This window comes from Gracilibacillus sp. HCP3S3_G5_2 (assembly GCF_052063305.1).
GTDB lineage: Bacteria > Bacillota > Bacilli > Bacillales > Amphibacillaceae > Gracilibacillus.
Genome location: NZ_JBQHXU010000012.1, coordinates 57,672 through 98,820, shown reverse-complemented (window position 1 = coordinate 98,820; position 41,149 = coordinate 57,672). Strand labels below are relative to the sequence as shown.

Below are 41,149 nucleotides of genomic sequence, written 5' to 3'. Positions count from 1 at the left end.
AGATCTGTTAGCTTCCCGCGCTCGACTTGCATGTATTAGGCACGCCGCCAGCGTTCGTCCTGAGCCAAGATCAAACTCTCAATAAAAGACTTGCACATGGATGTGCTGATGCCGATGTTGCGACAGGACGTCGCGTTCTTAATCGGTAACATCTGACCTTGCTCGCTTCTATAAGCTAGCTTGTTTCATGTTTAAAATCATACTGGTTGTTTTGTTCAGTTTTCAAAGATCAAAAATATAAATGGTGGGCCTGAGTGGACTCGAACCACCGACCTCACGCTTATCAGGCGTGCGCTCTAACCAGCTGAGCTACAGGCCCATTTACGATGGAGCGGGTGAAGGGAATCGAACCCTCGACATCAGCTTGGAAGGCTGAGGTTTTACCACTAAACTACACCCGCATACAATAAAATATTATATGAAGAAACATCTATTAATGTGATCGACTGGTCGGGAAGACAGGATTTGAACCTGCGACCCCTTGGTCCCAAACCAAGTGCTCTACCAAGCTGAGCTACTTCCCGGTTATGGCGCGCCCGAGAGGAGTCGAACCCCTAACCTCTTGATCCGTAGTCAAACGCTCTATCCAATTGAGCTACGGGCGCTTATTTATTAAAGCGACATCTATTAATATAACACAGCGCGTCTGACTAAGTCAATAGTTTTTTTAAGTTGTTTTTTAATGCGGTCGAGAGGACTTGAACCTCCACGGGATTACCTCCCACTAGGCCCTCAACCTAGCGCGTCTGCCATTCCGCCACGACCGCTCGCTACCCATATACATTAATATAAATGGTGAGCCATGGAGGATTCGAACCTCCGACCCTCTGATTAAAAGTCAGATGCTCTACCAACTGAGCTAATGGCTCTTGTTGCAATGTCATCACGACGGTAGCTCGCTTGCTGCTTTCAGAAACTACTTACAGCAGAATCAGAATAACAGTAGAAGCATCCTTCACTACATTTCTTTATTTTGATCCCTGATCTGCACTTACTTTGTGAAGAATCGATCAAACGGATCGAATACTATATTCGTCATTAAGACGAATAATCTAACCTATTTTTAGTCAAAAAAATGGCTGGGCTAGCTGGATTCGAACCAGCGCATGACGGTACCAAAAACCGTTGCCTTACCGCTTGGCTATAGCCCAACATGGCGGTCCGGACGGGACTCGAACCCGCGACCTCCTGCGTGACAGGCAGGCATTCTAACCAACTGAACTACCGGACCTATTTATTTTTACATTATACATAATAAGGATGACCCGTACGGGATTCGAACCCGTGTTACCGCCGTGAAAGGGCGGTGTCTTAACCACTTGACCAACGGGCCATTAATGAAAGTATTAATGGCGGAGAAGGAGGGATTTGAACCCTCGCGCCGCTTACGCGACCTACACCCTTAGCAGGGGCGCCTCTTCAGCCACTTGAGTACTTCTCCATGGCTCCACAGGTAGGATTCGAACCTACGACCGATCGGTTAACAGCCGATTGCTCTACCACTGAGCTACTGTGGAATAATGAATCAACTCACATTGACGACGTTAAATATAATATAACAATCACATCGAAATGTCAACTGTTTTTATATTATTTTTTCGTTGCTGTCACTCATCTATAAAGACCCTTTTCAAAGTGACGCCAATATAATTTATCATATTGTTTAGACCTTAGTCAATAGCATTCCAGAAAAATTTTATTTATTTTTTAGCAATATTAATTTTCCTCTACACTTACCGCAACGATACTTATCTAGCTGGATTCTTTTTCTTCTTTTATATACATGATAGCAAGAAGAACATTGGTACTCATATTTAAACTTACTTTGGATCGATGGTAATGGATTGCAGTGTCTCGGTGAGTTAGTTGCTTTTAAAAGCTGTTTGAATTCTGGATCACGATGCTGATATCCTTTTCCTTCTATATGAAGATGGTAATGACAGAGTTCGTGCTTAATAATACCAACAAATTCGTCATATCCTAGTTCTTTATAATACTTTGGATTTAATTCAATTACCCTTTTAGCAGGTATGTAACGACCACCTGTTGTTCGTAATCGATTATTAAATCGAACTTCATCCATAAATGGCTTCTTGAACACTTCATTGGAAATATCTTTTGTAAGTTTCTCTAGTTCAGCCTGTGTCATCACTTTCATACTTTCACACCTATCCATCATATTACATAATATAAAGCAACATCATTAATTAAAGGATGATTAACATGCCTAATTGGCTTAAAAGACAATTAGCGGGAGCATTTCTTCATAAAAATAAATATCAAATTCGTTTGTTAAATCAATGCTGGTTTTTCTACTGTGATAGTGAAGAAAAAAATAAAGCTGAGTAAAAGGGCACCGATATCTATAGAGTCGGCTTGACTTTTATATTCCACTGATGGTTGTGAAACGATCAGTAGGAGCGTCCGTTACCCTCAGTTAGCTTCTATATTTTACTTAAACATGGAAGTGTGGATTTACGGACGATTGATGCCGTAATAAAGTACCCTTTTACTCTTTTTATGATGGAATCATCGTTAAAGCAATTCGTTGTTTCTCGAGATCTACTTGATCTACCCAAACTGTAATTACATCACCTACAGAGGCAATGTCCATCGGATGCTTTACAAATTCAGTAGACATTTTCGAAATATGGACTAACCCATCCTGTTTTACCCCAATATCTACGAACACACCAAAGTCGACTACATTTCGAACAGTCCCTTGTAGTTCCATTCCATTTTGCAGATCCTCCATTGATAGGACATTTTTCTTTAACAACGGTTTTGGTAAATCATCACGGGGATCTCGGTTTGGACTTGCTAAAGCTTTAAGAATATCTTCTAACGTTGGCAAGCCAATTTCCAACCTATTTGCTAATGCTTTTTTATCCAACTGCTTAACTCGTTCCTTTAGTTGCTCTGTTCCTAAATCAGCAACAGTAAAATTCATGTCAGTTAAAATCTGATTTGTCGCCGCATAAGATTCAGGATGAATCGGGGTACGATCCAATGGCTCATCACCATCAACTACTCTTAAGAAGCCAATACTTTGCTCATACGTTTTATTCCCAAGCCTTGGTATATCCTTTAACTGTTTACGATTGGTGAATTTTCCATGTTCATCACGGTATTTTACGATATTATTTGCTACCGTTTTGTTTAAACCTGACACATATTGTAAAAGGGAAGACGAAGCCGTATTGACGTTCACGCCAACCTGGTTTACCGCTGTTTCCACTACAAAAGTTAACGATTCAGCTAATCTCTTTTGACTAACATCGTGTTGGTATTGGCCAACACCAATTGCTTTTGGTTCTATTTTGACTAACTCAGCAAGAGGGTCCTGAATACGTCTAGCAATGGAAACTGCACTTCGTTCTTCGACTTGTAAATCCGGAAATTCTTCTCGAGCTAATTTGGACGCAGAGTATACACTTGCTCCTGCCTCATTAACAATAATATAAGCAATGTCTAGCTGATGCTTATCAATTACACTCGCGATAAACTGTTCTGTTTCTCTTGAAGCAGTACCATTGCCAATCGCAATTAACTCTACTGGATATTCTTTTAAAAATTGGATGACCTTTTTCTCTGCACCTTCCGTATCATTTTTAGGTGCAGTTGGATATATAACATCAATTGCTTTCATCTTACCTGTATCATCAACCACCGCTAGTTTACATCCTGTCCGAAACGCCGGGTCAACACCTAGAACATATTTCCCTTTTAAAGGTGGTTGTAACAACAAGCTTTTCAGGTTCTTAGAAAAAATATCGATTGCTTGCTCTTCCGCTACCTCTGATAAAGCAGAGCGTATTTCTCTTTCCACAGATGGTTGTGTCAATCGCTTATAGCTATCTTCAATAACTTGCACTAAAAATTCCTTTATTTGTGTTGTAGCAGCTTTTTCTATAACTTGTTTGTGTAGATACTCCAGGATACTATCTATCGGTGGTTCTATCGTAACCTTCAGCACATCTTCTTTCTCACCACGATTAAGAGCTAAAATTCGGTGCGATACAATTTTGCTTACTGCTTCACTGTATTCATAATACATCTCATAGATTTTCTTTTCGTCTAACTCTGGTTTCTTCGCTTTGGATGTAATCAAACCTTTTTGATGTGTTTGCTTTCGAATGTGCTCACGGTATTTAGGTTCATCTGCTATCCACTCTGCTATAATATCTTGCACACCAGCAAGCACTTCATCAATCGTATGTAATTCTTGTTCTTCTGATAAATAGTCAGCAGCTAACGCAAGATCGATATTCTGCTGTTTATATATTGTTTCGGCTAACGGTTCCAGACCTTTTTCTTTGGCGATGGTTGCCCTAGTCCGACGTTTTTGTTTATATGGTCGATATAAATCTTCTACCTTTTGAAGTTGTGTTGCTTGTTCAATTTCTTGTCGTAGTTCTTCTGTCAATTTTCCTTGTTCATCTATTAACCTAATCACTTCTTTTTTACGATCGGTTAATGCATTTACGTAATTCCATGCGTCTTGAATATCTTTAATTTGTACTTCATCGAGTGAGCCTGTCATCTCTTTTCGATAACGTGCGATAAATGGGACAGTATTTCCTTCCTCTAATAATTGAATAACACTTTTTACTGCTTTTTGATTAACTTTTGTTCTGTGGGTTACAGCATTAATTAATTCAATGTATTCTTCACTATTTGCCAATGTGTTTCCTCCTTCATACAACTCCTCCTTTATTTTAACAAAAAGAAAAGGTTAGTTCACATAAAACCTAATTACTGTAGGGAACCTTTCAACTTACCGCTACTTTCGCTATCCGATCTCGCTCCTTGCCAATCCTCACCCAGTCCATTAATTACGTAAGTATCTATAAGCTAAAAAAGAACCCCGTCACCGGGATTCCTCTTTGTATTTCATGGCAATTAAGGTAGTGTCGTCATTTAATTTTTGTTGATTTACGTAGGCAAAAGTATCCGTAATATGCTCTACTTCCTGATGAAGAAAATAAGAATCAGAAACTGCCTTCGGTGTTACACCATCTGAGAACATGACAAAAATCATACCTTCTTCTAGCTTGTCTGTCATCACTTTAAACGGCCGATCGTATCCACTTAAATAGCCAGCCTGTGGAATATTTCGCTTTTTAATAGCGTTTGTAGTGATCGTAATTAAACCAATATTCCCTATCGACGAATAGGCATAACGCTTTGATTCTAAGTCAAGCTGTAAAATCCCTAGGACTACACCACGTTTTCCTATCAATTTTTCATTACTTTTTCTCATCATGGATGCAACAGAATCATCTTTATTATCTTGAATCACTTCCATCACAACTTGTGATGATTCTTTTGCGAATTCACCACTGCCGAGTCCATCAGCTAATGCACAAATAAACTTTCCATCAGATTCATGGTAAAAATAACTATCTCCACAATAGTAATTACCTTTTTTCGCTTTTTGAAAAACGGAAACTTCTACTTGATGTCGCTTTTGCATTAACGAATGGCCTCCATATTTTCAGCATGTAGAGCTTCACGAAGTTTCTTTAGTGCATGTCGTTGTATTCTTGATACGTGCATTTGTGATATTCCAAGTAATTCTCCAGTTTCTTTCTGGCTCTTATTCTCAAAGTAAGTATATTGAAGAATTTGTTGCTCTCGGTGATTTAATATCGGCATGATTTTTTCAAGTAACATTTGGCGATCCACATCTTCATAACCAGACTCTTGATTGCCAATTAGATCTAGCAACGATACTTCACTACCATCCGAATCTGCCTCAATTTTACGATCAACCGATAACGCATTATAGCTCTGACTCATTTCCATTGTTTCAAGAACTTCTTCTTCCGATACTTCTATATAATTAGCAATCTCTTTTATCGTAGGTGATTTTTGATTTTCTGTCGTTAAAATCTCTGTCGCTTTTTTAATTTTTGGACCTAATTCTTTAATCCGTCTAGGAACATGAACACTCCATGTTTTATCACGAATAAACCGTTTGATTTCTCCAATTATGGTAGGAATAGCAAAGGATTCGAAAGATTTGCCTACTTCAGGGTCATATCTTCTTATAGCTGCTAGCAGTCCTAACATGCCAACTTGTTCAAGATCCTCGTAAATCATCTCATTTTTTGCATATTTTCGTGCAAGTGATTGAACAAGGTTTTGATAAGTTAAGACGATTTTCTCTTGTAATGCCTGATCATCAGGATTCTCTTGAAAGGATCGAATCCACTGATAAACCTCATCCTCACGATTATTGTGTGGTCGAGATTTGGTCGTCATTGATATCCACCTCGTTTTCATGGAGGTATTTGGTCATTAATACAATCACACCATAATCATTTTTGATCTCTACCTTGTCCATTAGAGCTTCAATTAAGAACAGGCCAAAGCCTCCTTCACGCAAATCTTCTATTGATTGACTGTTCTCATAGGGTCCTATATCTTTTTTTACTTTTTGCAGATCAAAACTGCCGCCACGGTCAGCGACCATGACTTCTAAACGATCCTGATAAACACCAAATCCAACTGTTACCTCTCCACCATCTTCATTTTCATAGGCATGTTCAGTTGCATTTGATATTGCTTCCGAAATGGCTACTTTTAAATCTTCTATTTCTTCGTAGCTAAATCCCATTCGGTTAGCAATCCCAGAAGTGCTTAACCTGATTACCCCTACATATTCTGCTTTTGCGGGTACTTTCATTTCGATGAAGTCAAAGGATTCCATTTTATTTCCCACCTCGTACCGTTGAGTCAATATTAATAATACTATCTAATCCAGTAATATCAAACAAGCGTCTAACGCGCTCTTGTAGGGCGACTAATTTCAAATCGCTATCATTTTCTTTCGCAGATTTCAGAGCACTTATAAAAACTCCTAACCCTGTACTATCCATATAGTTAACAAGTTCTAAATCCACAACGACTGTCGTACCCTCACGCTTCGTTAATGGCAAAAGAGCATCTTTCAGCTTAGGTGCAGTATAAGCATCAATCTCCCCAGCTAATTTTAACTCTTTTGTTTTACCATCTACATTCTGCTCAATATTTAAATTCAAAACGGTTACCTCCTCGTCATCCTGCTATGCATGTTAAATAGTTGTCCTATATTGCAGTGAAGATCTATCCATGCAGGCACCATACTTACCCTTCACCATTCCCTGTTTCTATTTTGCTTAAACTATTTTTTTAAAAAGATAAGTGTAAAGTCATCTCTTAACTGGAAATCCTGCAATCGTTCAAAATGACGATATACTAACCGTACTGCTTCCTGTGCAGGTAAATGCATATACCTTCGAATAACTTCGAGCACTTCTTCCGTTTCAATAAAACGATCTCCGATGCGGCACTCTGTTACACCATCAGTTAACAATACAACCATATCACCAGACTCCATGGTAATCTCTAACTGTTCATATGTTGCCTGCCCAGAAACACCTAAGACTAAACCTTTGGTCTTGATTTCAAAAAATTGATCTTTGGCTGCACAATAATAAAATCCGGGCTCATGACCAGCAGAAGAAAACTGTAAAGAGCCCGTCTGATGATTAAATAGACCATAAAACATTGTGATAAACATGCTAGTGTCAACATTTCGCTCTACTACTCGATTTAGATTTTCCAAAATGACACTCGGGTTCCTCATTGTTTCGGGAAAGCTGTCCAAGGAATATTTGATCATAGACATTGCTAACGCTGCTGGGATACCTTTCCCAATAACATCAGCAATTGCAATGCCTAAATTGTTAGATTTATCTGTTACAAAATGATAGTAATCACCATTCATTTGGTGAGCAGGTACACTAATTGCACCGATATCCAGCCCTTCGATATCAGGCTTTATAGTAGACAATAGAGTCTGCTGCATATTCGCTGCTACAGAGATTTCAGATTCCAGTTCTCCCTGCTTCTCCCTCAATGATTGAAATTCCTGATATGCCAATCCATATGAAATCATAGTTTCCAAAAGAAAATTCATGGAAGAATCGATTTCTGCGGGTAAATCTGGATATAAATCTTTCAGTGCCTGTATATGAACATTAATAATTTCTTCAGGAGATATATTGTGCTGCATCGATAGCTTACTAAATTGTTCTGCTTGATATAATGATGTTTCATCTTGTGAAGCAATATATTTTTTTAATAAACTTCTATAGTTGTTGACATCGAACTTATAGGGCTCCATCTCATTACCTCCTAAACTACGATTGCTACAAATTTAAAAATCAACAATATTCATGATGGTAGAAGGGTAAAATGAACTCTATAATATCAGCACATCTATTTTAACGAACCCATTTGATCGTCGTTATGGTCGTACCCTTACCTGGTTCAGACACTATATCAAAGATATCCATTAATCTTTTTACACCTGGTAATCCAGCACCAAGCCCACCTGAGGTAGAAAAACCATCCTCCATGGCTTTACTTAAATCATTAATACCAGGTCCCTTATCCGATGCGATGATTTTTAATCCTGTTTTATTCATATCTTCCACTGTTTCATAGGCTACTTGCCCTTCCTCTGCATATAAATAAATGTTTCTAGCTAATTCCGATATTGCAGTCGCAATTCTAGCTTGATCTACTGTACCAAACCCCAGCTCTTTCGCTAATTTCCTGCCCATCTGTCTTGCACCAACAATATCCCATTCTTTTTTTATTTGCACACTTGATTTTGTTATCATCTCTACTCCTCCAGTTCCTGGCGAAGTTTAATCAGCCCCTGTTCTAAATCAAGTGCTGTAGGTACATTTTGCAAATGAATACCTAAATCGATTAAGGTCATCGCAACAGCTGGTTGAATACCTGTTAGTACAACTTTTGCTCCCATTAAATCTGACATTGATACAACGTCACCTAAAACTTTTGCTATAAAGGAATCAATAATATCGACAGAGGTTAAATCGATAACCACTCCAGTTGCGCCACTTTTATGTATTTTACTAAGTAAGTCCTCTTGAAAATCAATTGCAGTTTGGTCATCAAGATCGATTTGAATGGATACCAATAAATAGTTGTGCAGTTTTAATATTGGTATTCTCATAGAAGCACCTCCTTATTTAAGTGAGTCAATAATTTTAGTTATATCATCTTCCTTAGAGTTATCTAGATCAACTATTTCGCGGTTCGTCAATTTTAACGCAGTATTAAAACCTTTTCTTAAGGAGCTTTTTGTCGGGAATTTACTTAAATCAATACCTAAATTGACAATTGTTTGAGCAATTTCTGGGCGAATACCTACTAATATACAAGTTGCTCCAATTAATCGTACTGCTTCGGCAGCCTGAATGATATGGTGTGCTACCATCGTATCAACTACTGGCACACCTGTAATATCAATTAACACAACTTCCGAATTGTGTTTCATAACGCCTTCTAAAAGATTTTCCATGATTAATTTAGCACGTTCTGTGTCAATGGTTCCGATTAAAGGCATGACAGTAATGTTTTCCATGACTGGGATAAGTGGAGCAGATAATTCCTGCAATGCCATCCTCTGAAGAGAAACGGTATTTTCCCAGCTTCCTGAATATTGGTTCACAAGTTGGTTGATTATTGGTTCTACCCAATCCTCTACTATATTTAAAATACGTGAAAATTCCTCTGTATCTACCTGATCAGATTGACTTAAAATAAAATCAATCGTTACTCTTCTAAAAGTTTGTAAACCGTCTGTTATATAGCTCAACGGCCAACCAAGATTTATCAAGCGTTCTGCAAAATTATCCATCTCCCCAGTATCTCCTCGCCGATTAATACTGGAGAAAATCACATTGATGAATTCTTGGTTTGTTGTATGGTATAAACTATCAGAAATATTAGAAGTATAGTCAGACTTACGCTTTTCTGTTATTTCATCTAACCAATTTTTAGAAATCACATCACTGTTCTCTATTACAATTCTACGTAATGCTTCAGGCATTTTTCCAACCTCCGCTATTTTGTTTTCTATCTAATAGTTTACAATAAAATCATCGTTTTTTCGATTAATATTCCATTACATTTTTACAAGATCTGTCATATTTTTCTCAGATAAGCCAAAAACACCCTTGCCTCATTTTATAAAAGCAAGGGTGTTTTGAAGATAGAGGATTAGAAATCAGTCAACCCTAAACTAATTTCTAATCCTCTATCGATACGTTCCATCATGTTACTGTCCAATTGTGTTATTTTATCGGTTAATCGTTGTTTATCGATCGTTCTGATTTGTTCCAATAAAATAACAGAGTTCCGTTCAAAGCCATACTTTTCAGCATCAATTTCGACATGTGTTGGCAATTTTGCCTTTTGAATCTGGGCAGTGATGGCAGCGACAATAACAGTAGGACTGAAACGGTTTCCAATATCGTTTTGCAAAACTAATACAGGACGTACACCGCCCTGTTCAGATCCCACAACAGGGGAGAGATCGGCGAAGTATACGTCGCCTCGTTTAACAATCAAGACCTACACCCCGCTCACTAAGCGTTCTAGGGTGTTTTCTGCCTCCTCTTCCGCTTGGAAAGCTTCTGAAGCAATATTCAGGTTGATTTTTGCCATTTCCATATAACCTCGTTGCATCGACTCCTGAATATGACGTTTTTTTGTTTCTCGCAAATACGTCTTTGTTGCTTGGCAAATAAAATCACTTAAATTGCTATCTTCGCTTTTCATCAAGCCATCCACCTCATTCAGCAGGTTTTTAGGTAATCTCACAGCAACTTCTTGTAAGTCTTCAGACAAAACCATACACCTCCACCAACGTTAACAAGCCTAAATGATAATCCACTCTAATCATACCATTGAGTAATAGGCATTGCAAAGGGGTTTTTGATAATTTTTCGTATTTTTTCTACAATATATCTTCAGTATTACCAGAAGATTGAAGAATTATCTTGTCTTACCGACTATTTTTTTATTTTTTGTGCATATATTCTAGGAACTCGATAACTAATCATACAAGCAATTTCATAATTAATCGTATCTAAATGGGCTGCCCACTCATCCATCTCAATGCTTTCAGCATCTTGTGAGCCAATTAAAATAACTTCATCTCCTACTTTCGCAGGCTTTGGTAGTCGAACCATCAACTGGTCCATACAAATACGACCAACAATGGTACAACGCTCACCATTTACTAAAACTTCTGCACCTTGTAAGGCACGACGAATACCGTCCGCATAACCTAGAGGCACCGTACCTATCCATTCCTCCTTATCCGTTACATATGTCGCTCCATAACTGATAGGTGTACCTTTTGCTACTTTTTTTACATGAATTAATCGACTGTGGAGAGATAGTGCTGGCTTCAATTCAATTGGCTTTTCCTCCTTGACGACAGGAGATGGATAGAGTCCATACATACTAATGCCAAAACGAACGAAATCAACCATCTTTTCAGGGAAACGCATGCTTGCTGCACTATTTCCTGTATGAACCATTACTTTGTGTTTGGACCAGTTATTTTGAAAAACGGTCCACAGCTTTTCAAAGCGGCCTATTTGCGCAGTGAAATGTTCCATATTCTCTTCGTCAGCGGTAGCAAAGTGAGTGAAGATTCCCTCTAAAAATATATTATTACCTTCTAGTAGTGGGATTAATTCCAGCAATTCCTGTTCTGTACGAATACCTATTCGTCCCATACCTGTATCCCATTTAAGATGAACCTTGAGTTGTTTGGGAAGAGATAGGTTGTGGACTTCTTCTAACCATTCTTTTTGATAACATGTAACGGTAATATCATGTTGCGCAGCAATTTCTGCATCTTCTGGACGCACCCATCCCATCACCAAAATTGGTGACTGAATACCTTCCTGACGCAAGTGCAATGCTTCATCTAAAATAGCAACCGCTAGTCGTGTCGCGCCTCCTTGTAGCGCAGCCTTAGCCACTTCAATATCCCCATGTCCATATGCGTTTGCCTTTACCACTGCATAGATCTGTGTTTTATCTGGTAACTTCTTCTTTAATTGTTGTATATTATATATAATATGATCCAAATTTACTTCTACCCAAGAATCACGGTAAAATTTTTCAGCCATGTTGATTCTCCTTCATTCCGGTTGAGTATAACGCAATCCATTATAAACCATTTAGCAGAAAAAAGGTATGAATAAAACAGCCTAGATTACACACAGCATATTCCTTAAATGATAAAGCAACACTTCCAACAGTAGTTAACATATTGTTGCTATAGATAACGAACTAGTGAAATTTCTTTTTAGTGTAGTTTTCCCATTCTGAATTTTGAGTAGTGCATGGAAACGTTGCGGGAAAATACTTCGCTTAGCATATGTTCTGATTGATGATAGGAAGCATAGATCCTTAAGAATTAATATCGATAGCCTTTTACTTTCAAGGAATTAGCGTAAGCAAAATGCGGAGACTCCTGTAGGCTCACGAGAGCTGAACCGAGCCCGAAGGCATAAAAAATACTGAGAAAGCGACTCTTGCTTCAGTAGATGTGGCACTTGTGCCCTTGGGTGAAAGCACACTATTCTTCCTAAATGGTATACTGGCTCTCTTTATCGTAAAATGGAAAAGAGCAAACCAAGAAGAGTACTTCGCAGTTTATATTTACAAATTGATGCTTCAAAAAAAGCAGACTTCTTGAAAGTCTGCTTTCCGTTTATTTCATTGCCTCTTCAGTTGACAACGATCTCGCTACTTCTTTCATTTCTTCTTTCGTCAATTGTTCACTTGCTACATAGTAGTTAACACCTTGGTAATGCCATTCTAATGAATGATCACTGAGCGCTCCAACAGTAAAGCCTAGATCGACTGGTTCACCGCTTACCACCTCTGGTGCTGCCGTACTTGTCGGATAAACGTCCATGGTCTCTTGGATAATAGTGAAGTTTTTATCCCCTTGGTACGATAACATCACACGCTTCCCATTTTCAGTATCCATTTGGCTTTCTTCCACTAATTCCGAACCTAAATTTTCAGAAGGATAAAGTACTGTTAATTGTGTTGGCAAATCTTCTTGTGCCATTACAGGTACACCAAAAATACTGCTAGTCATATTTGTTTCCATGTCAAACGTATTTTCCGGTAACTCTGGGTCTAATTCAAAGTTCGTAAACTCCACTTGAACAAGCGGATTTTTATCATGATCTAATACCTTCACCAAAACTGGTTCATAGGATTTTTTATCAAAGTAAATGGTTTGATACGGAAGATTACTGTTGCTTTCATAACTTGTTTTCGTTTCAAAGACAAAATAACTATCTGTTACGGTAAATGTCGCATCACTATCATCTACTAAATCTCGTATGAGAGACTGGAATAGATAAGGCTGGCTATTGTTTTCCGGCCATTCACTTTGAAATTTAAAGCTTTTGTTTAAAGCTGGTGTTAATACAAATACCCCTTCATCATTACGCAAAATAATTTGACTACTTTCCTCGTCATTCTCATTTTTTAATAATACTCGGTAAAAATCTTCTTTCTTATGTGCAACTTCCACTCGATATACCTGCTCTTCTTTTCCTGTATTTAATGACATCAGTGCCTGCGATTGATATCCACTCATATTCTCCACTGTTTCTTCAAGTTTTTCGACGACATCTTCCTTAGACTTTTCTCCACAAGCAGCTAAAACAACTAGCAATATAATACCAATGACAATACTAGTATATTTTTTCATCGCGACATCTCTCCTTTGTCTCATCTCAAGTGGACAAAGGGAACACGATCACACGTCAAGACAATGTACGAAATACTTGCGATAACCCTTCGATCACATCGGTAGCTAGTAAATCTATTTCTGTATGGTCATTTTCTACCAGATAATCAGCAGATTTGCCGTGAAGATAACAGCCATTTGCGAGAGCAGGTAACAACTCTTCGTGCTGCATCATCATCGTTAATAAAATTCCTGACAACACGTCGCCAGTTCCACCTTTTGCTAGTCCAGCATTTCCTTGATCGCTGACGATTTGTTCTCCATCTGGTGCCGTAATGATCGTATGCTTACCTTTTAACACCACATATACTTGATGCTCCTCAGCGACCTGTCTTGATAACGAAAAAGGTGACTGCTTTACTTCTGGTACTGTCTTGTTCGTCAACATAGCCATCTCGCCATAATGTGGTGTAATAACAACAGGTGCTCTTCGTGGCAACTGTGTTTTTAATAATGGCTTTAGGTGATATAAACCATCCGCATCAATCAGAATTGGCTTGTCTGTTTTGTCAATCAAATCGGACAGAATCTGAGAAGCCTGACGCCCCATCCCCATGCCAATTGCAATAGCATCTATTTTATCAAAAGCTGCAAGATCATGATTAGTTAACGGATCTGTAAGATTTGGTAAAAGGTGATACATTGCTTCCACGCAACCACTTGAAACGATTGGGATGTTCTCCGTGACTGTTCCAACAGTTATCAGGCCTGCTCCTGCACGAAGAGCTGCCCTTGCAGCTAATAAAATGGATCCTGGCATTGTAGGCTTACCACCAATAATTAATCCTCTGCCATTAGACCCTTTGTGTGCATATTTATCGCGTTTTGGAAAAGTGGTCAAAACATGCTTTCTTTCCCATCTTATTCTGGAGGCATGCTCTGTGTAAGCCGCTTCTGGTATGCTAATTTTGACCGTTTCCCATTCACCATAATAGCTGCTAGTATGTTCACAAAAAGCCGTTTCTTTAGGGGCTTCGATGATATACGTTTTATCTGCTTGAATGGCACGATCAACCTTGATACCATTATTTGCTGGCAGGCCACTTGGAATATCAACCGAAATCGTTTGTACTGATAAATCGTTCACTACTTCAATCATACTCCGAACTGGCTCGCGAATTACCCCGGAAACCCCTATCCCAAGAATCGCATCAATCACCACATCCACATCTACTAATTTTCTACTAAGTTGGTAAGCATCCGTTACATGGGTCAGCTTGTCAGATTTCTTTAACCAAAGTTGCTTATGAAAAGCAGCATCCCCTTTGATTTTATGATCTGCCACTAATTGAACGACAGAAACGTCATAACCATATTCCGCTAAATAACGTGCAATAACAAATCCATCACCGCCATTATTTCCACTACCAACAACTATCGCCATCCTTTGATTGGTATCAAAGGTGCTCATTATCCTCTGCGCTACTTGTGATCCGGCATGTTCCATTAGAATCTTACCTTCGATTCCCCCTTTTTCTATCGCATAACGATCTATTTCGTACATTTCTTCCGCGGTTACGATGTACATCTTGTTCCCTCCTACCCGCACTAAAATAGTATGAGACAACCTCTCTTAATATGCAGATTCACTTTCAATTATTACTTGGGCAATTGCATAATTTTCACTGTGAGAGATTGATACAAAGCATGTCTCAGCAGTTAAAACTTTTGACTTTAATATAGGAGCTCCATTATTATGATTCGTAATTTCAATATCTAAGAAACTTAATTTTCCAATACCAGTCCCTTTTGCTTTCGAAAAAGCTTCCTTAGCAGCAAATCTCCCCGCAATAAATTCTATTTTTCTTTTTTCAGATTGGAGATTTTCCAGTATTTCTTTTTCCTTGTTAGTTAAAATCCGATCTAGCATTTTTGGTTGTCGTTTTATGATTTCCTTTATGCGATGTAACTCTATTATATCTATTCCAATTCCTTTTATCATTTAGATCAACTCCATTATATGGTAAGTATAGCCTAATTCCGTAAAGATTTAAAACGGATTATTCTGCTGTAAATATCGTTTATGATTATGCTAAAATAAATGAAGACTTATCAAAGGTGTTAGCGTCCGTTATCCTCCACTTCGTTTCATGGCCTTCAAGGCGCCAATTTTACGGTCGATTAGCATCTTATTATAAGCTACTAACTATTAAAGGGAGAATGTTATGTTTTTACGAACGGAAAGCTTTCGGGATTTTCTTCAATTTTATCCGGTTGTTTCAGCCATCGTTGCATTTCAAATCATCATTTGGCTGGTCGTAGGCTTAGTTCCCGGTTTAGGTGATTGGATTTATACAATGGGTGTCGGCTGGAATGGTATGATTAGCGAAGGGGAATATTGGCGGTTAATCACTCCCATTTTTCTTCACGCTGGTTTCGGCCATATCCTTTTTAACTCTTTTTCATTAATTTTATTTGCACCAGCATTAGAACAAATGCTAGGAAAGCATAAGTTTTTAGCTGTTTATTTTACTGCTGGAATTGCCGCAAACATTCTTACTTATATCGTAGAACCGAACCCTTATTACATGCACGTCGGAGCATCCGGTGCAATTTTTGGCTTATTTGGATTGTATTTATTTATGGTCTTTTTTGAGAAAAGATTAATCGATCCTCAAAATGCCCAAATCGTCTTGATCATATCAATCATTGGATTAGTCATGACCTTCTTTAGAGCAAATATTAATATTGCTGGTCATTTATTCGGTTTTATCGCTGGATTTGCATTAGGACCTGTTATGTTGAAAAATGCGGAGCCTTTCTCACCATGGAAGAATAGACGAAAAGTAAAAGATGATGAGATTGGATTTGATCCTAATCGTTGGAACAAAAAGCGCTATCGTTATAAGCCATATGTAAAGCCCGTGATATTTGGTATATTGATCGCGCTAGTTATACTTGGATTTATTGCCATTCTATTCTAATGGAGAGGGGAGTATACTTTGATAGCAGTTTGGTTATTAACGATCTCAGCAGTAATTGCCGGATTAGGTATCTTACTAGCCTTTAAACGGTTAATGAGAGGTCTATCATACCGGATTAAACGAAATGAATTTGAATTTAAAGGTTTGCAGAAAGATCAAATACGCTTTTTTATTCAAGTCGGTTTAATAGAGGCGATTCCGATATTTCTAATTATTTTAGCGTTTATGTATATGGGAGAAGGAAGTACATCTATTGCTAGTTTGATTGTACCACTAATAATTATACTAGCTGTAATTGTAATTAGCTTCATTCAAATCCAACAAACGAAAGCTAATGTGATGGAAACTGCCTCCACCTTAAATGCAGAGGAACGTAGCTATGTCAAATCGTTATCTATTATCGGCTACGTCACCGTATTAGGAATACCTATTTTAGCACTTGTAGTAATATTTATCGTGTAAAGGTAGTGTCTATAAGAAAAGTCCGTTGCTATTTGCAACGGACTTTATTAGTATGGTTGAAAGATTTTATCTTTTCCCGCTACCACGTTTATTTTGGAATTTACGATTACGGCCACCTTGTTTTCCTTTACGTCCGTAGCCACGTTTGTCGTTTCTAAACTTTTTGTTCTTGTCCTTATTCGATGCCTTTTTAACACTTACCGGTTGAACTGAGCTTAAGGTAACTGGTGTTTGTCTTCTTTCTCTTGTTAGCATTTTTAATGCTGCAGCTACTACCGTAACCGAATCGTATTCGTCTAAAATTTCCGTTGCTGTTTCACGGTAATCCTGTAGTTCTTTTTTCTCAATCGTTTTGATTAGCTTTTGTACAGTTAATTGTTGCTGACCTCTCTTTGCTTCATCATAGCTAGGGGCTGTCATACGCTTCATTTTACTTTTTGTCACTTTTTCGATTAAGTGCAAGTGTGGTATTTCTCTTGGTGTAATGAAGGAAATAGCCTCTCCCATCTTTCCAGCACGACCTGTACGGCCAATACGGTGTACATAACTTTCTGGGTCTTGTGGAATATCAAAGTTATATACATGGGTTACACCTGAAATATCTAATCCACGTGCAGCTACGTCAGTTGCTACCAGAATTTCAATACGACCGAACTTGAATTTTTTCAAAACGGAAGAACGTTTACCTTGTGTTAAGTCACCATGAATTCCTTCAGCACGGAAACCTCGTGCTTGAAGTCCTTCTGTTAACTCATCTACACGCTTTTTGGTACGACCAAAGATGATCGCCAGTTCAGGCACATGGATATCTAACAAGTTAGTTAATGTATCGAATTTTTGTTTTTCATGGACTTCAACGAAAAACTGATCGATATTGGATACGGTCATTTCCTTTGCCTTTACTTTTACTTCTTCTGGATTTTTCATCAAGGTTGCTGCGATGTCTCGAATTTCTTTTGGCATCGTTGCAGAGAATAGCAATGTTTGTCTCTCTTCTGGAATCGCCTTTAATATATCACGAATATCGTCAATAAAGCCCATGTTCAACATTTCATCTGCTTCATCCAGTACAGCCGTATGCACATTATCCACACGAATTGTCCGACGGCGTAGGTGATCTAACAATCGTCCTGGCGTTGCAACTACAATGTGCGGACGATCCTTTAACGCTTTGATTTGACGTTCCATATGCTGTCCGCCATACACAGGCAGCGTACGAACACCTTTGAACTTCGCTAATTTATGCAATTCTTCAGAAACTTGAATCGCTAATTCTCTAGTTGGTGCAACAACTAGTCCTTGAATTTTTCGCTCATTCGGATCAATCTTTTCGATCATTGGAATACCGAAAGCTGCCGTTTTACCAGTACCTGTTTGTGCCTGGCCAATAACATCTTTCCCTTCCATGCCTAATGGAATTGTCTGAGCTTGAATCGGTGTTGCTTCTTCAAATCCCATGTTCTCTAATGCTTTCATAATTGACGCTGAAATACCTAATTGATTAAAATTTGTCACTATTAATTTCTACTCCTTTTTTTCACTATATAAATCTCATCTTTATTATCATTTTTTTCTTCGTTATTATCAGTGTATCCAAGTTGTACTATCTACATTAAAAATATCTTCAAAAGGCATGATAAGCTACCTTCTCTAATTTTCGTTATCGTAAGAAACCTTGATTCTAACAAAGATACATACGAATAACAATGAAAAAAGCCTTCCTCCACTCTGGAAGAGGCTTAAAATGACGACTCAATGGATTATTACATCATATCACACTCTTCGCTTTTATTCTATATAATATTTTGAATCGTTTCAAACAATTAAGGTTCAAAATGGTGGATAGATATCATTAGGATTTCCTAAAATAATTGATATACTTAAGAAATAGATCTATTTTTTACTATTGTAGGTGATAATGTGAGTAAACATTTGATTCCATATATAGCAATTATTATTGGTGTAATTTCTGTTTCTACAGCTGCAGTCCTCGTCAAATTAGCAGCAGAAGTACCTTCAGCTGTTACTGCCAATTATCGTTTATTATTTGCAGCGATTTTACTGTTACCCTATATTCTGTTGAAACGAAGAGACGAATTAAAAAAATTAGCAAAAAGAGAATGGATTTTCACGATATTAGCTGGTATCAGTCTAGCGATACATTATATTGTCTGGTTCGAGTCTTTTCAGTATACATCTGTAGCGAGTTCTACCGTAATTGTTACATTGCAACCTATTTTCGCCTTTATTGGAACATATCTCTTCTTTCATGAGCGCTTTTCTGCCGGGGCAGTCATCAGTATGCTTATTGCAATCTTCGGCAGTGTTGTTATTGCATGGGGAGATTTCCAAATTGCTGGTGAAGCACTTTACGGAGATTTCCTGGCATTAGTAGGAGCAATATTTATTACTATTTACTTTTTGCTTGGACAAGGTGTGCGAACGAAGATTTCTGTCATGAGCTATACGTTCATTGCATACAGTATAGGTTCAATTACCATTATTATTTATAATTTTTCTGTTGCTAATCCTTTAACAGGCTATGAGCTTGATGAGTGGTTGATTTTCCTCAGTCTTGCTATTATTCCAACCATCATTGGACTTAATTTGCTTAACTGGGCATTAAAATGGCTAAGTGCTTCTGTCATTTCAATGGGGATTCTTTTTGAACCTATAGGCGCGTCTTTACTTGCCTACTTTATTCTAGACGAACTCATCACTTGGTCACAGTGGCTAGGAGGAACTATTGTCATATTCGGTCTACTGCTATTCATCGCCAGTACTCGAAGGAAGCGCAAAATGAAAATTACTATCGACCACGAATAGACCGCAAAATAACGGAGAGCACCTGCTCATGGAAAGAATGGTTGATCGGAAAAACATAACAAAACGACAACGAGCCACAAACTATTCTCCTTACTTAATTGCTAACATAAAAAACGCGATTTACTTCTCAATAGTAGATCGCGTTCTTTCTTCTTTTATTAAAAATTGGTACACAGCATCTATTACAACATCTTTATCTTCACCCAAGCAGATTAAATGCTTCGAATCATGAAAATAAATAATTTCTGCGTCCACCGGGATTTCTTTGTCTAAATAATGCACGGCTTTATAAGGAACCATCCCATCTTGCATTCCTTGGGCGATAAAAACAGGACAATGAATCTCCTTTAAATATGGTTTAGTGAACTTCATACATTTTAGAAATTCACGAATAGCCTTTATAGGAACAGATCCGTATTTATTACGATAATGATTAAACAATGCATCTTCTTTCAGCTTTTGTCTAACTGCCTTTTGGGCAAAATTTAATGCATCTACACTCATTCGGGGAATACTTATATACTTTCTTGATGTAGACAAGAGAACTAACTTCACACAACTGTATTTAGCAGCCAAATAAGCGGCAATCATCCCGCCCATAGAAAAACCAATTAAATAAATATTTTCATGCTGTTCTTTCAATTCTAAATAGGCTTGTTCTGCCTCAGCAATCCAATCTTTATAAGATACATGCAAAAGGTCTAAATCTCTGCCTTCACCTAGTCCATGCCCAGGTAAACTGGGAGTCACTACATGCCAATCGGTATGTTCTTCTATATATAAAGCAAGTGGCTCCACTTCATATGGGCCACCAGTAAACCCATGAATAACAAGACATGCAGTCATCAGTTGCCTACCTCCTACAAATATTAAAAAATAACAGAAATCCTTGTCACATTCGACAAGGACCATACTAACATTATTTCTGAAAAGATTTTAAAATATTACCGACATTTTTAAATAATGGTGATACCTGTTGATATGTGTTCGCTAATTGATTAACCGTATGAAATACTTTATCCAAATCCATTTCACCATTTTTATTCTGAAAATAGTGAAGCATCGAGTTGCTCTGTTTTCCGAAAAAGGAAGGTGCAGGTGCTTCGAACCCATCATATGGATTTGGTAACATCGGCTTTTGATAATACTGAAATGGTGTTATTGGCATTGGCGATGTATACGTCGGCGGCTGGTATGGATGCATCCCTTGCTGATAGGGATGTTGATAATTGGAAAAGCCATTATATCTGTAATCCATTTTCTCCCCTCCATCTGCTATTCTTCTATTAGCCTATGCAGATAAGTGGGAATTGGTTCAATCGTCTGCCTAAGAATAGCTTTTTCTTCCTTTCCTAAAACACTACATATAAATGGTATGTTCTCATTTTGTACAAATATTTCTATCCTATACTTCTATTTGTTGTCTCATCTGGTGATCCTTCTCTAACGAATTTATTACTAGTTATATTTACCCGTTAAAGATCATATCTAAACAAACATTTATGATTGATGTTCAGATAAAACAGCAGCATATCTTCCTAGTTTCTTCAATAAAATGATAGCTTCTTCCTTCTCTTTATCATTTAATCCGGCAGTTATTGCTTCAATTTGTTTCCAATGTTCCGGGAAAATGTCATTTAGCAAATCCTCCCCACTCGCTGTAATAGACGCATAGGTAATTCTTCTATCATTTGGACAAGGAGTTCGTTTCACTAAACCTTTTTTCTCTAATTTGTCTACAACATATGTAATACTTCCACTAGCTAACAATATTTTATCTCCAATTTTTTGTAATGGCTGTTCACCTTGATGATAGAGTAACTCCAATACACCAAAATCTGTTGTATTTAAACCATGACTTCTTATATCTTTCGCTACTTGATCTGCAACTGATCGATATGCTTTTGAAAGTACCACAAATAATTTTAGGGAAGGGTCTTGCTTCCTCTTTAAATATTCATGTTTCTTTTGATCCATCCCTTTCATCCTCTCTTTATATCTATATATGAATCGTATTATAATAATCGACTATAACTAGTCAATCTTTAATGGAAAATATTGTTTCTTTACTATCCAATATATTAACATAATACAAAAATAACTAATAGTAATAGGATATAATAAACTAAAAGCAATTGCTACATATGTTAAAATACCTATTAATTGCTCTATAAACGCCGGGCTATACCATCTTATATTTGATGCCTCTACTCTCTGCTCTAATTCACGATCCAGCAAAAAGTATAGTGCCACAAAAGCAAATGCAAGCGGAGCTATTAACTGCCAACTCCATGTATTAGTAAGTAAAACGGTCAAGGAAACAATGACAATGACGATGAGACTTAGAACAGATAAAATTTGCCAAAAAGCTTTTACCATCACTTCCATATTCCATGGAAGGCTATGGACTAATTTGTCTTTAAAGATCGTATTAAACAAACTTACGGCTACTTTAGTAAAAATAAAAATAGACAACATAATAGCTATTCCCTGGAGTAATGGTCCCCCTCTTAATGACAGGACAATCATGATTATCAGAATCGAGATTATCATCATATAGATGATGTTACTTTCCTGTTGAATACTTCTCCACCACAGTTTTCGCATTAATTTAGCTGGTTTTTGATAAGGAAAAGGTAATTTCGCCTTTTTTGATGTGAAAAGTGTTTTCAAAAAATAGTTTCTTCGTTGTTGTTTCACTTGATCCATTCTGCTCATCTGATTGACAAAAAACATCCTCCATACTTTCTCATCACTCTTCTCAATAACTTTCATCCAATTGACCTTTTGCAAACGCCGAGGCCATATCCATCCATTTAAAACGAGTAAAAGAAAAATGAGGAGCAGAATTACGATATCGGTTAACTCAAAAAGAACAAAGGCAAGCCTAACTGTCCCGATGATGAAGACACCGAGCAAATAAAGGCTTAATTTTTTAAACCCTTGTATTTGAAAAAAATACCATTGTGGTATTACGGTTAGTAATAATACCGCTAATATTGCTACATACCATTTAACTAGAAACAAGGTAGAAAAAGGGGTAAGGAAAAACAGAAAGGCGAACAATGTGGTTAACACCATCAACCTTTTCCTCATTACCATCCATAAAGCATACAGCCAAATATGCTTTATCGAAAATGGAAGGGACGTTAACTTCCACTCTGCACTTGTAATATTTATCGCAGGATGCTGAAAGGAAAGAATAATCATTCCGAACATTAAACCGACGACAATCAGTGGAGAAAATAATTCAATATTTGCCTGATAGATCTGAAAAAGAACCTCCATTTTTTTCAAGTTATCATAGGCAATAAATAAAAACATTACAGCAAAGAAAGCTAAATATATCGTTATCGTCCAGTCGAATGCCAATCCTAGGGCTAATTTGTATAATTTTTGTTTTTTACGTTGACGGTTCTTTCTTAAAAAACGCATCATCCTAATAGTTGATTTCATTCTGTTCCTCTCCTTGATAAAGAACGGAAATCTTCTATTAATCCCTGCTCTGCAATACACCCTTGATGAAGCATGATATATGTATCCGCCAATTCCTCCATTCTCTCCAATTGATGAGAGGTAAGTAAAATACTTGTACCTTTTTTCGCTTTTTCGATTAGCATTTCCTGCAAATCATGGGCTGCATGTACATCTAATCCCATAAACGGTTCGTCAATTAATAACAACGAGACGTTCGGTAATAAAGCACAAATCGTTTGTACTTTTTGACGCATCCCTTTCGACAATGCTTCTGGGTATTCGTTGAGCTTATCTGCAATTTCAAATTGTTCTGCAAGCTCCTTTGCACGCTTTGTAAATGTTTTCTCATCGAGCTGATAGCTTTGACCGTACAATTGAAAATGTTGCATCGTTGTAAGTTCAGGTAATAAAAATGGCTCTTCTGGTATATAGGCAAGTTGTTTCTTAAAAGCGAGGAACGATTGGTCTTGATCTACTTGATTCAAGACAATGGTGCCTTCCTTTTTGTCTTGCCAGCCCATAATGGTTTTCATAATCGTTGATTTCCCGGCACCATTATGACCTATTAATCCGACAATGCTCCCTCTATTAACGGAAAATGTTACATCTTCCAGAACCGTTTCTCTTCCAATTTCTACTTTTAGCTGACAGACTTCTAACATAGGAACCCCCCTTTCCTTATTATACGAAAAATATTGTCAAAAGGTTTCTAAACTTGTCTTTAATTTAATTCCGTTCATAAAAAAAGAGACAGTATTTACACTGTCTCCTAGCCTAGCTCTTCTTGGAGGAACTCTAATACATCGTCAGGTGTTTTCGTATATGCACTATGTCGATGAGCCAGTTTTTCGCCATTTTGAAAAATAAGTAAGCTGGGGATACCCATTACTTCGTACCTTTCAGCCAATCCTTGCACTTCATCACTATTCACTTCATACCAATCATAGTTATTATACTGCTCTAAGATATTACCTATAAACATATCCATACGCTTACAGTCAGGACACCAATCCGCATAAAATTTAATAATTACAGGGTCCTCTGAAGCAATAATTTCATTAAATTGCTCTTCTGTTTTAATAGCTTCCATTATGCATTCTCCTTTTTTCAAGTGGTTCTATTACTTTTATAAAAGCTAGCATGAACCTCATTGGAAAGCAACTATTCTGTTTAACGATACTCGACCTTGCCCAGTAAATAGGCAAAAAGCAGACCACCAGCAAAAGTGACGATACACATAATCGTCCCCATGGTACTAGCTGGCCATCCAGGAAAAATAACAAATACCGAGCCAATTACCATACCAATAACAAAAGCATATGTACCAATCGGGAAAGAAGCCAGAAAATAATGAATCACTTTACTCATCAGTACAATTCCTAATAAAATACCTACTCCTACTGTCAAAATAACAACGAGATCTAGATTTTTGATCGCACTGATGATGGTCGTATAAGAGCCAATTACATATAAAAGAAAAGAACCGCTAATCCCCGGTAGTATCATGGCAGCACTCGCTACAAATCCCGAACCAAATAACCAGAGGTAGGTGGAAGTGTGAAAATCTGTAACCGGCTCAGGTTCTCCTGTTTGAAAAATAACCATCGACCCAACGATACATGCACCAATCAGCACAAACAATATATGCTTGATTTTAAATGTTTTTCTCGCATTCGATTTCTGCAACAGAAACGGTAATACTCCTATAATCAGACCTAAAAAGGCGAATTGAGTTTGTTGGGGAAAGTTTGCAAACAACCATTCTATTACTCTTGCTAATAAGAAAACTGCTGCCAAAATCCCTATACCAAGAGGTATTAAGAACATAAGATGCTTTTTATAATCCCTACTAAAAAGACCGTTCACTGCTGCTATTAACCGGTCATAAATACCTAATACAACAGCAATCGTGCCTCCGCTTACTCCTGGAACAACATCACTTGCTCCCATTAACATGCCACGATAAATATTCCGCCATTCCATTCTTCATTCTCCTTATTCTATAAACTGGATTTCGTCTATATTTTGTGATAGATGTTCTTTTATTTCTGCCAAATGGTCAAATACATTAGGCAGCTGCTGATCTGAGACATCCTTTAATGGTATTACTCGTATATCTGTCATTTTATCATTAACCATCTCAAAATGAACAAATGTCGGTAAAAAAGACGGAGAATGTACCTTTATACCTGTCCCATCTTTTTCAATTGTAAACTGTAAAATCCCGCCGATTCTTCTATCAAGCTCATATTGCCCGGAAAGAAAATTACCTAAAGAATAAGCAACAAGTGTTTGCTTACCATTTTTCCCTTCCACCCATTCGATTGGCTGCAGTACATGTGGGTGATGTCCAATTACGACATCTGCCCCTAAATCGGCAGCGAATTGTGCTAAGTCTTTTTGTTCCTGATTCGGTAATCGTTGATATTCCTCACCAAAGTGATAACTTACAATCGTAACATCTGCCAATTCACCTGCTTCCGTCACTTCCTGTTCAATTTGCTCAAGATCTATTAAATTTACTAGATAGTCCTTTCCATCAGGAATCGGAATTCCGTTCGTACCATATGTATAACTTAAAAAGGCTACCGATATACCTTCCTCTGTTTCTAACACTCTGATTGTCTGCTTGTCTTCCTCATTTTTAAAGCTACCAGTATAGTGCATGCCAATTTTTTGATAGTAATCAATCGCATTAAGAATCGCTTCTTCTCCTCTATCCAACGTATGATTATTTGCCATTGTAACAATATCGACACCGACTTTTCGCAAGTCATCACCTAATTCAAAAGGACTGTTAAATTGCGGATAATCAGATAAGCCGATTTCTTCTCCACCCATAATCGTTTCCTGATTAGCGATGGTAATATCAGGCTCATTAAGATAGCCCTGTACTGGTTCAAGCATGGCTAAAAAATCATATCTTTCCCCATTCCAGGCATCGTTATAAACTCGTTCATGAATTAACAAATCGCCAATTGCTGCGATCGAGATTTCACCTGTAAAAAGATGGCTCTCTGATTCTTTTGAGCTTCTTTCTTTTTTATCTATATGGTGAGAGTGTCCCTGATATTCTTGCGGTCCTGCACAACCTACTACAATGATAAGCAACAAACAAATAATACCGAATTTTCTCATGTACGAAAACCCCTCTAAAGAAGATTCCTTTTATTTTAACATAAAACTTTTATAACCACTGTAAAAAATGAAGTAATCTACGTTTTTCCTTCGTCAATTATTAGTGAAGAGAAAAAAAGGAGGATACATATGATTGAAGTAAAGGATATCAGCCATACATTTTTATTAGGAAAAAAACAGAACGAGACAGCTCTTCAAGTATTAAAGAATATTTCATTTTCTGTAGATAAAGGGGATATTCTGGCAATCACAGGAAAAAGCGGCTCCGGAAAATCAACACTATTAAATATTATTGGTGGCTTTATGAAGCCATCAAGTGGATCAGTGTGGATCAAAGATACTGATGTAACAAATTTCAATGAGGGGGAATATGCGGATTTTCGTTTAGAAAATATCGGATTTATTTTTCAAAACTTTCAATTAATCCCTAGCATGACCGCCTTTGAAAATGTAGAGCTTCCATTAGTGCTAAAAGGATTGCCAGAAAAACAGAGAAAAGAATGGACCGAGCAGACCTTAGCAAAAGTCGGCCTTACCAATTACCATCATCATTACCCGAGTGAATTATCTGGTGGCCAGCAGCAAAGGGTAAGTATCGCCCGTACGCTCGTAATTGAACCGCCTATTATTCTTGCTGATGAACCGACAGGCAGCTTAGACAGTGAAACAGAACAGGAGATTTTAGATTTGATTACCTCCTTAAACAAAGAAATGGGCATCACATTTTTAATTATCACACATGATGAAGAGGTTGCTCAAATCGCTTCTAAACAAATTCACATTCTTGACGGGATGATGGTAAAGGAGGAAGCTAGCGCATGACGTTTAAAGACCAATGGCGATTTGTCCGCAGTAATATGAAACGGAGCAAATCAAGAATATTTATGACGGTATTGGCTACTGCAATGGGAGTAGCATTCTTAATTGTTTTAGCATCAGTAGGCTTTGGCTTACACAACACCTTAATTGCCGATATCATTCGTGATCGCTCCGTCACTCCTTAAACAAAGAAATGGGCATCACATTTTTAATTATCACACATGATGAAGAGGTTGCTCAAATCGCTTCTAAACAAATTCACATTCTTGACGGGATGATGGTAAAGGAGGAAGCTAGCGCATGACGTTTAAAGACCAATGGCGATTTGTCCGCAGTAATATGAAACGGAGCAAATCAAGAATATTTATGACGGTATTGGCTACTGCAATGGGAGTAGCATTCTTAATTGTTTTAGCATCAGTAGGCTTTGGCTTACACAACACCTTAATTGCCGATATCATTCGTGATCGCTCCGTCACTCAAATCGAAATAGGCGGAATAGAAAAAGAAGATGGCTATGCACCGATTACAGATAAAGAAATAGCGAATCTGGAAAAAATTGAAAATATGAAAGCTGTTACCAGACAACAGCGTTTAAGGCAAATGCCTTTTTATCATATTGATGATTACGCTGGCAGTACAGAAACAGTAGTAACTCATTTTCCAGCAGAATTAGCGGCTGGGATGGAACTGACCGACGGTGCTTTACCAAATGACCCTTATGAAATAGTTGTCGGACCACATTTTATTGAAAACCTTTATCCAGAGGAGCTACCAGAAGATGGTGATCTGTATGATCAGGAGGGTATGTTGAAGGAAGAACACAAATATCCTGAATCGCTTATTGGTAAAGAAATAGAAATGGTAGTCGAGCAAAATGTAGAGAACGAAATGAAAGAACATACGATCACCTTAACGATTACCGGGATTGTCGAACCACCGTCAAGAGACTGGTTACAAGACCAACAAGTGTATATATCTGAAGAAGTTCTCGCTGATGTAGAGGCATTTACCGGAACAACGAGAGGAGCCATTCATGATCCTGATTATCCAGAAGGGTTAGAAGAGGGGTCAGGCTATGATAAAGTTTATGGCTATGCGGATTCGTTGGAAGAAGTAGAAGAAATTTCAAATCATTTAACAGAAGAGGGTTATTTCGTATATTCCGTTGCTAACGAATTGAAGTACATAAATACCTTTTTTACCATTGCAAAAGCAGGACTTATTTTTATTGGAACGATTGCCATCCTTATTGCATCAATTGGCATTTTCAACACGATGACGATGGCTGTTACAGAACGGACAGCTGATATCGGGATTATGAAAGCTATTGGGGCACACCCGAAAAAGATTAAACAGATATTTTTGTTGGAAAGTAGCTATATCGGTTTGTTAGGGGCAGCTATTGGTACTTTTGTCGCTTTTGGCATAAGTATTCTCCTCAACATCGGTTTACCATTGGTCATCGAGTCTGCCTTTAATCAGGACTTACCTGAAGGATTCCAATTTTCAAGTATCCCAGTCTCCTTGATTCTAATTTCAACAATAATCTGTTTAATCGTTACGATTTTCTCAGGGCTAAAACCAGCTAAACGTGCAACACAAATTGATGTCTTAAAAGCGATGAGAAGAGAAATCTAGAGAGTTACTTACTCTCTAGATTGTATTTTGCCCGTAAACTTTCAGGAGCCATCTTAATCATTTGTTGCAAAACCAAAGAGGCAATCATGACATCATCAAAAATACCGATTACTAGTAAGTAATCAGGTATGAGATCAAATGGAAAAACAATATAACCCACAATGAGGATAATAGCAATTAATTTTGTGCTAAATTTTACTTGCTTGGATAAGAAATATTCTTTAAAGAAAGGAACAGATTTACGAAATTTAAATAAAAATCGAAGCCTTCTAAAAAAACGCACAATAAACCCTCTTTCCTTCTATATTTTCATTCCTTTAAAAGCGAAATCCTTAGATTAATGCTATTTGTCATCTTGAAGAAGCTTTTTTAGACTTTTCCCTTTTTTTAGGACTTCATAACCTTAATGAAGAACCATTTTTGGAATTTTTCCTTCTTTCAGACCTTCATATGGAAAAAACCCGCTTTGACAGCAGACATCTATCAAAACGGGTGTTTCATGAACTTATGCTTTTTTCTTTGCTGCTTTTTCACGTTCATTTTTGTTCAGAATCTTTTTACGTAACCGAATGGATTCTGGTGTAACTTCACAATATTCATCGTCATTCAAATATTGAATTGCTTCTTCTAATGACATTTGGCGTGTTTTACGAATCGTTGCTGTCTGATCTTTTGTTGCCGAACGCACATTAGTTAAATGCTTCTCTTTCGTAATATTGACGGTGAGATCATTTTCACGATTATGTTCGCCAACAATCATCCCCGCATATACTTCTGTACCTGGTTCAACAAAAATCACACCACGGTCTTCTAAATTCATAATACCGTAAGTTGATGCTTTTCCATTTTCTAATGCTACTAGCACACCTTCACGACGGCCTCCAACTTGTCCTTTAACAAGCGGTGCATACTCTTCAAAGGTGTGGTTGATAATTCCATAACCACGGGTTTGTGTCATGAACTCCGTTGCGTAACCGATTAAACCTCGTGATGGCACTTTAAATTCCATTCGCACTTGTCCCGTACCATGGTTAACCATATCAAGCATTTCGCCTTTACGAGTACCTAGAGACTCCATAACCGGGCCAGTGTATTCTTCCGGTACATCAATTTGAACACGCTCGATTGGTTCACATTTTACCCCATCGATTTCTTTAATAATAACTTCCGGTTTCGAAAGTTGCAGCTCATAGCCTTCTCGACGCATATTCTCTACTAAAATAGATAAGTGTAGCTCCCCACGTCCTGATACTGTCCATGCATCTGGTGAATCTGTCGGGTCTACCCGTAAACTAACATCTGTTTCTAATTGTGACATTAAACGCTCTTCAATCTGACGAGATGTGATATATTTCCCTTCCCTTCCAGCGAAGGGACTGTTATTAACAACAAATGTCATTTGTAAAGTTGGTTCATCAATACGTAAAATCGGCAATGCCTCCTGGTGCTCAGTAGGACAAACTGTTTCACCTACGTTAATGTCCTCCATACCGGCTACCGCAATGATATCCCCAGCAGTCGCTTGTTCGATTTCGATTCGTTTCAGACCAATAAAGCCAAATAATTTCGTCACTCGGAAATTTTTCACAGAACCATCTGTTTTCATTAATGATACTTGTTGTCCTACTTTAATCGATCCACGGAACACTCGTCCTACACCGATACGTCCCAAATAATCATTATAGTCAAGCATCGTAACTTGGAATTGTAATGGCTCGTCTGCATTATTAATAGGTGCAGGGATCTGCTCTAAAATAGTCTCAAAAATTGGTTCCATTGTTTCCTGCTGTTCTTCATCAGGAAAACTCGACGTTCCATTTAAGGCTGAAGCATAGACAACAGGAAATTCTAATTGGTCGTCGTCTGCACCTAGCTCAATGAATAAATCCAATACTTCATCAACTACTTCATCCGGACGTGCATTTGGCCTGTCAATTTTATTTAGTACAACAACCGGCTGTAATTTCTGCTCTAATGCTTTTTTTAAGACAAAACGGGTTTGTGGCATACATCCTTCATAAGCATCCACAACAAGCAATACCCCGTCTACCATTTTCATAATACGTTCTACTTCCCCACCAAAGTCAGCGTGACCTGGTGTGTCTAATATATTAATACGTGTATCTTTATAATTGATCGCCGTATTTTTCGCTAAAATCGTGATTCCACGTTCTTTTTCAATATCGTTGGAATCCATTGCACGTTCTTCTACTTGTTCATTATCACGAAAAGTCCCTGAATAACGGAGTAACTGGTCAACTAACGTCGTTTTGCCATGGTCAACATGGGCGATAATCGCAATGTTGCGAAGTTCTTCTCTCAATTGCGTCATTTCATTCTCTCCTCTTAAAGATGCGTTCATTATATTATAACTTACCTAGTATATCATAATAGTCATCAATTGTTATCATTAATCACTATTTTTTTCAAATTCAGTAAAAGTAATAGTAAATTGTGCTCCTCCAAAACGAGCATTCTCTGCTTTAATAGTCCCTCCCGAACGCTCTACAATGGCTCGAGCAATCGCTAAACCAAGACCTGTTTCTCCACTTTCACCTTTGACAAATCGATGGAACAGTTTCTTCAATAATTCCTCATCAATTCCTTCACCATCGTCTGTCACTTGGATATGAAATTGTTTACCTTCTGTAAACGCAGCTATCTCTACCAGTGTATCTGCATGTCTAATTGCATTGGAAACAATATTCATAACGGCTTGTAGCATTTTTTCTGTATCAAACTTTATTTCCACTTCTTCCATCTGTTTTTCGGTCACTTGAATATGTTTTTCGTTGGCGATCGGAATGGCCCTTTCGATTACCTGTCCCATAAACACTTTACTGTTAACCTTCTCTTCCTCGTATAAATCTGCTTCGCTATCTAGTTTTGCCAGTAAAATAATTTCATTAATAATTTTTTTCAATCGATTAATTTCTGCTACCATCACCTGTAAACCTCGTTGGGCTTCTTTACCTTCAAAGACTCCGTCACGAATCCCTTCTGCATATCCCTGAATGGTCATTAATGGTGTCTTGAGTTCATGGCTGGCATTTTGAAAAAAGTGGCGCTGTGACTGAATAAAACTGTTTAACTCATTGGCCATCTCCACCACACTTTGCTCTACTTCTTTAATTTCACCAGTTGCTTTCACTTCTTCCATCTCATCGAATTTTCGCTTCTCTATTTTCTTTAATTGATGCCTTAACTTGGTTAGTGGTGTAACAAGTTTACTTGTCAAATAATGACTAAGCAAAATAGTAATTGCAATACCAATAATAAATATTAAAAACAAGCGATTAATCAAGCTTTTCTGTACTTCCTGCAGGTCATCTAAAGGTGTAAGTAATACCAAATGTTGCGTGGAGATCGGTGACAAAAGTGGAATAATCGATACTACATAACGGTCATCCTCCCCTTGCCATAGAGGTTGAGTCCGACTGTTGAGATTATATTCCTGAATCCATGATTCAATCATGTCCATATCTGAAATGGAGGAGAAGACAAGCCTATCGCTACCCTCGTCATATGCAAAGACCTGTAAATTATATTGCTCTAATAATTGCAAGAACCGATGAATGTTGGCGGTATTGTTAAGGTCTTCAGACAAAATAAAATTAACGATCAATTCACCTTTATCCTCCAACTGACGCTGCTCATCCTTAATTAACATTTGGAGTAATTGAGAGTAAATCATAATACCTGTAATGGTCATAATGATGACCAGCAGTGTAGTAAAAGCAATGGTTATTTGATATTGCAGCTTCATTGTTGTTCCTCATCATATTCCAAGCGGTAACCATATCCCCAAACTGTTTCAATCGGTAAACTTTCCAGCTTTTTTCGCAATCTTTTCACTAAATCATCCACAGCTCGATCACTCCCAAAATAATCATCACCCCAAACCAATGTAAGTAATTCCTCTCTTGAAAAAGCACGATTCGGTTGTTGGGCGAAAATTTCTAGCATGGCAAATTCTTTTGAAGTTACATCAATCTCTTGCTGTTGCCAATGTACTAAACGTGCATCTTTGTCAATTTCTAGTTCCCCTAATTTAATAATTGCCGATGTATTTGTCTGCAAGACCGGTTGTGCTTCCGCTCTTTTAAACAACCGCTTGACTCTCGCCACTAACTCTCGAGGACTGAATGGCTTTGTTAAATAATCATCACTACCAAGCTCCAAACCTAAAATCTTATCGACCTCCTCATCTTTAGCCGATATAATAATGATCGGTACCTCACTAACTTGGCGAATTTTCCGGCACAATTCATATCCATCCATCCCCGGTAGCATAATATCTAAAATCCACATATCAGGTTGTCCATTCTCAGCTAGGTGCCAGGCATCTTCTGCATTCTCGAGCATTGTTACCTGATATCCTTCTTTTACTAGATAAGCTTTCACTATATCTCTAATGTTTGCATCATCTTCTACTAGATAAATATGTTGATTCATTTCGCTCATCTCTCCCATCATACCCTGAATAACTTGCTTTTATTTTCGCACATTTAGAGAAAAAAATTAAGCTACGAAGGGATTATTCTTACTTTTACACATTTTTTATACAATTATCCCATTAATGTGCCATAAATAGTGGGTATAATATAATTAGTAAATACATTAATTTCCTGTGAAGGGGTGATTAGATAGATGAATCAAGAATTTGATCAAGAGCAACCAAAAGAACTAAAAAGTAAAGGTAAAAAAGAAAAAAACACATTAGCTATGTTAATGAGTGGTGTTGCGGGCGGTATCATCGCAGCATTATTTACTGGTGGCATCTTTCTTAATATTTTAAATGATCAACAAACGGTTACAAATGAAGATAGCAATCAAAATGGACAATCCGAACAAGCGACAGCAGAGGAAACGATCCCTACAACTAGCCTTACGAATCCAACAACGAATTCTATTGGCAGTGCTGTAGAGAAGGTGTCTGATGCGGTCGTTGGGGTATCTAATATCCAACAAATTAGTCTTTGGGAAGAAGCAGACGCAGCAGGCACTGGCTCAGGTGTGATTTATAAAAATGATGATGAGTATGCGTACATCGTAACAAATAATCATGTAGTGGAAGGTGCTCAACAAGTGGAAGTAATTCTCACCAATGGCGAACATGTAGAGGCAAACGTATTGGGAACAGATGCTTTAACAGATTTAGCCGTACTTCGTATACCGAACGACCAAGTCAACATGGTAGCTGAGCTTGGCTCTTCGGATCAATTGAGTGTAGGGGATACGGCAATTGCCATTGGTAATCCACTAGGTCAGGAGTTTGCGGGATCTGTAACCCAAGGGATTATTAGTGGTTTAGATCGTGCTGTTGATATTGACTTAAATAATGATCGCCAACCAGATTGGACAATAAATGTTATTCAAACAGATGCTGCGATTAATCCTGGTAACAGTGGTGGTGCCTTAATTAACAGCGATGGACAAGTAATTGGTATTAACTCAATGAAAATTGCGCAATCTCAAGTAGAGGGGATAGGATTTGCCATTCCTATCGATGACGCCAAACCAATTATTGAACAATTAGAAACCGGAAACGATGTTGTTCGGCCATTTATCGGGATTAGTGCCGTTGATCTTGCTACAGTTCCAACACGTCATGTGCAAGAAACACTGCAATTAGATGAAGGTATCGAACATGGAATTGTCATCGCACAGGTTGAACCAAACTCACCAGCAGAAGAGGCTGGATTACAACAATATGATGTAGTTACCAAAATAGACGATAAGGAGATTGAATCCATGTTAGATCTTAAAAAATATCTTTACACCGAAACAGAAGTAGGCGATGAAGTAACCATAACATTTTATCGCGAGGGTAATTTGCAAACTGCCACTTTAATTTTAAATGAACAATCTGACATGTAAAACAAAAGCTTAGTTGAAAAAAATATATCATCACACCAATCCAAACGATTAATCAAGTAGACCTTGAAATCGTTTGGATTTTACTATATATGAGGCACATACTACGTACTAACTTCTTTTTGCTCGGAGTAATTTTGAGAGGTTATCGTTGGTCAAGTACAAGCATTATCTCATTATTACTACATAAGCTAGTGAACAGTGTCACACAACAATACTTATTGCATCGTTCGTTTTTGATGTGAAGAAAATAGATAATGTCCCAATCTTTTTTTCCTATTTACCATGATCAACACAATATCTCGTTGCTGGAATCGCTAATAAGCGCTCCTCCTTTATAGTTCGCCCACACTTTTCACAAATGTGATAAGTGCCATTCTCGATTGCTTCTAAAGCATGGTCAATTTCTAATAACTCCTCTTGTATCTGTTGGTTTAAAGTAATGTCCTTTTGCCTTTCAAAGAGTTCCGTTCCCATGTCTGCAGGATGGTTATCAAAAGTCGTCAACTCTTCTACTTCCTCCTCTAAAGAGTTATCTTTATATAACTGTTCACTGAGCAGTTGTTTTTTTCTTTCTTTTAGTAGTTGTTTACATTGATCTATTACTTCTGGGTTCATGTTCATCCTCCTTTTTATCCCTTATACCCCATATCTCATGCAGAAAAACCGGCAGTATATGTAAGATATTCCAATGTATTACTCATTTCCAGATTAAACATCATTAGGATAGATTGCTGATTTTTGGTAAAGTAAAAGAAAAAAGGAGGAGAAAAATGACCACAACAATCGGTTTTATCGGAGCTGGTGTCATGGGGAAAAGCATGGCAAAAAATTTAATGGATGGTGGGTATAAGATTCATCTATTTACACGAACAAAATCAAGAGCACAAGAACTGTTAGACAAAGGGGCTGTATGGGAAGAATCTGTCGCGTCTCTTGCAAAAAAAGTAGACGTAGTCATTTCCATTGTAGGATACCCGTATGATGTGGAAGAGATTTATCTTGGTGAAAATGGCGTTATTGCCAATGCACAACCAGGAACCTACCTAATAGATATGACTACTTCAGATCCTATAATTGCTGAAAATATTTTTAATACGGCAAAGCAAAAAGGATTACACAGTCTTGATGCCCCGGTATCAGGTGGGGATATTGGCGCTAAGAATGGAACACTCAGTATCATGGTTGGTGGGAAAGAAGAAGATTTTAACGCAATGCGCCCAATCTTTGAAAAAATGGGAGAAAATATCGTGTTGCAGGGCCCTGCAGGAGCTGGACAGCACACGAAAATGACGAATCAAATTACCATTGCTTCCAATATGATCGGTGTAGCAGAAGCGATCATGTATGCTAAAAAGGCAGGTCTTGATCCTGTTCGTGTCTTGAAAAGTATCTCTACTGGTGCAGCAGGAAGCTGGTCGCTATCAAATTTAGCACCTCGTATGATCAAAGGAGACAGTGCACCTGGTTTTTATATTAAACATTTTATTAAAGATATGAAAATTGCATTAGCAAATGCTAAAAAAATGGGACTACAAACTCCTGGACTAGAATTATCACTGGAGTTATATGAAGAGCTAGCAGAGCAAGGATTAGAAGACCGTGGTACGCAAGCATTGATCAAATGGTTTGAAGCGGATTAATAATAGGAAAAATTTACAAAAGATGCTGTTGACTCTCTCCATTTACAGGAGTATTGTATAGCTATAATCTAATAAATTACCTTTAAAGCTTAATCATCTAACATGAGCGGGGGAACCATTTCGATAAATATCTATTTTATCTTGGGGTGAATCTTAGCACCTATGCTAAGAAGGGATACTCTCATTCCCTAATCCGACAGCTAACCTCGTAAGCAATAGTGAGAGAAGGGTTAATGGAGCATTGACCATTCTTATTAAGAGTGGTCTTTTTTATGTTAATGAAATCCATAAGACCAAAAGGATGATCGTGATTCTAGTGCCAACAGGAAAGTACGATAAGACGATATGAGAGATACATTCGATAACCAATCTGTTTTGAAAAAGAAGGGATCGTCATGCGTAAAAAATATATTTATATGAATCCATCTCAATTACTCCTTTTAGTGTTTGCTATATCGATAATATTCGGGACTTGTTTACTTAAATTGCCGATATCCACCACTGAATCAATCCGCTGGGTCGATGCTTTATTCACAGCAGCTTCTGCAATGACCGTTACAGGGCTAGTAACGGTAGATACTGGTTCAGCTTTTACACTCTTTGGCCAATTGGTCATTGTATTATTGATACAGCTAGGTGGTTTAGGCATTATGTCTTTTGCTATATTGATTTATATCATGCTGGGTAAAAGAATAGGGATAAAAGAAAGATTATTAGTTCAACATGCTTTAAACCAAACATCGATTGGCCGGAATAATAAAATTAGTTAAAAATTTATTATTTTATTCAATAACGATTGAATTTACCGCAATGATATTTATTGCAATAAGATGGATTCCTGAAATGGGTTGGACAAAAGGATTATATTTCAGTTTCTTTCACTCCATATCTGCTTTTAATAATGCTGGGTTTTCCTTATGGTCAGATAGTTTATCAGGTTATGTTGGGGATCCAATTATCAATATAGTTATCTCTTTTTTATTTATAATTGGCGGAATCGGGTTTACGGTATTATCAGACTTATGGCATAAAAAGAGGTTTAAAACACTTTCTTTACATTCTAAGCTGATGATTGTTGGTACATTTTTTATTAACATCATGGCAATTTTCTCTATCTTCGCTTTAGAATATAGTAATCCTCATACGCTTGGGAGCTTGAGAATAGGTGATAAACTTTGGGCATCTTATTTTCAGGCTATTACACCAAGAACAGCAGGATTTAACACAATCGATATTGGAAGCTTAGAAGAAGCAAGTATATTTTTTATTATTATATTAATGTTTATCGGAGCTGGAAGTGCTTCAACTGGAGGAGGTATCAAATTAACAACCTTTCTAGTCATTATCATGGCTGTAAACAGCTTTTTAAGACGAAGACGGGATATCACCATTGCCAAAAGATCGATTAATCAATCGTACATTTTACGGTCTTTAGCCATATCTAGTATGGCAATCTTTTTTATCTTTGTAGGTATCTTTGTATTAACTATTACGGAGAACCAGCCATTCCTTACAATCTTGTTTGAGGTTGTGTCTGCCTTCGGGACAGTAGGGTTATCAATGGGTATAACAAGTTCGTTAACTACGATAGGTAAGCTTGTGATAGTAGTCATCATGTTTGTTGGTAAGCTTGGACCGCTTACGCTAGCATTTTCATTAGCACAGACTAAAGACGACATCATCCAATATCCTCCTGAAGACATTCTTACTGGATAAGAAGGGGGAGTAATAGGAAAATGTTTTCTAAGCGAATGGTGTCGATTTCGAAGTGTATACTAATAAGGAAAAGAAACAAAATGGATTGTTAAGTGGCGTAAAACGTGATAAAATATGGTCTTGCAAGATTATAAAAGTACAAAGTGATACTTTCCTCAGTCGTAGTGTTTATCATCACTGAAGGTTAGTAAAACTTATCAGGGTGTTAGCGTCCGTAATCCTTTTAAGGTTTACAGATGGTTAGCACCGTGACAAACCAACCTAAACACATTTATATCTTGCAAATATGAATTGATAGGTGGTAGAAAATGGAAAAGAAAGAAAAATATCAAGTATTACTGTATTATAAGTTCGTCACAATTGAAGACCCGGAAACTTTTGCACATGATCACTTGAAATTCTGTAAAGAGTTAGGATTAAAAGGTCGAATTCTTGTAGCAGAAGAAGGTATCAATGGGACAGTTTCTGGAACTGTGGAACAAACAAATAAGTATATGGAAGCAATGCATAATGATCCGAGATTTAGTGACATGGTGTTTAAAGTCGATGAGGCAGATGGACATGCATTCAAGAAAATGCACTGTCGTCATCGCCCAGAGCTAGTAACCCTTCGCTTGGGTGAGGAAAATGTAGATCCACGCGAAAAAAATGCAGACTTTTTGGATCCAAAAGCGTTTTATGAAGCAATGCAAGATGAAAACACTGTTATTTTGGATACCAGAAATGATTATGAATATGAACTAGGACATTTCCGTGGTGCGATTAATCCTGATATTGATAGCTTCCGTGAACTACCAGAATGGATTGAAAATAACCGAGAGAAATTAGAAGGTAAGAAAATTCTCATGTATTGTACTGGCGGTATTCGCTGCGAGAAATTCGGTGGTTGGATGAAAGAAAAAGGATTTGATGATGTCGCACAACTTCATGGCGGAATTGTCACATATGGAAAAGATCCAGAAGTACAAGGCGAGCTTTGGGATGGGCAATTATACGTCTTCGATGAGCGTATTTCTGTTCCAGTTAATCGCAAAGAACATGTTGTAGTCGGTAGAGACTACTTCGATGGTGAACCTTGCGAACGCTATGTAAATTGTGCAAATCCTGATTGTAATAAACAAATCTTATGCTCAGAAGAAAATGAACATAAATATATGCGTGGATGTACACACGAATGCCGTGTTCACCCTCGCAATCTATATATCGCAGAACACAATCTTTCTGAAGAAGAAATCCAGGCACGACTGGATCGTATCGCTGAAGAAGACGGTGTTATGCAAGAATCATAGAAAACACGAGGTTTATCCTCGTGTTTTTTTATACTTATTTAGTTGACAGGTTGTTCCTCGTACTTATAGGTTGAATATGCTATCCTTTTTATCAAGGAGGCGATTGAATTGTCATTGTTTGATATTACCATTGAAACCGTTAAAGGTGAAAAGAAAACGGTGAATGATTATAAGGCAAAAGCATTGCTTATCGTGAATACTGCCAGTAAATGCGGCTTTACTCCGCAATTTGATGGGTTGCAAAAGTTGTACGAAAAGTATAAGGATAAAGATTTAGAAATTTTAGGCTTCCCTTGTAACCAGTTTATGAATCAGGAGCCTGGATCAAGCGAAGAAGCAGAGGAATATTGTCGGCTTAACTACGGTGTCACCTTCCCTATGTTTACAAAAGTAGATGTGCGGGGTAAAAATGCTCACCCCCTGTTCCAGCATTTGACAAAAGAAGCGCCAGGAATTATTTCCGAACAAATCAAATGGAACTTTACTAAATTCTTGATTGATGAAAACGGAATTGTGGTGAAACGCTACGCACCAAAAACAAAGCCTGAAGAAATAGAAAAGGATATCCAAGAATTACTACAACAGTAAAGTGAAACGATGATCAGCGGTGGCTTTGCAGAAGCTTAGCACCGTGATAAAGTGACAGTTGACAAAACTGTCACTTTTTTTGTTTGTTAAACAACTTCTTTGTCATCCAATCCTCTCGACAGTATGCCTTCCACACCCTCTTTTTCTATGTGAGATAAACATGATTATTGTTAGATATTTTAACAATAGGCATGACATTTTTATCACTTTATTAGTATTATTTACCTATAGTAAAAAAGAGTATACTCCGTTTTATCACATATGACAACCATGGTGATACTAGCGTAAACATTGAAATTATAATAGAAAAGGATGACACATATGGATACGATTCAGCTTCATCTTGATTTTGTTTGGATTATTATAGCCTCTATTCTAGTCTTTTTTATGCAGGCTGGTTTTACTGCATTAGAAGCGGGGCTTGTACGAGCAAAGAACTCGATAAATGTTGCGATCAAAAATGTCTGTGATTTACTAATAGCAACAGTTATATTCTCCCTATTTGGCTTTGCCATCATGTTTGGAGATTCGGCAAATGGTTGGATTGGATCAAGCCTTTTTTTCTTTCAAGGTTTAGATGATGACCCTTGGAATTGGGCATTTTTGTTCTTCCAAATTGTATTTGCGGGAACGGCAGCAACCATTGTTTCCGGTGCAATAGCAGAAAGAGTAAAATTTGGTGTCTACTTAGCTGGTACATTTTTTATTGTATTAATTATTTATCCCATTTTTGGTCATTGGGCGTGGGGGAGTCTTCTCCATCCAGATCAGGCAGGCTGGTTAGAGAATATTGGATTTGTTGATTTTGCTGGTTCTACCGTTGTACATTCTATTGGTGGATGGGTAGCACTAGCCGCAGTATTAGTAGTAGGTCCACGAATAGGAAAATATAATAATGGAAAAATCCGTCGATTTAAGCCATCCAATATAGTATTAGCGGCAATTGGTGTGTTTATTTTATGGTTAGGATGGTTTGGTTTTAATGCTGGATCAACCACGACTGGTGACACATCGATTGCCCTGATCGCTCTTAATACTCATTTAGCAGCAGTAGCTGGAGGATTGCTAGCAATGATTACTAGCTGGATAACG

Annotated in this window: 42 protein-coding genes, 11 tRNA genes, 1 rRNA gene, 1 pseudogene and 1 riboswitch (1 of these 56 running past the window's edge); of the genes and pseudogenes, 13 read left to right on the top strand and 42 right to left on the bottom strand. The window is 37.6% G+C overall.

Translation table 11 applies throughout. From position 1 onward, the window contains the following. The 13 genes from ACTNEP_RS16980 to ACTNEP_RS16920 form a co-directional block, all read right to left on the bottom strand. Positions 1 to 86: ribosomal RNA gene (locus tag ACTNEP_RS16980) — 16S ribosomal RNA — on the bottom strand; the annotation flags it as partial. A 156-nt stretch (positions 87 to 242) separates the two neighbouring features. Continuing rightward, positions 243 to 319 (bottom strand) — tRNA-Ile (locus ACTNEP_RS16975). Between the two features lie 8 nt (positions 320 to 327). Further along, positions 328 to 401: transfer RNA gene (locus tag ACTNEP_RS16970), tRNA-Gly, on the bottom strand. Between the two features lie 46 nt (positions 402 to 447). Beyond that, positions 448 to 524 (bottom strand) — tRNA-Pro (locus ACTNEP_RS16965). A gap of 4 nt (positions 525 to 528) precedes the next feature. Further along, a tRNA-Arg gene (locus tag ACTNEP_RS16960) sits at positions 529 to 605 on the bottom strand. 78 nt (positions 606 to 683) lie between these two features. Continuing rightward, a tRNA-Leu gene (locus ACTNEP_RS16955) sits at positions 684 to 767 on the bottom strand. Between the two features lie 26 nt (positions 768 to 793). Continuing rightward, positions 794 to 869 (bottom strand) — tRNA-Lys (locus ACTNEP_RS16950). Positions 870 to 1,076: 207 nt separating this feature from the next. Next, positions 1,077 to 1,151: transfer RNA gene (locus tag ACTNEP_RS16945), tRNA-Gln, on the bottom strand. A gap of 3 nt (positions 1,152 to 1,154) precedes the next feature. After that, a tRNA-Asp gene (locus ACTNEP_RS16940) sits at positions 1,155 to 1,231 on the bottom strand. A 30-nt stretch (positions 1,232 to 1,261) separates the two neighbouring features. Continuing rightward, positions 1,262 to 1,333 (bottom strand) — tRNA-Glu (locus ACTNEP_RS16935). Between the two features lie 17 nt (positions 1,334 to 1,350). Then, positions 1,351 to 1,441: transfer RNA gene (locus tag ACTNEP_RS16930), tRNA-Ser, on the bottom strand. Between the two features lies 1 nt (position 1,442). Further along, positions 1,443 to 1,517: transfer RNA gene (locus ACTNEP_RS16925), tRNA-Asn, on the bottom strand. A gap of 179 nt (positions 1,518 to 1,696) precedes the next feature. Then, positions 1,697 to 2,158, bottom strand: coding sequence for a SprT family protein (locus ACTNEP_RS16920; protein ID WP_441163168.1), 462 nt, complete (start codon positions 2,156 to 2,158; stop codon positions 1,697 to 1,699). Between the two features lie 65 nt (positions 2,159 to 2,223). On the opposite strand from ACTNEP_RS16920, the gene cmpA reads away from it, so the two are divergent. Then, complete coding sequence (gene cmpA, locus ACTNEP_RS16915) at positions 2,224 to 2,349, top strand: cortex morphogenetic protein CmpA (protein ID WP_441163167.1); 126 nt, start codon at positions 2,224 to 2,226, stop codon at positions 2,347 to 2,349. A gap of 169 nt (positions 2,350 to 2,518) precedes the next feature. On the opposite strand, the gene ACTNEP_RS16910 is transcribed toward cmpA, so the two are convergent. The 15 genes from ACTNEP_RS16910 to acpS form a co-directional block, all read right to left on the bottom strand. Beyond that, entirely contained in the window at positions 2,519 to 4,684 is a 2,166-nt protein-coding gene (locus tag ACTNEP_RS16910; protein WP_441163166.1) for a Tex family protein, read from the bottom strand. A gap of 186 nt (positions 4,685 to 4,870) precedes the next feature. Further along, on the bottom strand, positions 4,871 to 5,476 hold the full coding sequence (locus ACTNEP_RS16905; protein WP_441163165.1) for a SpoIIE family protein phosphatase: 606 nt from the start codon (positions 5,474 to 5,476) through the stop codon (positions 4,871 to 4,873). Further along, positions 5,476 to 6,267: an RNA polymerase sigma factor SigB gene (gene sigB / locus ACTNEP_RS16900; protein WP_441163164.1), complete on the bottom strand. Its 792-nt coding sequence runs from the start codon at positions 6,265 to 6,267 to the stop codon at positions 5,476 to 5,478. The genes ACTNEP_RS16905 and sigB overlap by 1 nt, the downstream gene beginning before the upstream one ends. Further along, positions 6,239 to 6,715, bottom strand: a complete 477-nt coding sequence (gene rsbW / locus ACTNEP_RS16895; protein WP_441163163.1) for an anti-sigma B factor RsbW — start codon at positions 6,713 to 6,715, stop codon at positions 6,239 to 6,241. The genes sigB and rsbW overlap by 29 nt, the downstream gene beginning before the upstream one ends. A gap of 1 nt (position 6,716) precedes the next feature. Then, positions 6,717 to 7,046, bottom strand: coding sequence for an STAS domain-containing protein (locus ACTNEP_RS16890; RefSeq protein ID WP_441163162.1), 330 nt, complete (start codon positions 7,044 to 7,046; stop codon positions 6,717 to 6,719). Positions 7,047 to 7,168: 122 nt separating this feature from the next. Beyond that, entirely contained in the window at positions 7,169 to 8,173 is a 1,005-nt protein-coding gene (locus ACTNEP_RS16885; protein WP_441163161.1) for a PP2C family protein-serine/threonine phosphatase, read from the bottom strand. 100 nt (positions 8,174 to 8,273) lie between these two features. After that, entirely contained in the window at positions 8,274 to 8,675 is a 402-nt protein-coding gene (locus tag ACTNEP_RS16880; RefSeq protein WP_441163160.1) for an anti-sigma regulatory factor, read from the bottom strand. A gap of 2 nt (positions 8,676 to 8,677) precedes the next feature. Continuing rightward, positions 8,678 to 9,034, bottom strand: a complete 357-nt coding sequence (locus ACTNEP_RS16875; protein WP_091485317.1) for an STAS domain-containing protein — start codon at positions 9,032 to 9,034, stop codon at positions 8,678 to 8,680. A 12-nt stretch (positions 9,035 to 9,046) separates the two neighbouring features. Further along, the gene (locus ACTNEP_RS16870; RefSeq protein ID WP_441163159.1) at positions 9,047 to 9,913 is read right to left on the bottom strand and encodes an RsbT co-antagonist protein RsbRA; all 867 of its coding nucleotides are present in this window, start codon (positions 9,911 to 9,913) and stop codon (positions 9,047 to 9,049) included. Positions 9,914 to 10,083: 170 nt separating this feature from the next. After that, on the bottom strand, positions 10,084 to 10,434 hold the full coding sequence (locus ACTNEP_RS16865; protein ID WP_244720658.1) for a type II toxin-antitoxin system PemK/MazF family toxin: 351 nt from the start codon (positions 10,432 to 10,434) through the stop codon (positions 10,084 to 10,086). Between the two features lie 3 nt (positions 10,435 to 10,437). Next, entirely contained in the window at positions 10,438 to 10,719 is a 282-nt protein-coding gene (locus ACTNEP_RS16860; RefSeq protein ID WP_018932004.1) for a CopG family ribbon-helix-helix protein, read from the bottom strand. Between the two features lie 158 nt (positions 10,720 to 10,877). After that, positions 10,878 to 12,011 (bottom strand): alanine racemase, encoded by a 1,134-nt coding sequence (gene alr / locus ACTNEP_RS16855; protein WP_441163158.1) that lies wholly within the window; start codon positions 12,009 to 12,011, stop codon positions 10,878 to 10,880. A gap of 587 nt (positions 12,012 to 12,598) precedes the next feature. Then, a complete protein-coding gene (locus ACTNEP_RS16850) occupies positions 12,599 to 13,618 on the bottom strand; it encodes a LolA family protein (protein ID WP_441163157.1) in 1,020 nt (339 codons plus the stop codon). 55 nt (positions 13,619 to 13,673) lie between these two features. After that, positions 13,674 to 15,185, bottom strand: a complete 1,512-nt coding sequence (locus ACTNEP_RS16845) for an NAD(P)H-hydrate dehydratase (protein WP_441163156.1) — start codon at positions 15,183 to 15,185, stop codon at positions 13,674 to 13,676. A 45-nt stretch (positions 15,186 to 15,230) separates the two neighbouring features. Further along, positions 15,231 to 15,599, bottom strand: a complete 369-nt coding sequence (gene acpS / locus ACTNEP_RS16840; protein WP_441163155.1) for a holo-ACP synthase — start codon at positions 15,597 to 15,599, stop codon at positions 15,231 to 15,233. A gap of 223 nt (positions 15,600 to 15,822) precedes the next feature. Between acpS and ACTNEP_RS16835 the strand changes: the two genes are divergently transcribed. Both ACTNEP_RS16835 and ACTNEP_RS16830 read left to right on the top strand, forming a co-directional pair. Then, positions 15,823 to 16,581 (top strand): rhomboid family intramembrane serine protease, encoded by a 759-nt coding sequence (locus ACTNEP_RS16835; RefSeq protein ID WP_441163154.1) that lies wholly within the window; start codon positions 15,823 to 15,825, stop codon positions 16,579 to 16,581. Between the two features lie 18 nt (positions 16,582 to 16,599). Next, positions 16,600 to 17,043 carry a hypothetical protein gene (locus ACTNEP_RS16830; protein ID WP_441163153.1) on the top strand — a complete coding sequence of 148 codons (444 nt, stop codon included), beginning with the start codon at positions 16,600 to 16,602 and terminating at the stop codon, positions 17,041 to 17,043. A gap of 66 nt (positions 17,044 to 17,109) precedes the next feature. Here ACTNEP_RS16830 and ACTNEP_RS16825 read toward each other — a convergent pair whose 3' ends face one another. Beyond that, positions 17,110 to 18,558 carry a DEAD/DEAH box helicase gene (locus ACTNEP_RS16825; RefSeq protein WP_441163152.1) on the bottom strand — a complete coding sequence of 483 codons (1,449 nt, stop codon included), beginning with the start codon at positions 18,556 to 18,558 and terminating at the stop codon, positions 17,110 to 17,112. Positions 18,559 to 18,963: 405 nt separating this feature from the next. On the opposite strand from ACTNEP_RS16825, the gene ACTNEP_RS16820 reads away from it, so the two are divergent. Beyond that, positions 18,964 to 19,869, top strand: coding sequence for a DMT family transporter (locus ACTNEP_RS16820; RefSeq protein WP_441163151.1), 906 nt, complete (start codon positions 18,964 to 18,966; stop codon positions 19,867 to 19,869). A 120-nt stretch (positions 19,870 to 19,989) separates the two neighbouring features. Here ACTNEP_RS16820 and ACTNEP_RS16815 read toward each other — a convergent pair whose 3' ends face one another. The 8 genes from ACTNEP_RS16815 to ACTNEP_RS16780 all read right to left on the bottom strand — a co-directional run bounded on the left by ACTNEP_RS16815 (position 19,990) and on the right by ACTNEP_RS16780 (position 26,484). Further along, positions 19,990 to 20,715 (bottom strand): alpha/beta hydrolase, encoded by a 726-nt coding sequence (locus ACTNEP_RS16815; protein ID WP_441163150.1) that lies wholly within the window; start codon positions 20,713 to 20,715, stop codon positions 19,990 to 19,992. Positions 20,716 to 20,788: 73 nt separating this feature from the next. Then, complete coding sequence (locus ACTNEP_RS16810) at positions 20,789 to 21,127, bottom strand: YppG family protein (protein WP_441163149.1); 339 nt, start codon at positions 21,125 to 21,127, stop codon at positions 20,789 to 20,791. Positions 21,128 to 21,369: 242 nt separating this feature from the next. After that, positions 21,370 to 21,846 carry a MarR family winged helix-turn-helix transcriptional regulator gene (locus tag ACTNEP_RS16805; RefSeq protein WP_441163148.1) on the bottom strand — a complete coding sequence of 159 codons (477 nt, stop codon included), beginning with the start codon at positions 21,844 to 21,846 and terminating at the stop codon, positions 21,370 to 21,372. A 57-nt stretch (positions 21,847 to 21,903) separates the two neighbouring features. Next, complete coding sequence (locus ACTNEP_RS16800) at positions 21,904 to 23,325, bottom strand: hypothetical protein (RefSeq protein ID WP_441163147.1); 1,422 nt, start codon at positions 23,323 to 23,325, stop codon at positions 21,904 to 21,906. Further along, positions 23,322 to 24,008, bottom strand: a complete 687-nt coding sequence (locus tag ACTNEP_RS16795) for an ABC transporter ATP-binding protein (protein ID WP_441163146.1) — start codon at positions 24,006 to 24,008, stop codon at positions 23,322 to 23,324. Before ACTNEP_RS16795 ends, ACTNEP_RS16800 begins: the two co-directional genes overlap by 4 nt. A 107-nt stretch (positions 24,009 to 24,115) precedes the next feature. Continuing rightward, complete coding sequence (locus ACTNEP_RS16790) at positions 24,116 to 24,436, bottom strand: thioredoxin family protein (protein WP_441163145.1); 321 nt, start codon at positions 24,434 to 24,436, stop codon at positions 24,116 to 24,118. Between the two features lie 80 nt (positions 24,437 to 24,516). After that, complete coding sequence (locus tag ACTNEP_RS16785) at positions 24,517 to 25,329, bottom strand: DUF368 domain-containing protein (RefSeq protein ID WP_441163144.1); 813 nt, start codon at positions 25,327 to 25,329, stop codon at positions 24,517 to 24,519. 12 nt (positions 25,330 to 25,341) lie between these two features. Then, positions 25,342 to 26,484 carry a CapA family protein gene (locus tag ACTNEP_RS16780; protein WP_441163143.1) on the bottom strand — a complete coding sequence of 381 codons (1,143 nt, stop codon included), beginning with the start codon at positions 26,482 to 26,484 and terminating at the stop codon, positions 25,342 to 25,344. A gap of 129 nt (positions 26,485 to 26,613) precedes the next feature. On the opposite strand from ACTNEP_RS16780, the gene ACTNEP_RS16775 reads away from it, so the two are divergent. The 3 genes from ACTNEP_RS16775 (at position 26,614) to ACTNEP_RS16765 (ending at position 28,944) form a co-directional block, all read left to right on the top strand. After that, positions 26,614 to 27,306, top strand: coding sequence for an ABC transporter ATP-binding protein (locus tag ACTNEP_RS16775; protein ID WP_441163142.1), 693 nt, complete (start codon positions 26,614 to 26,616; stop codon positions 27,304 to 27,306). Then, positions 27,303 to 27,488: a hypothetical protein gene (locus ACTNEP_RS16770; protein ID WP_441163141.1), complete on the top strand. Its 186-nt coding sequence runs from the start codon at positions 27,303 to 27,305 to the stop codon at positions 27,486 to 27,488. The genes ACTNEP_RS16775 and ACTNEP_RS16770 overlap by 4 nt, the downstream gene beginning before the upstream one ends. Positions 27,489 to 27,603: 115 nt before the next feature. Further along, complete coding sequence (locus ACTNEP_RS16765) at positions 27,604 to 28,944, top strand: ABC transporter permease (protein ID WP_441163140.1); 1,341 nt, start codon at positions 27,604 to 27,606, stop codon at positions 28,942 to 28,944. A gap of 4 nt (positions 28,945 to 28,948) precedes the next feature. On the opposite strand, the gene ACTNEP_RS16760 is transcribed toward ACTNEP_RS16765, so the two are convergent. The 4 genes from ACTNEP_RS16760 to ACTNEP_RS16745 all read right to left on the bottom strand — a co-directional run bounded on the left by ACTNEP_RS16760 (position 28,949) and on the right by ACTNEP_RS16745 (position 33,399). Further along, complete coding sequence (locus ACTNEP_RS16760) at positions 28,949 to 29,227, bottom strand: YkvA family protein (protein ID WP_441163139.1); 279 nt, start codon at positions 29,225 to 29,227, stop codon at positions 28,949 to 28,951. Positions 29,228 to 29,449: 222 nt separating this feature from the next. Continuing rightward, positions 29,450 to 31,276, bottom strand: a complete 1,827-nt coding sequence (gene typA / locus ACTNEP_RS16755; protein ID WP_441163138.1) for a translational GTPase TypA — start codon at positions 31,274 to 31,276, stop codon at positions 29,450 to 29,452. Between the two features lie 78 nt (positions 31,277 to 31,354). Further along, the gene (locus ACTNEP_RS16750) at positions 31,355 to 32,710 is read right to left on the bottom strand and encodes a sensor histidine kinase (RefSeq protein ID WP_441163137.1); all 1,356 of its coding nucleotides are present in this window, start codon (positions 32,708 to 32,710) and stop codon (positions 31,355 to 31,357) included. Then, on the bottom strand, positions 32,707 to 33,399 hold the full coding sequence (locus ACTNEP_RS16745; RefSeq protein WP_441163136.1) for a response regulator transcription factor: 693 nt from the start codon (positions 33,397 to 33,399) through the stop codon (positions 32,707 to 32,709). The genes ACTNEP_RS16750 and ACTNEP_RS16745 overlap by 4 nt, the downstream gene beginning before the upstream one ends. Positions 33,400 to 33,594: 195 nt before the next feature. Between ACTNEP_RS16745 and ACTNEP_RS16740 the strand changes: the two genes are divergently transcribed. Continuing rightward, a complete protein-coding gene (locus ACTNEP_RS16740) occupies positions 33,595 to 34,824 on the top strand; it encodes a S1C family serine protease (protein WP_441163135.1) in 1,230 nt (409 codons plus the stop codon). Between the two features lie 273 nt (positions 34,825 to 35,097). Here ACTNEP_RS16740 and ACTNEP_RS16735 read toward each other — a convergent pair whose 3' ends face one another. Next, positions 35,098 to 35,439: a TraR/DksA C4-type zinc finger protein gene (locus tag ACTNEP_RS16735; protein ID WP_441163134.1), complete on the bottom strand. Its 342-nt coding sequence runs from the start codon at positions 35,437 to 35,439 to the stop codon at positions 35,098 to 35,100. 155 nt (positions 35,440 to 35,594) lie between these two features. Between ACTNEP_RS16735 and ACTNEP_RS16730 the strand changes: the two genes are divergently transcribed. The 5 genes and pseudogenes from ACTNEP_RS16730 to amt all read left to right on the top strand — a co-directional run. Continuing rightward, positions 35,595 to 36,464, top strand: coding sequence for an NAD(P)-dependent oxidoreductase (locus tag ACTNEP_RS16730; protein ID WP_441163133.1), 870 nt, complete (start codon positions 35,595 to 35,597; stop codon positions 36,462 to 36,464). A gap of 76 nt (positions 36,465 to 36,540) precedes the next feature. Further along, positions 36,541 to 36,694: riboswitch (cyclic di-AMP (ydaO/yuaA leader) on the top strand. A gap of 165 nt (positions 36,695 to 36,859) precedes the next feature. Further along, positions 36,860 to 38,180: pseudogene (locus ACTNEP_RS16725) on the top strand (TrkH family potassium uptake protein). Between the two features lie 308 nt (positions 38,181 to 38,488). Beyond that, positions 38,489 to 39,469, top strand: a complete 981-nt coding sequence (gene trhO, locus ACTNEP_RS16720; protein ID WP_441163132.1) for an oxygen-dependent tRNA uridine(34) hydroxylase TrhO — start codon at positions 38,489 to 38,491, stop codon at positions 39,467 to 39,469. A 108-nt stretch (positions 39,470 to 39,577) separates the two neighbouring features. Next, on the top strand, positions 39,578 to 40,057 hold the full coding sequence (locus tag ACTNEP_RS16715) for a glutathione peroxidase (protein WP_441163131.1): 480 nt from the start codon (positions 39,578 to 39,580) through the stop codon (positions 40,055 to 40,057). A gap of 321 nt (positions 40,058 to 40,378) precedes the next feature. Next, positions 40,379 to 41,149: the 5' end (the start) of an ammonium transporter gene (gene amt, locus ACTNEP_RS16710; protein WP_441163130.1), read on the top strand. The gene runs 1,509 nt beyond the window's last position; 771 of the gene's 2,280 nt are visible here — the first part of the coding sequence; the start codon lies at positions 40,379 to 40,381; its stop codon lies beyond the right edge, outside the window.

Excerpts from the sequence above, each read along its gene's own strand:
- ACTNEP_RS16920 (WP_441163168.1), bottom strand. The coding sequence starts at position 2,158 with ATGAAAGTGATGACACAGGCTGAACTAGAGAAACTTACAAAAGATATT.
- cmpA (WP_441163167.1), top strand. The coding sequence starts at position 2,224 with ATGCCTAATTGGCTTAAAAGACAATTAGCGGGAGCATTTCTTCATAAA.
- ACTNEP_RS16905 (WP_441163165.1), bottom strand. The coding sequence starts at position 5,476 with ATGCAAAAGCGACATCAAGTAGAAGTTTCCGTTTTTCAAAAAGCGAAA.
- sigB (WP_441163164.1), bottom strand. The coding sequence starts at position 6,267 with ATGACGACCAAATCTCGACCACACAATAATCGTGAGGATGAGGTTTAT.
- rsbW (WP_441163163.1), bottom strand. The coding sequence starts at position 6,715 with ATGGAATCCTTTGACTTCATCGAAATGAAAGTACCCGCAAAAGCAGAA.
- ACTNEP_RS16885 (WP_441163161.1), bottom strand. The coding sequence starts at position 8,173 with ATGGAGCCCTATAAGTTCGATGTCAACAACTATAGAAGTTTATTAAAA.
- ACTNEP_RS16880 (WP_441163160.1), bottom strand. The coding sequence starts at position 8,675 with ATGATAACAAAATCAAGTGTGCAAATAAAAAAAGAATGGGATATTGTT.
- ACTNEP_RS16875 (WP_091485317.1), bottom strand. The coding sequence starts at position 9,034 with ATGAGAATACCAATATTAAAACTGCACAACTATTTATTGGTATCCATT.
- ACTNEP_RS16870 (WP_441163159.1), bottom strand. The coding sequence starts at position 9,913 with ATGCCTGAAGCATTACGTAGAATTGTAATAGAGAACAGTGATGTGATT.
- ACTNEP_RS16860 (WP_018932004.1), bottom strand. The coding sequence starts at position 10,719 with ATGGTTTTGTCTGAAGACTTACAAGAAGTTGCTGTGAGATTACCTAAA.
- alr (WP_441163158.1), bottom strand. The coding sequence starts at position 12,011 with ATGGCTGAAAAATTTTACCGTGATTCTTGGGTAGAAGTAAATTTGGAT.
- ACTNEP_RS16850 (WP_441163157.1), bottom strand. The coding sequence starts at position 13,618 with ATGAAAAAATATACTAGTATTGTCATTGGTATTATATTGCTAGTTGTT.
- ACTNEP_RS16845 (WP_441163156.1), bottom strand. The coding sequence starts at position 15,185 with ATGTACATCGTAACCGCGGAAGAAATGTACGAAATAGATCGTTATGCG.
- acpS (WP_441163155.1), bottom strand. The coding sequence starts at position 15,599 with ATGATAAAAGGAATTGGAATAGATATAATAGAGTTACATCGCATAAAG.
- ACTNEP_RS16835 (WP_441163154.1), top strand. The coding sequence starts at position 15,823 with ATGTTTTTACGAACGGAAAGCTTTCGGGATTTTCTTCAATTTTATCCG.
- ACTNEP_RS16815 (WP_441163150.1), bottom strand. The coding sequence starts at position 20,715 with ATGACTGCATGTCTTGTTATTCATGGGTTTACTGGTGGCCCATATGAA.
- ACTNEP_RS16810 (WP_441163149.1), bottom strand. The coding sequence starts at position 21,127 with ATGGATTACAGATATAATGGCTTTTCCAATTATCAACATCCCTATCAG.
- ACTNEP_RS16805 (WP_441163148.1), bottom strand. The coding sequence starts at position 21,846 with ATGGATCAAAAGAAACATGAATATTTAAAGAGGAAGCAAGACCCTTCC.
- ACTNEP_RS16800 (WP_441163147.1), bottom strand. The coding sequence starts at position 23,325 with ATGAAATCAACTATTAGGATGATGCGTTTTTTAAGAAAGAACCGTCAA.
- ACTNEP_RS16795 (WP_441163146.1), bottom strand. The coding sequence starts at position 24,008 with ATGTTAGAAGTCTGTCAGCTAAAAGTAGAAATTGGAAGAGAAACGGTT.
- ACTNEP_RS16790 (WP_441163145.1), bottom strand. The coding sequence starts at position 24,436 with ATGGAAGCTATTAAAACAGAAGAGCAATTTAATGAAATTATTGCTTCA.
- ACTNEP_RS16785 (WP_441163144.1), bottom strand. The coding sequence starts at position 25,329 with ATGGAATGGCGGAATATTTATCGTGGCATGTTAATGGGAGCAAGTGAT.
- ACTNEP_RS16780 (WP_441163143.1), bottom strand. The coding sequence starts at position 26,484 with ATGAGAAAATTCGGTATTATTTGTTTGTTGCTTATCATTGTAGTAGGT.
- ACTNEP_RS16775 (WP_441163142.1), top strand. The coding sequence starts at position 26,614 with ATGATTGAAGTAAAGGATATCAGCCATACATTTTTATTAGGAAAAAAA.
- ACTNEP_RS16770 (WP_441163141.1), top strand. The coding sequence starts at position 27,303 with ATGACGTTTAAAGACCAATGGCGATTTGTCCGCAGTAATATGAAACGG.
- ACTNEP_RS16765 (WP_441163140.1), top strand. The coding sequence starts at position 27,604 with ATGACGTTTAAAGACCAATGGCGATTTGTCCGCAGTAATATGAAACGG.
- typA (WP_441163138.1), bottom strand. The coding sequence starts at position 31,276 with ATGACGCAATTGAGAGAAGAACTTCGCAACATTGCGATTATCGCCCAT.
- ACTNEP_RS16750 (WP_441163137.1), bottom strand. The coding sequence starts at position 32,710 with ATGAAGCTGCAATATCAAATAACCATTGCTTTTACTACACTGCTGGTC.
- ACTNEP_RS16745 (WP_441163136.1), bottom strand. The coding sequence starts at position 33,399 with ATGAATCAACATATTTATCTAGTAGAAGATGATGCAAACATTAGAGAT.
- ACTNEP_RS16740 (WP_441163135.1), top strand. The coding sequence starts at position 33,595 with ATGAATCAAGAATTTGATCAAGAGCAACCAAAAGAACTAAAAAGTAAA.
- ACTNEP_RS16735 (WP_441163134.1), bottom strand. The coding sequence starts at position 35,439 with ATGAACCCAGAAGTAATAGATCAATGTAAACAACTACTAAAAGAAAGA.
- ACTNEP_RS16730 (WP_441163133.1), top strand. The coding sequence starts at position 35,595 with ATGACCACAACAATCGGTTTTATCGGAGCTGGTGTCATGGGGAAAAGC.
- trhO (WP_441163132.1), top strand. The coding sequence starts at position 38,489 with ATGGAAAAGAAAGAAAAATATCAAGTATTACTGTATTATAAGTTCGTC.